We start from the raw sequence: 55,413 nt of genomic DNA, 5'->3' as shown, positions 1-55,413 counted from the left end.
CGTTCCCTCGACGAAGGGGACGCTGTGAGTGTGAAGTCTGTCGCGCTGCTCGATTACGGCTCGGGCAACCTGCACTCGGCCGAGCGCGCGCTGGTGCGCGCGGGTGCGAAGGTCGAGGTGACCGCCGACCCGGAGATCGCCTTGGCCGCCGACGGTTTGGTCGTGCCCGGCGTCGGCGCGTACGCCGCCTGCATGGCCGGACTGCGCGCGGTGCGGGGCGAGCGGATGATCGGCCAGCGCCTGGCCGGTGGCCGTCCGGTGCTCGGCATCTGCGTCGGCATGCAGATCCTGTTCGAGCGCGGCGTGGAATTCGGCGTGGAGACCGACGGCTGCGCGGAATGGCCCGGCGTGGTGGAACGGCTGTCCGCGCCGGTGCTGCCGCACATGGGCTGGAACACCGTGTCGGCGCCGCAGGACAGCGTGCTGTTCGCGGGCATGGACGAGGACACGCGGTTCTACTTCGTGCACTCCTACGCCGCCCAGACCTGGGAGCTGCCGCCGGGCGAGCACTTCGCCGCGCCCAAGCTGACCTGGGCCGAGCACGGCGTGCCGTTCCTCGCCGCTGTGGAGAACGGGCCGCTCTCGGCGACCCAGTTCCACCCGGAGAAGTCCGGCGACGCCGGGGCCCAGCTGCTGCACAACTGGGTGCAATCGCTGTAAGCCCAACTGGTCTACCGGGTTTCGGCCCGGTTTACCAGCCAGCGGCCGTTCACGTTCTCCACGGTGATCAGCAGCGACATCTTGCTGGTCTTCGGCATACCGGCGGTTTCGTCGCTCGTGGTCGTCCGCACCACGTCGACGGTCACATCCGCGCGGGCCTCGTCGCCGGAGACGACCCGGCAGTCCACCGAGTCGACCGTCGCGCGGGTGTGACTGGCGATGGCGTTGGCCTCGATGGTCGGCCTGGCCTCCTCGAACTCCGCGCGGAACATCCCGGTGGTGATGCCGAGCATCTTGCCGGCGTGATCATCGAAGCGCGCGTAGTCGTAAGTCCCCGCCACATTGCCGAAATCGCAGCCGGCCAGCCGCGCCTCCTCGGGCGGGGCCGCCGCCGCGGTCTGCGCGGTGGCCAGCACCGCGGCGCAGGTGGCGGCCGAAATCAAGAGCACGGCAGGCAGGGTCGAGCGCGACATACGAGATCCCTAGGGAGAGAGCGGAGTCGGCGACCGGAGCGATCGCCGTGGCGAGACATTACCGGCGAATCCCCGGTCGCGGGGGTCGCTCGCGGAGTCGGTCGTGGCCGACGCCTCCGGGTAGACCCTGAGTCGTCCGCGCCGGATATGCGGGTTGCCACCGGATTCGCTTGCGGCGGCGCGGATCTACGGTCGACCCGAGGAGGCTGTTATGCGGAGCGTCACAGTCCCGCTGGTGGTGCTGACCGGGTACGCCGTGGTCGCGTGTTTCGTGTTCGGTACCGCCGCAGCGGAGACATTGCTGTTGTATCCCAACATTTTTCGGGATGTCCCGGAGTCGCTGGAGATGTCCCAGCGGTTCATGAGCGTGGTCAGCGTCGGCGACGTGATGCGGCCGCTCGGTGGTGTGCTGACGCTATGCGCGGTGCTCGCGCTCGTGGCTGCGGTGCGGTACCGGGTCGGGTTGCGCTGGATCGGGTTGTCGCTGGCCTCGTTGGTCAGCGGGCAGTTCCTGCTGTCGGTGCTGTACGAGTGGCCGCGGGCGACGATCCTGTTCGACGAGCGAGACGAGCACACCCTCGCCGAGATCGAGCGGGCGGCAACGGAATTCCAGATCGGGGAGGGATTGCGCATCGTGGCGGCGGCACTGACCGCGCTGTTCGCGGTGGCCGCCGCACTGGTCTGTTATCGGCGCCGGGTGCTGGCCGGCCAGGCCGGGGCGGTCGCCGATCGCGCAGGTCTCGACCCCCGATAGTGGCCGTCGCGGACCGCGCGAAACGGTGGGCCTCGTCGCGGGGTGCGGCGGCGTTTACCATATTGTGGGTGCGACCAACAAGAGTTAGATTGCTGCCATGGAGATCTCGCAGGAGGGTGCTCCCGCCAGACTGCGGGCGCTCCCGACCCGGCTGGTCGATCAGGTCGCCCTCGTCGCCAATCGGGCGACCGAGCGGGCGCTGAACGCCACCGGCTCGCGGCGCTACCACTACGCGCTGCTCGCGGCGCTCGGCGAGTTCGGCGCGATCAGCCAGGCCGACCTGGGCCGGCGCACCCGGATCGACCGCAGCGACATCGTCGCCACGGTCAACGACCTGGCCGGGCGCGGCTTCGTCGAGCGCAGCCCGGACGAGGGCGACCGCAGGCGCAAGATCGTCACCATCACCGACGCGGGCACGGCTCATCTCGCCGAACTGGACGAGCGACTGGCCGGCGCCCAGGACGAACTCCTGGCCGGTCTGGACCCCGCGGAGCGCGCGGAGCTGGTCCGTCTGCTGGCTCGAATCCTCGATCGGTGATCCAGCTCCTATATGCGCAGGCCGGAGACCGGGCGAGGGAAGCGAACCACTAGGGTGGTCGCGTGAGTGAGCGCAGCGAACGAACCATCAGCACAGCGAAGACGTCGACCGGGTCGAGCGCCGGCGAGGCGCAGTCGTGAGTCTTGTGCTGCTACCCGCCGTCGACGTGGCCAACGGAGAGGCCGTGCGCCTCGTGCAGGGAGAGGCCGGGAGCGAAACCAGCTACGGCTCGCCGCGCGACGCCGCCCTGGAATGGCAGCGCGCCGGCGCGGAGTGGGTCCATCTGGTCGACCTGGACGCCGCGTTCGGCCGCGGCTCGAATCGTGAGCTGCTGGCCGGTGTGGTCGGCGAACTCGACGTCAAGGTGGAGCTGTCCGGCGGCATCCGCGACGACGACACCCTGGAGGCCGCGCTGGCCACCGGGTGCGCCCGGGTGAACCTCGGCACCGCCGCGCTGGAGGACCCGATCTGGTGCGCCAAGGCCATCGCGAAGCACGGCGAGCGCGTCGCGGTGGGCCTGGACGTGCGGATCATCGACGGCGACTACCGGCTGCGCGGCCGCGGCTGGGTCAGCGACGGCGGCGACCTGTGGGAGGTGCTGGAGCGCCTGGAGCGGGACGGCTGCTCGCGCTACGTGGTCACCGACGTCACCAAGGACGGCACGCTGACCGGCCCGAACCTGGACCTGCTGCGCGAGGTGTGCAACGCCACCGACGCGCCGGTCATCGCCTCCGGCGGCGTCTCCACCATCGAGGATCTGATCGCGATCGCCGAACTGGTGCCCGAGGGCGTCGAGGGTTCGATCGTCGGCAAGGCGCTCTACGCGGGCCGGTTCACGCTGCCCGAGGCGCTGGCCGCGGTGAGATGAGCCCGGACCTATCGGCTCTGCTCGCGGTCGCCCGGGAGACCCTGGACTCGGTCGCCTCACGCTTCATCGAGGGGGTCGGCGCGCCGAGCGCGGTGACCAAGGGGCGCAACGACTTCGCCACCGAACTCGATCTGGAGCTGGAGCGCACCATCTCCGCAGAGCTCGAGCAGCGCACCGGAATAAAGGTGCACGGTGAGGAATTCGGCGGACCGCAGCTCGTGTCCGGCACCGCGTGGGTGCTCGATCCGATCGACGGAACGTTCAATTACTCGTCCGGGCACCCGCTTTCGGGCATGCTGCTCGCCCTCGTGCACGAGGGCGAGCCGGTGCTCGGCTTGACCTGGCTGCCGCTGCTCGGGCAGCGCTACGCCGCGATCGCGGGCGGACCGGTGCAGCTGAACGGGCAACCGCTGCCGCCGTTGCCGCACGGCAAGCTGGCCGAGGCGATGATCGGCTTCGGCGCGTTCAATGTCGATGCGCGAGGCCGGATTCCGGGCCAGTTCCGGTTCGATCTGCTCGGCCCGCTCAGCCGGCTCTCCTCGCGCGTGCGGATGCACGGGTCCACCGGCATCGATTTGGCGTTCACCGCCGCCGGCGTGCTCGGCGGCGCCATCGTGTTCGGCCATCATCCGTGGGACAACGCCGCGGGCGTCGCGCTGATCCGGGCCGCGGGCGGTGTGGTGACCGACCTGGCCGGCGCGCCGTGGACCATCACGTCCGGCTCGGTGCTGGCCGGCGCGCCGGGCGTGCACGAGGAATTGCTCGAAATGATCTGCACGGTGGCCGATCCGGCGACCGCGGAGGAAGGGTGAGGCAATGACGTTGGCGGTACGCGTGATTCCGTGTCTGGACGTCGACGCGGGCCGGGTGGTCAAGGGCGTGAACTTCGAGAACCTGCGCGACGCGGGCGATCCCGTCGAGCTGGCCGCGACCTATGACGCGCAGGGCGCCGACGAACTGACCTTCCTGGATGTCACCGCCTCCACCGGCGATCGCGGCACCATGATCGACGTGGTGACCCGCACCGCCGAGCAGATCTTCATTCCGCTCACCGTCGGCGGCGGGGTGCGCACGGTCGACGACGTCGACCGGCTGTTGCGCGCCGGTGCGGACAAGGTTTCGGTGAACACCGCCGCCATCGCGCGGCCCGAGGTGCTGCGCGAGATGTCGGAACGCTTCGGCTCGCAGTGCATCGTGCTGTCCGTGGACGCGCGCACCGTGCCGGACGGACAGCCCGCGACGCCCTCCGGCTGGGAGGTCACCACGCACGGCGGCAAGCGTGGCACCGGCATCGACGCCGTCGAATGGGCTACCCGCGGAGCCGAATTGGGTGTCGGCGAGATCCTGCTCAACTCGATGGACGCCGACGGCACCAAAGCCGGCTTCGACCTGCGCATGATCAGCGCCGTGCGCGCGGCGGTCTCGGTGCCGGTCATCGCCAGCGGCGGCGCGGGCGCGGTCGAGCACTTCGCCCCGGCCGTGCAGGCGGGCGCCGACGCCGTCCTGGCCGCCAGCGTCTTCCACTTCGGCGACCTCACCATCGGCCAGGTGAAGGACTCCATGCGAGCGGAAAACATCGTCGTCCGCTAACCGCCCCGCGCCGCGCGCGCCCCGCTTCCGCTGAGCCTGACGGGAATCTACGCGTCCTCCGCGCGTGAGCCTTGCGCGTACAGGTTCGCCTCGCACGTAGGAGTTGTTCGCTGCGAATGGGTTTGCCGGCGATTTCTGCGCGGCATGGGGTTGCATGCGCGGCGGCGGTTCCTGTGCAGTGGGGAGGGGGCGGTGTCGCACATTGAGTGGTTCGCTGTGTGTGTGCAGTCTGCGAGATCGTGCGTGGGAGGGCGTGGGGCGGGCTCGGCGGGAATCGGCCGTGGCGGAATGTGGCTCGCACTGGGGGGCGTTGGTGGGGAGATGAGCATCGGTATCGCGTTGTCCCCCTTCCGCCTCGACGCGACCGACAATGCGGTGGACGCCGCGGTGGCCGCGGGCCGGCAAGCCGCAGCGGCGGGGTTGAGTTCGCTGTGGTTCGGTCAGACGTTCAGTCATGACAGCATCGTGTTGTCCGCCGCGGTCGGGCGGGAGGTGCCCGAGCTGGAACTGGGCACGTCGGCGATTCCGATCCCGGCGCGGCATCCGCTGCTGATCGCCAGTCAGGCGCAGACCGCGCAGGCGGCCACGCACGGCCGGTTCACGCTCGGCCTCGCCCTCGGTGCGCCGGCGTTCACCGAGCCCACCTTCGGTGTTCCATACGATCGGCCGATCGCCCGGCTGCGTGAGTTCTTGACCGCGCTGCGCGCCGTACTCGACACCGGCACAGTCGATTTCCACGGCGAGCTGCTCACCGCGGTCGCGCCGCTGCCCGCCGCGGTGGCGGGCGCGAAGCCGGCCGTGCCGGTGCTGGTCGCCGCGATGGGACCGCAGGCACTGCGGGTCACCGGCGAATTGGCCGACGGCACACTGCCTTTCCTGGTCGGGCCGAAGGCGCTGGCCGAGCACGTCGTCGCGCCGATCACCAAAGCCGCCGAGCGAGCCGGCCGTTCCGCGCCGCGCATCGTGGTCATCGTCCCCGGAGTGGTCACCGCCGATGTCGAGGGTGCTCGCGCGGCGGCCGAGCAGTCGACGGCGTTCTACAACGACGTTCCGTCCTACCAGCGGATCATCGAGTTGTCCGGCGCTGCGCGGGCCGCCGATCTGGTCGTCATCGGCGACGAACAAGCCATCGCCGACCGCGTCGCGGAGTACATCGACGCCGGCGCCACCGATGTCGTCTTCAGCCAGACCGACCTGACCACGCCCGCCGACGAACAGCGAACCTGGCAACTACTCGGCGAACTGAATCGCGCCGCCTGACCGGGAACCGCGCGGCCGCCGGGAATAGCACCCATGTCCGGCTGTTATAACGGTGCTATGACTCTCGACCCCACCATCGCCGCCCGGCTCAAGCGCAACGACGCCGGATTGGTTGCGGCTGTCGCGCAGGAGCGCGGCACCGGCGACGTGCTGATGGTCGCGTGGATGGACGACGAGGCGCTGGCTCGCACGCTGGAAACCCGTAAGGCCACGTACTATTCGCGGTCGCGCCGGCAGTACTGGGTCAAGGGGGAGACTTCCGGCCACACCCAGTACGTGCACGAGGTCCGGCTCGACTGCGACGGTGACACCATCCTCTTGGTCGTCGATCAAGAGGGCGCCGCCTGCCACACCGGGACCCACACCTGTTTCGATACGGACGTGCTGCTGGCCGATCAGGTCTCGGCGGGCGGATCCGCCTGATTCGTCCCGGCCGACCGGCCCAGTGCGTCGGTGAGATGGTCGGCGAGTAATTCGCTCAACTCGGCCAGCTGGGCGGTCTGTTCCGGCTCCAAGCCGTCGAATACGAAGCGGCGCACCGCATCCAGATATCCGGGCGCCGCCTCGACCACCTTGTGGTAGCCGTCGTCTGTCAGTACCGCCTGCACGCCGCGGCGCCCGGCGGTAGCCGATCGCTCGGCCCAGCCCATGCGTTCGAGCTTCGAGACGACGTGCGAAAGCCGTGATAGCGATGCATTTGCCTTGTGGGCGAGGTCACTCATCTGTAAGCGATGGCCCGGTTCCTCGGACAGCAGGGTCAAAACCCAATACTCGAAATGGGTGACCCCGGATTCGCGCTGCAGCTGGGTATCCAAAGCGCCTGGTAGGCGGGTCATCAGCGCGACAATCGCACGCCAAGCTCGTTGCTCTACGGGGTCGAGCCACTTCGTCACTGTGTGCCTTCTTTCAAGCCAAGTGACGTGGTTTTGTTAGGTAGCCTACCGATTATTGAAAAGCATGTTCACAGTCACCCGTGGCGCCAAGTTTGCCACGACTTCGCTCGCTCGTCATGCAGTTGCTGAGTAGCGTGAGTTCACTCACAAACCGTCGGGCCGGGTCATGGCCGGATCGGTGGTGGTCGCGGGCGGTGTTGTGGTCCCGCGCTGCTTCGGATGCCTGCGCCGCCACCACCGCATGACCACGAGCACGAGAGCCGCGAGCCAGATCGCGGCGGCCACTATCGCGCCGGCCATCGTGGCGCCGCGGAACGCGGGCGCGTCGACGTCGAGGATCCGCTGCCCGGCATGGGCGGCGTTGCTGCCGCCGAGCACGATGGTCAGCGTCATCAGATTGGGGATCGCGACGAGCACGGCGATCACGACCGCGGCGCCGGCCATGAACCGGCCGCCACGACGGCGCCACACCCGGACCGCGAACAGCAGCAGGAACAGCGGGACGACCGTGCACACGCCGCCGAAGACCAGACCCCAGCCGATGCCCTTGGCGAAGCTGCCGTTGACCATCTCCGCGATCCGCTGCGCCCACCAGCGTGGGATGAACGCGGACAGGATGAAGTACGCGATGAACAGGACGGCGATCACCGCCAGTCCGCCGACCACCCAGGTCTTCCAGGCCGGCCCGGTCGATTTCTGCTCCAGCTGTCCGTCGGTCGCAGTCATGACCTCAGGGTAAGCCGGGTGAGCGGCGGAAACGTGATGATCGCCCCGGCGTTTCCGGTACGACCGTGCCGGGGCCTACTGCGCGCGCTCGCGCAGGAACTTCAGCGCCTCGTCGGCGTGCACGTTGGCGCGCAGCTCGCCGGTGATGATCTTGCGGACGGTGCGGTCCTGGTCGATGACGAAGGTCTGCCGCTTGACCGGGGCCAGCTTGCCGAGCAGCCCGCGCTTCACGCCGAACTGCGCGGCGACCTTGCCGTCGGGATCGGAAAGCAGCGGGTAGCCCAGGCCCTGCTTGTCGGCGAAACCGGCTTGTGTGTCGACGCCGTCGGCGCTGATACCGACGCAGGAGGCGCCCAGCGCGGCAAAATCGCCGGCTACATCGCGGAAGTGGCAGGCCTCCGCCGTGCACACCGGGGTGTTCGCGGCGGGGTAGAAGAAAAGGACCAGCGGACCGTCCGCGAGCAACGCGTCGAGCGAACGGGGAGTGCCGGTTTGATCGCGGAGCTCGAACTGGGGGGCGAGCTGTCCTGTCTGCATGGAAAGGGACAGTACCGGGCACTTGTCGCACCCGGTACCGGTCCGTTCCGGCTCATGCCGAACCTCCGTCTGCATTCCGATGACACGCGGGCTGAAGACGGACGACGTGGTTACGTCCTAGATGCCGATCAGGGCCGCGACTTCGGGGTTCTTGATCTGCATGACGTCGAGAATGCCGTGCGCGCGCAGGAACGGCTTGAGTTCCTTGATCCGGTCGGCGTGCGTGGCGTACTCGTCCGGGAAGTGGTTCCGGTCCAGGGATTCGAGCGCCTTCGCGTAGGTGACGAAGGTGGCTAGTGCGTTCGGGGCACCCTGTTGGCCTGCCTTCGACTGCAGACCGACCATCCGTGGGGGCTGGCTCGGCGCGCCGCCCGGGGCGGCGTGCCTGCCCTCCGGTTGCGAGGGGTACATCAGTTGTCTCCTCTCGATCATGGATACCGCGTGCGAGATGGAACGGAGCGAGCATAGAGACGCCCGTCACAGCGTCAGCGAGGGCATGAGAACCGGGCGGTCGTGTTTGTGACGGATGTGACTCGCGGAGGTCGGATCGACCCGTCCGGGGTGCGCCGCATGGGGTGTCGGTGCTGCCTGGGATGATGTGACCATGCAAGGCGCGTCGACTCCCACCACCACGACCCGGGCCCAGTTCCATCTGCTGGCCGCGGAGCATCGAGTGGTCCCGGTGACCCGAAAGGTGTTGGCGGACTCCGAAACTCCGCTCTCCGCCTACCGCAAGCTGGCCGACGATCGGGCGGGCACGTTCCTGTTCGAGTCGGCGGAGAACGGACGATCGTGGTCGCGCTGGTCGTTCATCGGCGCTGGTAGCCCGTCCGCGTTGACCGTGGTCGACGGTGCGGCCGCCTGGCTGGGCAACATTCCGGTGGACGCGCCCGCGGGCGGCGATCCGCTGCTCGCGCTGCGCGAAACCCTCGAACTGCTGAAGACCGAGCGGCTGCCCGGACTGCCCCCGCTCACCGGCGGCATGGTCGGCTACCTCGGCTACGACGCGGTGCGCCGGATCGAGCGGCTGCCGAACCTCGCGCACGACGATCTGCAACTGCCCGAAATGGTGCTGCTGCTCGCCACCGACCTGGCCGCGTTCGACCACCACGAGGGCGCGATCACGCTGATCGCCAACGCGGTCAACTGGAACGGCACCGCCGAGCGGGTGGACGAGGCCTACGACGACGCGGTCGCCCGGCTGGACCGGATGACCGAGGCGCTCGCCGCGCCGGCGGCGTCGACCGTGTCGGTGTTCGATCGGCCCGAGCCGGAGTTCCGCCGCCGCCGCACCACCGAGGAGTTCGGCGTCGGCGTGCGCAGGCTGGTCAAGGAGATCGAGGCGGGCGAGGCGTTCCAGGTGGTGCTCTCGCAGCGCTTCGAAATGGACTACGGCGGTGCGCCGCTCGATCTCTACCGGATGTTGCGCGCATCGAACCCGAGCCCGTACATGTACCTGCTGCACGTCCCGGACGGCGACGGCGGCACCGCGTTCTCCATCGTCGGCTCCAGCCCGGAATCGCTGGTCACGGTGAAAGACGGGGTGGCGACGACGCATCCGATCGCGGGCACCCGCTGGCGCGGGGCCACCGAGGAGGACGACCTGCTGCTGGAGAAGGGCCTGCTGGCCGACGAGAAGGAGAACGCCGAGCATCTGATGCTCGTCGACCTCGGCCGCAACGACCTCGGCCGGGTCTGCGAGCCGGGCACCGTGCGGGTCACCGAGTATCGGCACATCGAGCGCTACAGCCATGTGATGCACCTGGTTTCGACGGTGTCGGGCCGGCTCGCCGCGGGCAAGATCGCGCTCGACGCGGTGCGCGCCTGTTTCCCGGCCGGGACGCTGTCCGGTGCGCCGAAGGTGCGGGCGATGGAACTCATCGAGGAGCTCGAGCCGACTCGGCGCGGCGTCTACGGCGGCGTCGTCGGTTATCTCGACTTCGCCGGTGACGCGGACACCGCGATCGCCATCCGCACCGCGCTGCTGAAAGACGGCACCGCCTACGTTCAGGCGGGCGCGGGCATCGTCGCCGACTCCGATGCCGAATACGAGGACCTCGAAGCCCGCAACAAGGCGATGGCGGTGCTCAAGGCGATCGCCGCGGCGAAGACCGTACGCGCGTACGGCGCGAAGGGCGACGACGCATGACGGCAGGTCCCAGCGACGGCGCCGACCCCGTCGACCCGGCGAACGCCGGGACCGAGCCGGGACCCCGAGCCGAGAGTTCACGACTCGATTCCGGCAGGACGACCCCCGACCCTGACCTCGTCACTGCCGATACCGCGGGCGGGGAGCAGGCCGAACCTGCCACGCGGCGTAAGTCTCCCGTGGGCGCGCTGGTTCTGCTGGCCATCGCGGCCGCCGCGCTGTGGGCGTCCTCGCGGATGACCTGGGTGACGGTCGCGTCCACCGACGGCCTCACCGAACCCCGCACCGACCGGCTCAACGGCGGCGTCTGGTTCGGCGCGCTCACCCCGCTGGCCCTGGTGCTGCTGGCGTCCGTCGCCGCCGTGCTGGCCACTCGCGGCTGGTTGCGCCGCGTGCTGGGGGTGATCATCGCGTTGATCGCCGCGGTAGCCGCGGTTCCGGCCTTCGCGTTGCTCACCAACTCCGGCAAGATCGCCGAACGGGCCGCCAAGCTCGCCGAGCTCCCGGCGCGGGCGCAGGTGGGGGAGGCGACGACCTCGATCTTCCCGGCCGTGCTCGCCTTGGCGGGCGCGCTCGCGGCCTTCGCGGCGGGCGGACTGCTCGCCCGGATGCCGCAGGAAACCGCCCGCATGTCCGGCAAATACGACAACCCGGCCTTCCGCCGCGCCGCCGCCACCGAGCAGGTGGCCAAGCAGCGCAACGAGACCGGTGCCGAGCCGGGTTCGGCTCCACTCTCCGAACGCGTGCTCTGGGACGCCTTGGACGCGGGCACCGACCCGACCGAGGACGCCGGGAACATCGGCGGGCGGGCCGGGGATCCGGACACCGGCGAGGCAGGCGGACGTGTCCGCTGAGCTATTCGGCCCTGGCAACTGTGGTGGCGCACACCTTGCGCACGGACTGGTTGCCTGGTCCACAACACGACCCGGCGCAAACGCGGCCGGTAGGTCCATTTATTCTTGGTCAGCATCGGTGAGACAGCGCCTGGGGAAATTCTCAGGCAGCAAGTCCGTCTCCCCAGAAAGGATTCGAGCCAGATGACGGTACTCGACTCGATTCTCGACGGGGTCCGCGCGGATGTGGCCGCTCGGGAAGCCCTCCTCGATTTCCAGGCGATCAAAGCGGCCGCCAAGGCGGCGAGCAGCCCGCTCGACGCGCGCGCGGCACTCCTCGAAGACGGCATCGGCGTGGTCGCCGAAGTGAAGCGGGCCAGCCCGTCCAAGGGCGAACTCGCCGATATCCCCGACCCGGCCAGCCTGGCCAAGGCGTACGAGGACGGCGGCGCCCGGATCATCAGCGTGCTGACCGAAGGCCGCCGCTTCCACGGGTCCCTGGAGGACCTGGACGCGGTGCGCGCCACGGTGAACATCCCGATCCTGCGCAAGGACTTCGTCGTCGGGCCGTACCAGATCCACGAGGCTCGCGCGCACGGCGCCGACGTGATCCTGCTGATCGTCGCGGCGCTGGAGCAGGACGTGCTGTCCTCGCTCATCGACCGCACCGAATCGCTCGGCATGACCGCGCTCGTCGAGGTGCACACCGAGGAGGAGGCCGACCGCGCGCTCGAGGCCGGCGCCTCGGTGATCGGCGTGAACGCCCGCAACCTCAAGACCCTCGAGGTCGACCGGGACGTGTTCGCCCGGATCGCGCCCGGCCTGCCCACCGAGGTCATCCGGATCGCCGAATCCGGCATCCGCGGCACCGCCGACCTGCTGGCCTACGCCGGTGCGGGCGCGGACGCCGTGCTCGTCGGCGAAGGCCTGGTGACCAGCGGTGATCCGCGCGCGGCCGTGTCCGAACTGGTGACCGCGGGCACCCACCCGTCCTGCCCGAAGCCGGCGCGGCGGGGCCGGTGACCGGGGTGACCGAACTGCCCAAGGCCAGCGACGGCGTCGCCCACCGCAGCCCACACGAGCCCGACACCGGCGGCCACTTCGGCGTCTACGGCGGCAGGCACGTGCCCGAGGCGCTGATGGCGGTCATCGAAGAGGTCACCGCCACCTACGAGAAGTCCCGGCTCGACCCGGACTTCTTGAACGAGCTGGACCGGTTGCAGCGCGACTACACCGGGCGTCCGTCGCCGGTGTTCGAATGCACCCGGCTCGCCGAGCACGCGGGCGGCGCGCGCATCCTGCTCAAGCGCGAAGACCTGAACCACACCGGGTCGCACAAGATCAACAACGTGCTCGGTCAGGCATTGCTGGCCAAGCGCATGGGCAAGACCCGGATCATCGCGGAAACCGGTGCCGGCCAGCACGGCGTCGCTACGGCCACGGCGTGCGCGCTGCTCGGCCTGGACTGCGTCATCTACATGGGCGCCGTCGACACCGCGCGGCAGGCCTTGAACGTGGCCCGGATGCGGCTGCTCGGCGCCGAGGTCATCTCGGTGACCACCGGCTCGCAGACGCTCAAGGACGCGATCAACGAGGCGCTGCGCGACTGGGTCAGCAACGCCGACGACACCTACTACTGCTTCGGCACCGCCGCGGGCCCGCACCCGTTCCCCATGCTGGTGCGCGACTTCCAGCGGATCGTCGGCCTGGAGGCCAGGGCGCAGGTGCAGGAATCCACCGGCAGGCTGCCCGACGCGGTCGTCGCCTGCGTGGGCGGCGGCTCCAACGCCATCGGCATCTTCCATCCGTTCCTCGACGACACCGACGTCCGGCTGATCGGCTACGAGGCGGCCGGTGACGGCGTCGAAACCGGCAGGCACGCGGCCACTTTCACCGGCGGCACGCCCGGCGCGTTCCAAGGCGCCTACTCGTATCTGCTGCAGGACGAGGACGGCCAGACCATCGAGTCGCACTCGATCTCCGCCGGTCTGGACTACCCCGGCGTCGGCCCGGAACACGCCTACCTCAAGGACATCGGCCGCGCCGAATACCGCCCGATCACCGACACCGAGGCGATGGACGCGCTGCTGCTGCTGTCCCGCTCCGAGGGCATCATCCCGGCGATCGAGTCCGCGCACGCGGTGGCCGGCGCGCTGCAGCTCGGCAAGGAACTCGGCCCGGGCTCGATCATCCTGGTGAACCTTTCCGGTCGCGGCGACAAGGACATGGATACTGCGGCGCGGTGGTTCGGGCTGCTCGATGAAGGGGCAGTTCAATCGTGAGGGAGCGCAGCGAGCGAACCATGGGTACAGCGTCTATGGCGTCGACTGCGCCGAGCGTTAGCGAGGTGCAGTCGTGAGCCAGCAGTCTCGCCTCGCCAATACCTTTGCCGCCGCTCGCGGTGAAGGGCGTGCCGCGCTCATCGGCTACCTGCCCGCGGGCTACCCCGACCTGGCCGGTTCCATCGAGGTCGTCCGCGCCATGGTCGAATCCGGTTGCGACATCATCGAAGTCGGCGTCGCCTACTCCGATCCGGTGATGGACGGCCCGACCATCCAGGCCGCCGCCGATCAGGCGCTGCGCGGCGGGGTGCGGGTGCGCGACGTGTTCTCCGTGGTCGAGGCGATCACCTCGGCGGGCGGGCAGGCCGTGGTGATGAGCTACTGGAACCCGGTGCTGGCCTACGGCGTCGACCGTTTCGCGCGCGACCTCGCCGGTGCCGGCGGCGCGGGCATCATCACGCCGAACCTCATTCCGGACGAGGCCGACGACTGGTTCGTCGCCTCGTCTACACACAACCTCGACCGCATCTTCCTGGTCGCGCCGTCCTCCACCGAGGAGCGTCTGGTGAAGACCCTGGAGGCCTCGCGCGGATTCGTGTACGCGGCCTCGACGATGGGTGTCACCGGCGCCCGCGATGTGGTGTCGTCCGCGGCGCCCGCGTTGTGCGCGCGGATCCGAACGCACTCCGACATCCCGATCGGCGTCGGCCTCGGCGTCCGTTCGGGTGTGCAGGCGGCCGAAATCGCTTCCTACGCAGACGGAGTCATCGTCGGCTCGGCTTTGGTGACCGCAGCGGGCGAGAGCCTGGACGCGGTCCGCGCGCTGACCGCGGAGCTGGCCGAGGGCGTGCGTTCGGCGACTGTCGCCTCCTGAGTACGTGCCCGACGGTGCGGTGGTTCCAGCGCCGGTGAGGTTCTCCGCTACGGTGGCCCCGTGACCTTACGAGTCCTGGCGTACATACCCAGCCCCCCGCAGGGCGTGTGGCACATCGGTCCTTTCCCGTTGCGGGCCTACGCGCTGTGCATCATTCTCGGCATCATCGTCGCCATCTGGTGGGGTGAGCGACGCTGGCGCGACCGCGGCGGACAACAGGGTGCGATCCTGGACGTCGCGATGTTCGCGGTGCCGTTCGGCCTGGTCGGCGGGCGGCTCTATCACGTCGCCACCGACTGGCAGAAGTACTTCGGCCCGGACGGCGACCCCAAGGCCGCGCTGGAGATCTGGAACGGCGGCCTCGGCATCTGGGGCGCGGTGCTGCTCGGCGGCGTCGGCGCCTGGATCGGCTGCCGGGTGTATCGAATCCCGTTGCCCGCGTTGGGCGATGCCATCGCCCCGCCGATCCTGCTGGCGCAGGCCATCGGCCGGCTCGGCAACTACTTCAACCAGGAGCTCTACGGTCGCACGACCGACCTGCCGTGGGGCCTGGAGATCTTCTTCCGCTACGACGACAACCTGAAGCCGGACGCGATGAACGGCGTCTCCAACGGCGTCGTGGACAAGGTCGTGCACCCGACGTTCCTGTACGAGCTGATCTGGAACGTGCTGATCGTGGTGCTGCTGGTGCAGCTGGACAAGCGCTACCGGATCGGGCACGGGCGGCTGTTCGCGCTCTACGTCGCGGGTTACAGCTTCGGCCGCTTCTTCGTCGAGCTGATGCGTGACGACGAGGCGACCAAGATCGCCGGCATCCGGATCAACTCGTTCACCTCCGCGCTCGTATTCCTCGCGGCCATCGCCTATTTCGTGTTCGCGACGAAGGGGCGCGAGACCGCCGAGCAGTTGCAACCGAGCAAGGAGCAGCGCCCCTGGCCGTGGCAGATCAGCGCGCTGCGCGCGGCGGGCACGGCGAACGCGACTGCGGACACGGTTGTGCTGGAGGGGGATTCGGCCACCGAAACCGACGGCTCCACGGCCACGGACACACTCGGGACCGGTGAGCCGAGTGGGACGGCGGACGCCGGGCCGGATGCAGACTCCGCTGAAGATGTCGATTCCACCAAGGACGCCAGGGCGGACGCCGATTCCACTGCGGGCGCCGACTCCCCGAAGGACGCCGACGAGACCGCCGAAGTCGGCATCGACCCGGCAACCGAGAGCACAACCGAGGCGACCGCCGCGTCGAAGAAGTCCACGGACCCGGACAAGTCCTGAATACAACGGCGCCGCCGCTGATTACGCGGCGGCACCGCTGTCGCTGCCACAGGTTTGCTCCGGATTTTCCGCCGCCGATAACAATGCCGCATCACCTGCGATAACCCGGGGGAATGCCGAACGTTCCGGGGCGACAAATCATCGCGCTCCGACCACAATGTCTCGTGATCGTCGCGAGCATCTCCGCGCTCGGCAGATCGATCAATGCCGGGCAGTGGGTGCCCAGCACGAATGATGGAGGACATTGGTGACCGACCCCTACCAGCAGAACAACCCAGGATTCGGCGGGCCGCAGTACGGTCCGCCCGGCACGGGGCCGGATCTGAACAAGCCACAGGACACCGCGGCCCTGCCGCAGCAGTTCGACTCGCAGCCCTACGCCCAGCCGTCGGACCCGTACGCCCAGCAGCCCCAGTACGGCCAGCCCAACCCATATGGCCAGCAGCCCGGCGGCTACCCACCGGCCGGCTTCGGCCCGCAGGGCTACAACCCGAACGACCCAGAAGCCCCCTGGGGCCGCGACCAGTTCGGCGCCCCGTTCTCCGACAAGCAGAAGCTGATCGCCGGCCTGCTGCAAATCTTCCTCGGCAGCTTCGGCGTCGGCCGCTTCTACACCGGCCACACCGGCATCGCCATCGCCCAGATCGCGGTCACCTGGCTGACGTGTGGCTTCGGCGTCATCTGGCCGATCGTCGACGGCGTCCTGATGCTGGTCGGCAAGGTACCCGACAGCGACGGCCGCCCGTTGCGCGACTGAGCACACCGATAGCCGACGGGCATCGCCGATCCGGCGGTGCCCGTTCGCCGTTCCCACCCGCGCTCTGCGGTGGAATAGCTGGTCCGAGCCCCGGGAAATAGGGGCAGGGCCGAGCGACGCGCCCTCGAATTCGGCGAGTACAACCCTTTCGCGCACCATGATCAATATAGGGTCCATCGGATAAGTCCCGGCGTAGCATGAGCCGGATTTGCGTGTTGTGCGTGGGATGTCCGCGTACCGAAGAGAGGGAACCCGTGCGTCGCAAGCTGTTCGCCGCCGCCATGCTCGCCATCGTCGCCGCCACCGGGCTCACCGCCTGCGGTAGCAGCAGCGATCCGAACGTGTTGAAGGTCGGCACCGAAGGCACCTACTCCCCGTTCAGTTTCCAGGGCTCCGACGGCAAGATCACCGGATACGACATCGAGGTGATCCAGGCCGTGGGCGACAAGCTCGGCAAGAAGGTCGAGTTCGTGCAGACCCCGTGGGACGCCATCTTCGCCGGCCTCGAGTCCAAGCGCTTCGACCTGGTCGCCAACCAGGTGACGATCAACGACGAGCGCAAGGGCAAGTACGCGCTCTCCGCCCCGTACACCACCTCCGACGGCGTGATCGTCACCCGTGCCGACAACAACGCCATCACCACCCTCGCCGACCTCAAGGGCAAGACCTGCGCCCAGTCCGCGACCAGCAACTGGGGCAAGGTCGCCACCAACGCGGGCGCGAAGGTCGAGGCGGTGGAGGGCTTCGTGCAGGCCATCCAGCTGCTGAAGAACGGCCGCGTCGACGCCACCGTCAACGACACCCTGGCCGTCGCCGAGTACACCAAGAAGACCGGCGACACCGGCGTCAAGGTCTCCGGCAAGACCGGCGAGACCAGCAAGCAGGCGTTCGCCGCGCGCAAGGACGACGCGCTGATCAAGGACGTGGACAAGGCGCTGACCGAACTGCGCGCCGACGGCACCCTGGCCAAGATCTCGGACAAGTACTTCGGCACCGACGTCAGCAAGTAGCCGACGCCGTCCATGGATGCCGCTACCAGGGAACTGATCTGGCACAACCTGTGGCCGATGCTGCAGGCCACGCTCAAGATGACCATCCCGCTCACGGCGGTCAGCTTCGTCATCGGCTTGGCCATCGCGCTGTTCGTCGCGCTGGCCCGGATGTCGCCGGTGTGGCCGCTGTCCGCGCTCGCCCGGTTCTACATCTCGATCATCCGGGGCACGCCGCTGCTGGTGCAGTTGTTCATCGTGTTCTACGCGCTACCGCAGTTCGGGCTGGTGATCGACCCGTTCCCGGCGGCGGTGATCGCGTTCAGCCTCAATGTCGGCGGCTATGCGGCGGAGATCGTGCGCGCGTCCATTCTCAGCGTGGCGAAGGGGCAGTGGGAGGCCTCCCAGGCCTTGGGCCTGACGTATCCGCAGATGATGCGGCTGATCATCCTGCCGCAGGCCTCGCGCATCGCGGTGCCGCCGCTGTCGAACACGTTGATCTCGCTGGTGAAGGACACCTCGCTGGCCTCCACCATCCTGGTGACCGAGCTGTTGCGCGTCGCGCAGCTGGCGGCCGCGCCGACGTTCGACTTCTTCGCTCTCTACGGCGTCGCGGCGATCTACTACTGGGTCATCTGCCTGATCCTCGGCTTCGGCCAGACGAGACTCGAGACGCGCCTCGCGCGGCACGTGGCGACCTGATCGATCCCTTCGCGCGCGAACCCCGGCCACCGTCCGATCGGTGGCCGGGGTTCTTGCGTGCCGGGCCGCCGATCTGTCTCGATCCATGACACGGCAACATCTGAAACAGCGATGCTCCAGCTATCTGTTTTTGCGCGATTCGACATCGAAATTATCTACCAACGAGTAACATTCGATTGCCGTTGTTTCAAATAGGTGGCGCTGGCCAGGGATGTTGCGCAATGCGTAACGACTTGGAGGTTTCACCAAGTCGCGGTTCATTTTTTAACTCAGCTTTCACCTGGGGCACAGGCGGCCCCGGGCACCGGTCGGGACTAGGCTCTACCCGTGATGCGACGGACGAAGATTGTGTGCACGCTCGGCCCGGCTACTGCCTCCGAGGACCGTATCCGCGAACTCGTCGAGAGCGGCATGGACGTGGCTCGACTGAACTTCAGTCACGGCGAACACGCGGATCACGCAGAGAACTACAAGAAGGTGCGCGCCGCCTCCGATCACCTGGGTAGAGCGGTCGGCATTCTCGCCGACCTCCAGGGACCGAAGATCCGGCTCGGCCGATTCATCGAGGGCAAGACCGTCTGGGCGACGGGCGAAGAGGTCAGGATCACCGTCGACGAGGTCGACGGCACCCATGACCGGGTTTCGACCACCTACAAAGAACTCGCGCAGGACGCGAAGGCCGGCGACCGGCTGCTGGTCGACGACGGCAAGGTCGGGCTGACCGTCATCCGGGTGGACGGCAACGACGTCGTCTGCCGGGTGACCGAGGGCGGGCCGGTCTCCAACAACAAGGGCGTTTCGCTGCCGGGCATGGACGTCTCGGTGCCCGCGCTGTCCGAAAAGGACATCGAGGACCTGGAATTCGCGCTGAAGCTCGGCGTGGACTTCATCGCGCTGTCGTTCGTGCGGTCCCCGTCCGATATCGAGCTGGTCCACGACGTCATGGACAAGGTCAACCGCCGGGTGCCGGTGATCGCCAAGCTGGAGAAGCCGGAGGCGATCGACAACCTGGAAGCCATCGTGCTCGCGTTCGACGCGGTCATGGTCGCCCGCGGCGACCTCGGCGTCGAACTGCCGCTCGAGCAGGTCCCGATCGTGCAGAAGCGGGCCATCCAGATGGCGCGCGAGAACGCCAAGCCGGTGATCGTGGCGACCCAGATGCTGGAGTCGATGATCGAGAACTCGCGCCCGACCCGGGCCGAGGCCTCCGACGTGGCGAACGCGGTGCTCGACGGCGCCGACGCGGTGATGCTCTCCGGCGAGACCTCGGTCGGCGCCTGGCCGATCGAGACGGTGCGCACCATGGCGCGCATCGTGCACGCGGTGGAGACCGAATCGACCCGCGTGCCCCCGCTGACCCACGTGCCGCGCACCAAGCGCGGAGTCATCTCCTACGCCGCCCGCGACATCGGCGAGCGGCTCAACGCCAAGGCGCTGGTCGCGTTCACCCAGTCCGGTGACACCGTGCGCCGCCTGGCCCGGCTGCACACCCCGCTGCCGCTGCTGGCGTTCACCCCGCTGCCGGAGGTGCGCAGCCAGCTCGCGCTGACCTGGGGCACCGAGACCTTCATCGTGCCGATGGTGGACACCACCGACGCTATGATCCACCAGGTCGATGTAGCACTGCTGTCCATGGAGCGATACCAAAAGGGTGACCTCGTGGTAATCGTGGCCGGCTCCCCGCCGGGTACGGTCGGTTCCACCAACCTGATCCACGTGCATCGCATCGGTGAGGAGGATCACTAGCTGTGAACAGTTCTCTTGGAGGGTCGGTCGTCGATTCGTCGGCGGCCGGGAAGTCTGATCTGGACGTTTTACTCGGTCTGCTCGATCTGCAGCAGATGGACGAGGACGTGTTCGTCGGGCAACATCCGGAGAAGGTGTGGAGTCGCACGTTCGGCGGCCAGCTCGTCGCGCAGGCGATCATCGCGGCGGGCCGCACGGTCGGTGACCGTCCGGTGCACGCCGTCAACGCGCATTTCGTGCGCGGCGGCGATCCGAAGAAGCCGATCGAGTACCGGGTGGACCGGCACCGTGACGGCCGCGCGTTCGCCAACCGCACCGTCACCGCCCTCCAGGACGATCAAGAGCTGTTCGTGATGCTCGCGGCGTTCCAGGACTGGCACAAGGGGCTCGAGCACGGGCACCCGCTGCCCGAGGTGCCGGACCCGGAGTCGCTGCCGCGCATCGAGGAGACCTTCGTCGGCTTGGAAGACAAGCTGGAGATGTTCATCAAGGCGCCGCACCCGATCGACATGCGCTACACCAACGACCCGGCCTGGATCATGAAGGGCACGGGGGAGCGGCTCAACCACAACCGGGTGTGGATGCGCACCGACGGGCGGCTGCCCGACGATCCGCTGCTGCACGTCGCGACGCTGGGTTATTCGTCCGACACCACGGTGCTGGACTCGATCATCACCACGCACGGGCTGTCCTGGGGTCTGGACCGGATTGTTGCGGCGACGGTGAACCATTCGATCTGGTTCCACCGGCCGTTCCGGTTCGACGACTGGGCGCTCTACGCCACCGAGTCCCCGGTCGCCTCGGGCTCGCGTGGGCTGGCGACCGGTCGTTTCTTCTCCCGCTCCGGGGAGCTGCTCGCGACCACCGTGCAGGAGGGGCTGATTCGGCACTTCCCGGCGCGGGGCAAGTAGCCGCACCGCTGAACTTCGCCGCATCCGTTTCCCGAGTCGTCGGGAAGCCGGTGCGGCGCAGTCGTTTCCGGGGTCAGATCCGTTCGCGCTCGATGTCGATGTCCAGGTCCGCGCGCTGCCTGGCGCGGATGGAGAACGGGATGTTCTGGCCGGGCTCGGTGCGCGCGGCGCCGTAGATCCCGTGCAGCAGTTGCTGTTCCAGGCCGGCCATATCGGCGTCGGTGAGTTCGTCCGGCGCGCCGACCAGGCTGAGCGCGATCTCGTAGGTGCCGCGTTCACCCGTCTCGTCGCCGGGATGCTCCATCCGCCACTGGGTTTCGAGGGTGACGTGCGTCGGATCGTCGGTGTCCACCGGGAGCGTGAAGCGCCACGCGAACACCTCGCGGTCCTGCAGGTGGTCGTCCACAACCTCGCGCACGGTCTCGACGACTCGTTCGAGGGTTTCCGGTGTCACATACACATGGAGCGAAACATCCGAAATGCGTTTCGGCATGTCTATTCCTGTCGTGTGTCGAACCAGCAACGGTGGAAGTTGGTGTCCGCGGGAGTGTAATACGTCCGGCCGGGAAATGGACATAGCAGCTCTGCATTGCTGTGTCGGAGAGCGGTATTTGGGTCGAAAGACTACCTGATGCGGTGCGCCGCCAGAAAGGACGCCAGCGGTGGGGAAGTCTCGCCGGGCTCGATGACCAGGCCGGGACGTTCGTCGGCCACCGGCCGCTGCTGCTCGTGCGGGGCCAGCGCGAGCAGCAGCGGCACCAAGGCCTCCGCGATCCGGTCGCCGACCTCGCAGTAGGCCTGCTCGGACAGCCCGACCGGGTCGGTGATGTTCTCCCGGCCGACGATCGACAGATCGTTGCGCGCCCGGTGCAGTTCGGCGATCGAGCGGGCGCCGGTCACGTGCGCGATCCGGTGCGCTTCCAGGAGGGTGAAGGTGCGCGAGGCGACGCCGAAACCCATCTCGCTCACCGTGTCGCGGATCTGCTGCGTCATGGTCAGCACCAGATCGGCGTTGTCGACCATCTCGTCCTTGAGCCGGCGCGCCTTGAAACCGCTCGCGTCCGCCCCGAGCCCCTCGATCGCCTGCGCGGCCAGCGGCTCGGCCGGAAAGCCGACCAGGGCACGGGTTCCAGCGCTCTCCGCGGTCAGATTCGGCAGGCCGTGTTCGACCGCGAGCGCGCGGGTGAGGCGCTCGGCAATCACCGAACGGCAAACATTGCCGTTGCAGACGAACAGGACGTGCATAGGAATACGGTAAACGTTCGATAACACCGCCGATGGCCGAAAACCTCCGAAAACCACGGTCTAGACCAATATTTCATCTACAGGTCAGATGCCGTACACGAATGGCGGCGCACATGAGGTGTGCGTCGCATTTGCCGATGATCATGTTCGACTGTGTCCCTGTGCACTTACCCCGCGGCGGGATCATCGAAACGCAATGTTGTGATTGCCCTGTGATATGCCGGTACAGCCGATCATAGGACGACCGCTACTGGTCGAGTTCGCCGCCGTAGTAAGACTTTTCGTCCACCACCGGCGCCACCTTGGGCGGCTGATCATGCACTCGGCCCCGGGTGGAGAACATCCGCCCGCGTGAGGAGACCACCGGCGCGAACCGCGTCATCCCGGTCACCGTGCCCATGTCGTCGTACATCGCGTCGATCCCGCCCCGCATGAAGTACGCCTCGTGCCAGAACCCCGTGCCCCCGGCGTCCTGCAGGAACTTCTGCCACCAGTCCCGGTGCGGCGCCGACCGGGTCCACGCCTCCAGGCTGTCCAGATCCCGCCAGTATTGCCGGGCTCCCCAGTGCGGCGGAAACAGCGACCAGATCACGTCCTCGTGCGACAGCAGCCCATCCGGCCGATCCTGATGCGACCGATATAGTTTCGGCCCCAGCCCGAGCAGCCGCAGGATGCCGCGCGGCTTGTGCACCCGCATCCCGAGATAGATGACGACCAGATCCGGATACTCACCCAGATCCACCGTATTCCTGCTCACCCGCATCGCAACCTCCGCTGATTTGGGCGTCCTATTGCCACCCTACGCGCGTGAATACGAGGCAAGCGCGCGAACAGTTCGATGCGCTGCGGATGCCATTCCCGGTTCATGCCTGCAACGACGCTCGGTCCGACAATGCCGCAGCCCGATGCCAGGCGGCCGTGCCGTTGAACGAGAAGCCCAGATGGCGTCATCGAACGGTTCGGCTGGTTAGTACGACACGGTCGCGGTGGTCGTCCCGACGACGGTGTCGAACGTGACGATTCGCCGCTCCTGGAAAGCTCCAAGACGTAAAGCGCACGGCCATCGAAGCCGCCGACGCGGCCTCTGCGCTCGGCGGACGCAGCGATACCTCGGAGAATCGCATCGCGCTGGACGAGGTGGAAGAGGTGGCCACCGCGACTGTCCAAGCGATTGGCTGGCTCGAGCGATCCTGCGCGCGGACACCTTGCGCTGACAAAGGATTCGAGGGGTACGACGTGGCTCTGTACGGCGCGGTGGACCGTTTTGGAACGCGGACGAGGGTCGCTTTGGAACCCGCACGAGGATTCGCGCAATTTCGCTGAAAACCCCTGTGCTCCAACGTTTCCAGTCGGTGGCGTGACATAGAGTGTTGGCACCTCCAGCCGAGGGGCGATGGACCTAGTCCAAACATCGCGCCCAGGATGGAGGTGGTGGGGAATGGCGAAACATCGCCGGGCAAAGAGCAAAGCCCCGGTCGACTACGGCATCTTGCTCGTTACAGCTGCCGTGGTCGCCGGGGCGCTCGTGCTAGTCCGCTGGTTGAGGGGCTAGGAGACCCACCAGGTGGGGCGTCGCAGCAACGGCGTCCCACCGCCCAGCATCACTCACGTGACGCTTCGATATTACTCGACTGCGAACGAATCGGCGTGATTCGACCCAAAACGCGAGTCAGCACGACCAGAGGTTGGCAGTCTTACCGGGCGATGCCTGACCCGACGCCAAGGGATCGCCTGCCCCGGTCCGCCCGAGCCGGTCGGCACCGCGTCGGATGCTGCGACTTGCACCCGCGAACGCTTCCCGCCGTGCCAGTTGCCCAAAACCGTCACAGCCGCACGGCTTTTGACATCCGCACGCGTGTCAGCGCGGCAAGTCGGTGTGCGGGAAATCAAAAAGCGTGCGGCATCCACCACAACGAGACAAGTCCGCACCCTGACACAGGCTGACCGGCCCCCAACGCCCAGTCAGCCTGCAGCGCCCAAGCATGCAGCGAATCGCAAACATCTCCATAATCGCAACGCCCCGGATCGTGGCACCTGGAGGATCGCGGCACGCAAGGAATGCGGCACCCTGAGGAACGCTTCACCCCAAGGGATGCGGCACTGAAGGAACGCAGCACCCATGATTGCAATGCCCCGGATCGCCTCACCCCATGATCGCAACGCTCCGGATCGCAACACCTCAACGAACGCTATGCCCTGCCGGATGCCGAAGGGGTCACGTCGCCCGGGACCGTCCGAGCCGGTTCAGCGCCGGGTCGGATGCTGCGACTTGCACCCGCGAACGCTTCCCGCCGTGCCAGTTGCCCAAAACCGTCACAGCCGCACGGCTTTTGACATCCGCACGCGTGTCAGCGCGGCAAGTCGGTGTGCGAGAAATCAGAAGGTGTGCGGGAAATCAAAAAGCGTGCGGAAACCACCACAACGCGACAAGTCCGCGACCGGATACAGGCTGACCGCCCCTCAACGCCCAGCCAGCCCGCAGCGCCCAAGCATGTGGCGGATCGCAACATCTCCATAATCGCAACGCCCCGGATCGCGCCACCGCGAGGATCGCAGCACAGCAAGGACGTGCGGTCCTCATGAAGCATCACCCCGAGGAATGCGGCACACAAGGAACGGATCGCCCCACGATCGTATCGCCCCGGGTAGCAACCCCCGTGATCGCAACGCCTCGGAATCGTGGCACGCCAAGGATCGCGGCTTCGTAAGGATGGCGGCACCTCGTGGAATGCGGTACCCAGAAAACGCAGCACCCCAAGGAATCCGGCACCGCCCCGGATAGCAACCCCATGATCGCCGCGCCTCGGATCGTGGCATCGCAAGGATCTCGGTATCTCGGGTATTGCGGCCTCAACGATCGCAGCACCCAATGACCGCATCGCCCCTGATGGCAACCGCCGTGATCGCCGCGCCTCGGATCACGGGACCTCAAGGAAATGCGGCACCCCGTGATCGCAGCACCCAATGCTCGCAAGTCCCGAAATCGCAACACCCCAACGAACGCAACCACTGGAAGGGGGTTCGGGGGGCGAAGCCCCGCCGAGCGGGGCCCGGGGGTTGCACCCCCGGAAAAAATGACGAGACGACCCCGGTTCGCGTTCTCCGCGAACAGGGATCGCCCATCGTCGAGTGCCGAGTGTGGGACTCGAACCCACACGTCCTTTCGGACAACGGTTTTTGAGACCGTCGCGTCTGCCAGTTCCGCCAACCCGGCGCACCGGGAGGAAATGATAGCGGGTGGGGCGGCCTGGTACCTAACCGGTTGCTCGGTAACGCGCGGCCGGGCGGTTTGCCCTGGGTATATGCGTTCTATGCCGAAGTGAAAGGTACTCTTTACATCACTCGATAGCGCGGTGGTGAGGTCGATGGTCGGCTTGTTGGACCAACGTCCACCCTTCGGCGTGTCGGGACAGGCATCTGAACCAGAGGGGTCTACCTATGAGTACAGCAGCAGGGGGCGCAAGCACTAAGCGCGACGCGGGGGCGAAGCGGGTTGTCGTCGCGGAGGATGAGGCGCTCATCCGGATGGACCTGGTCGAGATGCTGACCGAAGAGGGTTACCTGGTTGTGGGTGAGGCCGGCGACGGCCAGCAGGCGGTGGATCTGGCGGTGGAGCATCGCCCGGATCTGGTGATCATGGATGTGAAGATGCCGCGCCGGGACGGTATCGATGCGGCGGCCGAGATCGCGTCGAAACGGGTTGCGCCGGTGGTGATTCTGACGGCGTTCAGTCAGCGCGATCTGGTCGAGCGGGCACGCGACGCCGGCGCGATGGCGTATCTGGTGAAGCCGTTCACCAAGTCGGATCTGGTGCCGGCGATCGAGTTGGCGGCGAGCCGTTTCCATGAGATCACCGCGCTGGAGGGCGAGGTGGCGAACCTGTCCGACCGTCTGGAGACCCGCAAGCTGGTGGAGCGGGCCAAGGGCGTGCTGATGCAGACGCAGGGGCTGTCCGAGCCGCAGGCTTTCAAGTGGATTCAGCGGACCGCGATGGATCGCCGGACTACGATGAAGGCCGTCGCCGAGGTCGTGCTGGAGAACTTGGCGCCCAAGTGAGCGGCCGGGTCCGCTGAGCGGACCCTGAAGGTAGGGCACGGCGTGTCGAAGGTCTGCGTCCGTCTGAGCCGATTAAGCGTGGATTTTACGCGGGTGAAACGCAATCGTGAACAAAAATTCGACACGATGTCGCGTTCATGATCCGAATGTGATGCGGAACTAACGTATGAACGCTAAGTTCTGACCGGGTCGACGTGGTCGGCCCCCTCGGTGATCCCGGGGGAGCACAGGACTTAGAGGTGAAACGTGCTTAGTTCGACATGGCACAGTCGTACGACGCGAGGTGTTTTGGCTATCGGCGCTGCCGCCGCGCTGGTGCTGACCGGATGCAGTGACAAATCGACCAGCACCGGTGGGACGGATACGTCCGGCACCAGCGGCGCGGCCGGGCTGTCCATCCAGCCGGTGGCGCAGGTAGACATCAACGGCAAAGAGGTGCCGAAGACGGACCCGGCGAAGGCCGCCGACCCTGCCGGTGACGGCAAGGCGACCTGCCCGGCCGGTACGACCATCGCCTTCGCCGGCGCGTTGACGGGCCCGAATGCCGCGCTCGGGATCAACATTCAGATGGGCGTCAAGCTGGCGCTCGATCAGCACAACAAGGCCAACGCGGGCTGCAAGATCGAACTGAAGTCGTTCGACACCGAGGGCGACCCGCAGAAGGCCACCCAGGTCATTCCGCAGGTGGTCAACGACAAGTCGATCATCGGCCTGGTCGGTCCGGCGTTCTCCGGCGAGACCAAGGCGACCGGCAAGATCCTCAGCGACGCGGGCCTGGTCTCGGTGACCTCCTCGGCCACCAACGCGACGCTGACCCAGAACGGCTGGACCACCTTCTTCCGCGGCCTGGCCAACGATGACGTGCAGGGTCCGTCCGTGGCGAAGTACCTGACCGGCACCGCGGGCTACAAGAAGGTCTGCGTCGTCCAGGACAACAGCGACTACGGCACCGGCCTGGCGAAGAGCATCACCGACGGTCTCGGTTCCGCGGCCGACGCGGCCTGCTCGTCCAGCATCAAGACCGGTGACAAGGACTTCTCCGCGACGGTCACCAAGATCGCCTCGGCCAACGCCGACGCCGTCTTCTACGCCGGCTACTACGCCGAGGGCGCGCCGCTGGCCCAGCAGCTGAAGTCCGGTGGCTTCAAGGGTGTCTTCATCGGCCCCGACGGCGTGAACGACCCGCAGTTCCTGTCCCAGGCCGGCAGTGCGGCCAAGGGCGCGACGCTGACCTGCCCGTGTGGTCCGGCCCCGGAGAAGTTCGCCAAGGACTACCAGGCCTTCAACGGCCAGGCGTCCGGCGTGTACTCGGTGGAGGCCTACGACCTGGCCACGATCCTGGCCAAGGGCATCGACGGTGGCAAGGTCACCCGTCCTGACCTGCTCGACTTCGTGAAGTCCTACGACGGTGCCGGCCTCGCGCGCCAGTACAAGTGGAACGCCAACGGCGAACTGAGCAACGCGTTGATCTGGATCTACACGGTCAAGTAACCCACCCGAACGATCGCGCAGCACGTACCGGGGTTCGCGCGAATCCCAGTACGTGCTGCTGTGTCGTTAGGGGCGAATCTATGAGGGCGAATCGATGAGGGCGAATTAGCGAAATGACTTCAACGGCATTAACCGGCGCTGTACAACTCGCCGGCGGATCAATCGACTTCAACTATGAAGGAGTGATCCACGATTTCTGGCGACTGACCGTCGACGGATTGTCCTACGGTGCGATCTACGCGCTGGTTGCTGTGGGCTACACCCTGGTCTACGGCGTTTTGCGGCTGATCAATTTTGCCCATTCGGAAATATTCATGCTCGGCTTGTTCGGCCAGTATGTCGGGCTGATGTTGCTCGGGTTCTCGCCCAGCGGTGATGTCTACTCCCAGGGCATCATCCTCACCATTACCTATCTGGCGTTGGCCATGATCTTCGGCATGGCGGTATCCGGCGCCGCCGCGGTCGGATTGGAGCGCGTGGCCTATCGGCCGCTGCGCAGACGCGGCGCCAAACCACTGATCTTTCTCATCACCGCGATCGGCGCCTCGTTCGTGATCCAGGAGGTGGTGCACTTCGTGCTGCCGAAGATCTGGCCGAGCCTGGGCGGCACCAACGCCCAGAAGCCGATCATGCTGGTGGAGCCGACCAAGCAGTTCAGTTTCGGTGGCGCGGACATCACCAACGTGACGCTCGTGATCATCGGCGCCGCAGTCATTCTCGCGATCGCCACCGAACTGCTGATCAATCAGACGAAGTTCGGCCGCGGCATCCGGGCGGTCGCGCAGGATCCCGATACCGCGACGCTGATGGGCGTCTCGCGGGAGCGGATCATCATGCTCACCTTCCTCATCGGCGGCGTGCTCGCCGGTGCGGCCGCGCTGCTGTACGCGCTCAAGATCCCGAACGGGATCATCTATTCGGGCGGGTTCATCCTCGGCATCAAGGCGTTCAGCGCCGCGGTGCTCGGCGGCATCGGCAACCTGCGTGGCGCGCTGCTCGGCGGCCTGCTGCTCGGGCTGGCGGAGAACTACGGTCAGATCCTGTTCGGCACCGAATGGCGTGACGTGGTCGCGTTCGTGGTGCTCGTGCTGGTCCTGATGATCCGCCCGACCGGCATTCTCGGTGAGAGCCTCGGGAAGGCACGAGCATGAGTGAGCGAAGCGAACGAATCATGTCACAGTGTGCCTCGCGCATGACGGAGCCGAGCGCTAGCGAGGTGGAGTCATGAGTGAGACGAAAACCCTTACCCCGCCGACCAAGCCGGAACGGCCGATGCACGGCGTCGGTGACAGCCTGCGTGCCTGGTGGGGAGGATTGTCCCGGCCGGCGCAGTGGGCCGTCGGCGTCCCCGCCATCATCCTGCTGGCCTTGCTTCCGTTGTTCCCGCCCCCTTTCCTCGACACTCCCGGTACCAGCTTCGGCGGCGTGATGGCGCAGTTCGCCATGTACGCGCTGCTCGCGGTCGGCCTGAATGTCGTTGTCGGACAGGCGGGTCTGCTCGATCTCGGCTATGTCGGCTTCTATGCCGTCGGCGCGTACACCGTCGGCCTGCTCACCAGTCCCAACAGTCCGTGGAATCAGACGGACGGCGGCTGGCTGAGCGAGGACTGGGCCTGGCTGGCCTGCCTGCCGCTGGCGGCGGCGGTCACCGCGGTCTCCGGTCTGATCCTGGGCACCCCGACGCTGCGCTTGCGCGGCGACTACCTGGCCATCGTGACGCTCGGCTTCGGCGAGATCGTCCGGCTGCTGGCCGACAACCTCGGCGACGTGACCAACGGCAGCCTCGGCCTGTCCGGCATCGCCTACCCGCACATCGGCGAGTCGGAACACAAGCAGAACGGCGTGTTCTCCTCCGGCAATGTCGGAAACTCGGACAGCTCCAACATCTTCGACAAGGCGAACGCCGGCACCTGGTGGTTCTGGGTCGGCATGATCCTGGTGATCATCGTCCTGCTGATCGTCGGCAACCTGGAGCGCAGCCGGGTCGGCCGGGCCTGGGTCGCGATCCGCGAGGACGAGGACGCGGCCGAGATCATGGGCGTGCCGACGTTCAAGTTCAAGCTGTGGGCGTTCATGATCGGCGCCGCGGTCGGCGGCCTGTCCGGCGCGCTGTACGCGGGTCAGGTGCAGTTCATCAACCCGACCGGGTTCAACATCATCAACTCGATGCTGTTCCTGTGCGCGGTGGTGATCGGCGGGCAGGGCAACAAGCTCGGCGTGATCGTCGGTGCGTTCATCATCGTGTACCTGCCGAACCGGCTGCTGTCGGTGCAGGCTGTCGGGCAGACCGCGGTCGGCTGGCTGCTGATCGTGTTCAGCATCGCGGTGCTCGTCGCGTTGATCGTGTTCTGGCGCAGGTGGGCTCGTGATCAGGAACGACCGATCAGACTGGGTTACGTGGCCGGGTCGATCGTGGCGGTTGTGGTGCTGCTCGTTCTGCTCGGCAACGTGCTGAAGTTCCACGAACCGGGCGCGCAGTCGCTCGGCGACTACAAGTATCTGTTCTTCGGTATCACGCTGATGGTGGTCATGATCTTCAAACCGCAGGGCCTCTTCCCGGTCCGGCAGAAGCTGCTCGCCTACGGGCGTCAGGTGTACCAGGCCGTGCGCAAGCCGTTCGGCGACGACGCGATCGGGGCGACCCGATGACCGGCCCGGGCGCCGGTGGCGCGCTGTTCGACAACGAGGACATGGCCGCGGGCTACGCGGCCGAACCCGAGACCGAACCCAGTGCCGGCGTGGTCGACCTGACCGCGGTGATCCCGGACCTGGCCGACGCGGAAACGGTCGCGGAGGTCGTCGCCTCCAGCCGGGAGATCGAAACGGCCGTCGGCGCGCCGCTGTTGCGCACCGAGGACCTGACCGTGAAGTTCGGCGGCCTGACCGCGCTGGACTCGGTGAGCTTCGAGATCCGCCGCGGCGAGATCCTCGGCCTCATCGGACCCAACGGGGCGGGCAAGACCACCTGCTTCAACGCGATCACCGGTGTCTACCGGCCCGCGTCCGGCACGGTGTACTTCGACGGCGCGCCGCTGACCAAGACCAAGCGCAACGCCATCACCCGGTTGGGCATCGCGCGCACCTTCCAGAACATCCGGCTCTTCGGCGAGATGACCGCGCTGGAGAACGTGGTGGTCGGCACCGACGCCAGGCACAAGACCTCGGTGCCCGGCGCCATCTTCCGCACCACCCGGCACCGGCGCGAGGAGCACGACGCGATCGAGCGGGGCATGGCGCTGCTCGAATTCGTCGGCATCGCACCGAAAGCCGTGGAGAAGGCGCGCAACCTGTCCTACGGCGATCAGCGTCGGCTGGAGATCGCCAGGGCGCTGGCCACCGAGCCGAAGCTGCTCTGCCTGGACGAGCCCGCCGCCGGGTTCAATCCGAGCGAGAAGTCGGCGCTGATGGATCTGATCCGCAAGATCCGCGACGACGGGTTCACCGTGCTGCTGATCGAGCACGACATGCGCCTGGTGATGGGCGTGACCGACCGGATCGTGGTGCTGGAGTTCGGCCGCAAGATCGCGGACGGGCTGCCCGCCGATATCCGGGAGGACCCCGCGGTGATCGCCGCCTATCTCGGTGTGCCCGACGACGGCACCGAGTCGGGGACGGCAAGCGCGCACGGGACGGACGGGTAGGAGCAGCGATGGCATCGCACAGAGAACCGGATCAGCAGACCGCCGACGTGACCAAGGGCGGTTCGGACGCGCTGCTCGAGGTCACCGACATGGTCGTCAACTACGGCAGAATCCAGGCGCTGCACGGGATTTCGCTGTCCGTGGCGGCCGGTGAGCTGGTCACCCTGCTCGGCGCGAACGGCGCGGGCAAGACCACCACCATGCGGGCGCTGTCCGGGCTGCTGCCGCTGACCCGCGGCACGATCATGTTCGAGGGTCGCGACATCACCCACATGAAGGCGCACGAACGGGTGGGCGAGGGTCTGATCCAGGCGCCGGAGGGCCGGGGTGTGTTCCCCGGCATGACGGTGCAGGAAAACCTCGACATGGGTTGCTACGGAAGGCCGTTCAAGCAGAAAGCGGAATACGCCAAGACCCTGGACTGGGTGTTCGAGCTGTTCCCGCGGATGGCCGAGCGGCGCAAGCAGGTCGGCGGCACGCTTTCCGGCGGCGAGCAGCAGATGCTCGCCATCGGGCGCGCGCTGATGGCCCGGCCGCGGCTGCTGTTGCTGGATGAACCGTCGATGGGCCTGGCGCCCATGATCATTCAGCAGATCTTCCGGATCATCTCGGAGATCAACCAGCAGGGCACCACGGTGCTGCTGGTCGAGCAGAACGCCCAGCAGGCGCTCTCGCGCAGCGACCGCGCCTACATCATGGAGACCGGCGAGGTCACCAAGACCGGCTCCGGCCGGGAGCTGCTCACCGATCCGTCGGTGAAGTCGGCTTACCTCGGCGTCGGATAGTCACGGTGTAAACCCCAGTGCCGCAAGGCCGCCCTCGAGGCATGATCGAGACCATGAATGGTCATGATGAGCTGACAGGTCTGGCCGAGCGGTACTGGGACACCTTCCTGGAGGCCAAACCGAGCGACGCGACATTGCTCGGCGATCGGCGGTTCGACGACCGCATCGAGGATCTGTCCGCCGCGGCCGACGAGCGGTTGCTCGCGACCTGGCGCGAGTTGCTGGGCAAGGTCGACGCGCTCGACGCCGGGCAACTCGACGAGACCGATCGGGTCACCCGCAGCCTGCTGCGCACCGAATTGACCGGGGTGATCGAGCGGCTGGAATGGCGGCCGCTGGAGCTGGCCTCCGATCAGATGGAGGGCGTGCACGCCTACCTGCTGACGATGGCGCCGCAGACCAACGCGCCGACGCCGGGCAGCGCGCGGGCACTCGTGCTGCGGTTCCGGCAGTACGGCGACATGCTGGGGCAGGCGGTCGAGCGGTTCCGCGCCGGCCTCGCCGCGGGTCGCACGCCGCCCCGGATTACCCTCGAACGGTCGCTGAACCAGCTCGACAGCTACCTGGCCTCGGAGCTCGCCACGGATCCGTTCGTCACCTTCGCCGGGCCGCCGGACTGGGACGGCGAAGCGTTCTGGCGGGCCGAATTGACCGATGTGGCAAGGGATATCATCCGTCCGGCGTTCCAGGCCTATCGTGAGGTGCTGTTCGACGAGTTGCTGCCCGCGAGCCGCTCCGACGACCAGCCCGGGCTGTGCTGGCTCGGCGACGACGGTGAGGACATCTACCGCCGTCAGCTGCGTTACCACACCACCCTGCCCGATCTCGGCGCCGAGGAGATCCACGAGCTCGGCCTGGCCGAACTCGAGGCACTGCGCGAGGAGTACGCGACGGTCGGCGAGCGGCTGTTCGGCACCGCCGAGCTCGGTCCGATCTTCGCCAGGCTGCGCGACGATCCATCGCTGTGTTACGTCGACGGCGAGCAGATCATGTTCGACGCGCGGCACGCGCTCGCCGCGGCGAACGCCGAGATGGGCAACTGGTTCGGCCGGCTGCCCAAGGAATCCTGCGACATCGTCGCGATGCCGGACTTCCTCGCCGCCGACGCGCCCGCTGCCTACTACTTCCCGCCCGCCGCCGACGGGTCCCGTCCCGGCACCTACTTCGTCAACACCTATCACCCCACCGGTCGTGGCCGGTTCGAGACCGCCGCGGTCGCCTTCCACGAGGCCATCCCCGGCCACCATCTGCAACTCACCATCGCCAACGAGCTCGACCACCTGCCCCGTTTCCAACGCCAGTCCTACGCGAACACCGCGTTCGTCGAGGGCTGGGCGCTCTACACCGAGCGTCTCGCCGAGGAAATGTCGCTGTACGAGGACGATCTCGGCCGCCTCGGCATGCTCGCCGGGGACTCCCTGCGCTCCTGCCGCCTGGTCGTCGACACCGGGCTGCACGCCAAAGGCTGGACCAGGCAGCAAGCCATCGACTTCATGGTCGCCAACGCCCCCGCCGGCCTCGCCGAGATCACCACCGAGGTCGATCGCTACATCGGCATGCCGGGCCAGGCCGTCGGCTACAAGGTCGGCCAGCTCGAAATCCGCCGCCAACGCCTCACCGCGACCGAACGCCTGGGCAGCGCCTTCGATATCAAGGCCTTCCACGACAAGGTCCTGGGCTCGGGCTCGGTCAGCCTGCCCGTCCTCCGCGAACTCGTCGCTTCTTTGCTGTGAAGCTCGATCCGGGTCGAGTCGGGACCGCGTCTCGACTCGGTCCCGGAATTCGCTGGGAAAACGGATGGTCGGCGGCTGGCCGGGTGTCGGCGTATCAGCTTGTCGGTGCTGGTCCCTACACTCTGTGGCGTGAGTTCACCCACGACTGCTCAGCGTCCTGCCACCGCGTCCGGCTCCAGCGATTCCGCGCCGGGTGACCGGCCGACTCTGCTGTTGCTGGATGGGCATTCGATTGCCTATCGCGCGTTCTTCGCGCTACCGGCGGAGAACTTCAAGACGGTGACGGGACAGACCACCAACGCGGTGTACGGGTTCACCGCGATGCTGATCAACCTGCTGCGCGACGAGAAGCCGACGCATATCGCCACGGCGTTCGACGTGTCCAGGAAGACCTTCCGCACCGAGGCGTACCCGGAGTACAAGGCGAACCGTTCGCAGACGCCGGACGAGTTCCGCGGTCAGGTCGAACTCACCAAGGACGTGCTCGGCGCGATGGGCATCCCGGTGATGGCGATCGACGGCTTCGAGGCCGACGACCTCATCGCCACGCTGACCACGCAGGCCGTCGCGCAGGGCTTCCGGGTGCTGATCGTCTCGGGCGACCGCGACGCCATCCAGCTCGTCGAGGAAAACGTGACGCTGCTCTACCCGCGTAAGGGCGTCTCCGATCTGACCCGCTTCACCCCCGACGAGGTGTTCACCAAGTACGGTCTCACGCCCGCCCAGTACCCGGATTACGCGGCGCTGCGCGGCGACCCGAGCGACAACCTGCCCGGCATCCCCGGCGTGGGGGAGAAGACCGCGGCCAAGTGGATCCGCGAATACGGCGACCTGAACAGCCTGGTCGACAAGGTGGACGAGGTGAAGGGCAAGGTCGGCGAGGCCCTGCGCGCCAACCTGAGCAGCGTCGTGCTGAACCGTCAGCTCACCGAGATGATCCGCGACGTGCCGCTGCCCTACACCCCCGATCAGCTCGCGCAGCAACCGTGGGACCGCAACAAGATTCATCAGCTCTTCGACGACCTGGAGTTCCGCGTGCTGCGGGACCGGCTGTTCGAGACCCTGGCCCCGAAGGAGCCGGAGGCCGAGGCGGGCTTCGAGATCAGCGGCGGTGCGCTGGAGGTCGGCGCGGTGGCCGGCTGGCTCGGCGAGCATGCGAAAGCCGGTGTCCGGCAGGGTGTCTCGGTCGTCGGCTCGGGCACTCCCGGCAACGGTGACGTGCGCGCGCTCGCCATCGCGGCCGCCGACGGCGAGAGCGGCTACATCGACGTCTCGATCCTGACCCCGGAAGACGAAGCGGCCCTTGGCGCTTGGCTCGCCGACCCGGCCGTGCCGAAGGCCCTGCACGAGGCGAAGTCCGCTATGCACGCGCTGCGCGGTCGCGGCTGGACCCTCGGCGGTCTCACCAGCGACACCGCGCTCGCCGCCTACCTGGTCCGCCCCGGTCAGCGCAGCTTCAATCTCGACGACCTCTCGCTGCGCTACCTGCGCCGCGAGCTGCGCGCCGAGACCGACGAGGCCCCGCAGCTGTCCCTGCTCGACGACGAGGACACCGTCGACGCCGAGGTCGCGCAGGCCGAAATGCTGCGCGCCCGGGCCGTCACCGACCTCGCCGACGCCCTCGACACCGAACTCCAGCAGATCGAATCCGTTCCGCTGCTGGAGGATATGGAACTGCCGCTGCTCAGCGTCCTCGCCGACCTGGAAGACGCCGGCATCGCGGTCGACACCGGCCAGTTGGAGACGCTGCAACGCCAGTTCGCCGACAAGGTGACCGAGGCGGCCAACGCGGCCTACGAGGTGATCGGCAAGCAGATCAACCTCGGCTCGCCCAAGCAGTTGCAGGTCGTACTGTTCGACGAGCTCGACATGCCGAAGACCAAGCGCACCAAGACCGGCTACACCACCGACGCCGACGCGCTGGAATCGCTGTTCGAGAAGACCGAGCACCCGTTCCTGCAACACCTGCTCGAGCACCGCGACGCGACCCGGTTGAAGGTCACCGTCGACGGCCTGCTGAAGTGCGTCGCCGACGACGGGCGCATCCACACCACGTTCAACCAGACCATCGCCGCCACCGGCCGGCTCTCCTCCACCGAGCCGAACCTGCAGAACATCCCGATCCGCACCGACACCGGCAGGCAGATCCGCGACACCTTCGTCGTCGGGTCCGGCTACCAGTCGCTGATGACCGCCGACTACAGCCAGATCGAAATGCGCATCATGGCGCACCTTTCCGAGGACGAGGCGCTGATCGAGGCGTTCAACTCCGGCGAGGACCTGCACACCTTCGTGGCGTCCAAGGCGTTCGACATCCCGATCGCCGAGGTCACCCCGGAGCTGCGCCGCCGGATCAAGGCCATGTCCTACGGTCTCGCCTACGGGCTGAGTTCCTACGGTCTCGCGGCCCAGCTGAAGATCAGCACCACCGAAGCCAAAGAACAGATGGACGTCTACTTCGACCGCTTCGGCGGCATCCGCGACTACCTGTACGAGGTGGTCGAGCAGGCCCGCAAGGTCGGCTACACCTCGACCCTCTTCGGCCGCCGCCGCTACCTCCCCGACCTCGACTCCAGCAACCGCCAACGCCGCGAAGCCGCCGAACGCATGGCCCTCAACGCCCCCATCCAGGGCACCGCCGCCGACATCATCAAGGTGGCAATGATCAACGTGCACAAGGCGATCCAGGAAGCCGGCCTCCGCTCCAAGATGCTCCTCCAAATCCACGACGAACTCCTCTTCGAGGTAGCCGAGGGCGAAAAGGAAACCCTCGAAGCCCTCGCCAAGGAACAAATGTCCGCCGCCATCCACCTCTCCGTCCCACTCGACGTCTCCGTAGGCACCGGCCGCAGCTGGGACTCCGCCGCCCACTAACCCAAACCCTCCGCGCCCCTTCGCCGCCCAGCAATCCCGTTCGCCGCCACTCCTCACGAACGGGACACAGCGGTGGCAAAACGCGGAGGGGTGGCGTCCCATTCACTGCGGCCGATCGCCGTGAGCGGGACATGGCGAAGGTAAACCGCGGGTAGCTCCGCAGTGGTGTTCCGTTCGCTGCGGCCCATCGTCTCGGGCAGGACACAGCGGTGGCAAATCGCGATTGGTCTGCCGTGTTGCCCCGTCGGCCAGCGGACCGGTGCGGGAGAGGCACGGCTGTGCCGGACGGCGCGGAGGTCCCTGTCGTTGGGCGACAGCGCTTCCCAGCGTGCTTCGCTCGCTGCCTGCGGTCGTCGTGCCGGCTGGGCCGCAGAATACGCGCGCAATGCCGACGAGTGGGCATCGACGGGCATCAGGAATTGCCGGTCCCGTTTTATGTGCACACCTGATTTTCAGGGACTCGCTCCAGCACGACGACCGGGATTTGTCGGTCGGCGGCCGTCTCGAACTCGGCGAATTTCGGGACGAGCGCTATCTCTTCGGCCCAGATCTGCTCGCGTTCCGCGCCTTCGGTGAGCCGGGCTACGGCAGAGACGGTTTCGGTGCCTGTCTCGACGCTGATGTGTGGATTGGCCATCAGATTGCGATACCACGCCGGATGGTGCGGGCTGCCGCCGTGGGTAGCGAAGACGGCCCAGTTGTCGCCGACCGGTAGGTAGAACAATGGGCTGATCCGTTCACGTCCGGTCTTGGCTCCGGTGTGGTGAACCAGGATGAGCGGCATGCCCGGGTGTCCGTCGTAGAGACCGGGGATGCGCGGTGGGATCGGGCGTCCCGCGGCAAAATCGGCCTCGCTGCTCCACGCCGCATACCCGGCGTTCGCCCGGACCTCGGCGATGATTCGAGCGTTCCAGCCGTTGGCATCGTCGTGGGCGGTGGCTGGGGACTGATCGGACATGGCACCCTCTTTGCTATACGGAGCACTTGCTCCTCTAAGCTAGCACGGGCGGAGCGCATGCTCCGTATAAGGAGATATGCTCGTCGCATGGCGATAACCGGATCGGAGAGCACCAGTCGGCGGCGCGCGCCCCGAGCGGACGCGATCCGCAACCGCGAAGCCATCATCGAGGCTGCCTCCGCGGTGCTGGCCGAGCAGGGCACCGCGGTGGATGTACGTGAAATCGCCCGCCGCAGCAAGGTGGGCATGGGCACCCTGTACCGGCACTTCCCGACGAAGGAAGATCTCGTCCAGACGGTGCTGCGCAAGGACTTCGCGGAGTGGGCGGAATCCGCGCGCACGGCGGCCGCCACCGCCGAGGATCCCTGGGCGGCACTGATCGAGTTCTATCAGCAGGCCCTCGCCGGTTACGCGCACCACCGCGCGATCATGGAGCACTTCGCGCTGGCCGTGCCGGATCCCGACCCGGAAGGCCTTGGGCGCCTTCGCCTCGTCATCGAGGAGCTATGCGTCCGCGCCACCGCTCGGCTGCGCCCCGGAGTGACCGCCGACGACCTGGTTCTCCTGCTGGTCTCCCTCGGCCACGCCGTCCAGATCACCGACGAGTGCCGCCCGGACCTGTGGCGCCGACTGCTGCACATCTCCCTCGACGGCTTACGCGCCGACCTGCCACCGCTGTAGAGCCGCAGGGTTGGCGGTACCGAGTCGTGGGTCGACCAGCCTTCGAGCGGGGCAGGCGTGAATTCGTTGCCGCGACCCGCCACGTCTTGCGGCCGGTCAGTTGGACCGTGATCACGTCGATCGGATCGAAATGCGCCGCCGTCACCGCGCCGGAACGGTTGCAAAAGAGTTGGCATTTCGCCGATTTCGCCGACACGCCCGCATGGCCATCATGGACAATTCAGTCCCTCCCGCTGTGCGTGTACAGATCGAACAGGATATCGCGAGGGACTACTCCACTCGCCCCATCGGCAAGCCGGTGGTGGCGGTCGGTTCCGGCAGCCATACCCGGCTTCGATGTCTGCTGGCGTCAGCGAAGTAAAGACGACGTGCGGTATAAGACGACGACTGAAAAGACTTTCTACGATTCGGGTGAGAAAACAAGCCTTCTATCGGATTTCCGGTCGCTCCGGTGATGGTGGGGATGCGGCCTGCAGTAGTTTACGAAACGGAATCTTCGCTGCCTTCCGGCATATCGAGGTAGGTCGGCTCGGCCGTGCGGGTGCGGGTGGCGGTCGGTGACTCGCCGGTGTGCCTGCGGTAGATCCGCCGGAAGGCGGCCGGATCGGCGTAGCCGACCGCGCTCGCGATCATGTCGACGGGTTCGCGCGTGGTCATGAGCAAGGTGGCCGCCTGCCCGACCCGGAGGCGATGTATGTACTCGGTGAACGAGACGCCGAGACGGTCGCGGATACGCCGGGTCAGGGTGCGCGGAGAAACCGCTGCCACACTGGCCAATTCGTCGAGTGATAGCTGCCGATGCAGATTGGCCTGCGCGTGCTGTTGCACGGCGCGCAGTGCCGGGTCGGTGACCCGGAGATGCTCGAGCACCATATAGCGCGACTGTGACATACGGGCGTCGAGCACCAGGTAGTGGGCCACCTGCTCGGCCAGCGCACCGCCGCAGAGGCGGGCGACCAGCGCCAGCAGCAGATCTGTATGGGCGAAAGCCGCACCGGCGGTGAGTATTTCGCGGCTGTCGACGACCATGCGATCGGCGCGCACGGTGACATCCGGGAAGTGGCGGGTGAGCAGCGGCGCCAGCCACCAGGTGGTCGTGGCGGCCCGGCCCGCCAGCAGCCCCGAGGCCGCCAGCACGAAAACGGCCGAGCAGGAGGCGGCCACCGTAGCGCCGGAATCGGCGGCGCGCCGGATGATTTCGACGGCCTGCAGGGTCTGGGGTCGCATCAGCAATTCGTCGACACGTGCCTCGCTGGACGCGGACGGCCCTGGCAGTACCAAAATGTCGCCAGGCGCGAACTTCGCTGAGCGGAGCTGGGTTTCGGCATCGACGCTGATCAGTCGTCCGCCGCTGGATCGGACCGGCAGCCCGTCGACGGAGGCGACGCGCTGGCGCAGTCGCTCGCCCGCTGTGTCGCCGCCGATCTCGGCCGCCGTGTCGACGATGTCGATGCCGAGGCCGAGTGCACCTTCGAGCACCCCGTCCAGCGCGAGGTGAGTAATCATGTGGCGAGATTAGACCGAATGGTGGCGGTTTCACCAGTGGCGGTGTGCTGACCTGGTGCGGCAGGGTTTCGGGTGTGCAGCAATCTCCCCCACCGGATTCTCTCGATGACGACCTCGCCGATTTCGCAAACCGGTCGATCATGCTCGACGGAGTAACCCGCACGGTGTACGTCAGCGGCATCGGACCGGCGGTCATCATCATGGCGGAAATGCCCGGCATCAGCCCCGACGTGGCCCGCTTCGCCCGCTGGGTCCGCGACGCCGGTCTCACCGTCTACCTGCCGTCACTGTTCGGCCGGGACGGTGCCTATCCAGAGGCCGAGGCCGGCATGGCGGTCTTCAGACGCGCCTGTGTCAGCGCGGAATTCCGGGCCTTCGGCGCGGGCAAGTCCAGCCCGATCGCCGGGTGGCTGCGTGCGCTGGCAGCCCTGGCTCATCGCGAATGCGGCGGTCTCGGCGTCGGCGCGCTCGGCATGTGCTTCACCGGCAACTTCGCGCTCACCATGATGCTCGAGCCCGCAGTGCTGGCGCCGGTGCTGTGCCAGCCCTCGCTGCCACTGGATGAGCCTGGCGGACTGGAGATTTCGCCCGATGACCTGACGGCCGTACGGGAGCGGCTCGATCGTGATGATCTCGTGGTGCGCGCCTACCGCTTCCAGGGCGACCGTTACTGTACAGAGCAGCGTTTCGCCGCCTACGCCAAGGCACTGGGCCCGCGCTTCGAGCCTCGGGTGCTGCCCGCCGCGGCGGCCAATCCTGCTCCGCCGCCGTTCTTCTCGCAGATCATCGGCTGCCCGCACAGCGTGGTCACCGCGCATCTGGTCGACGCGGCAGGGGAGCCGACCGCCGCGGCCCGCGACGAGATCATCGCCTTCCTCGTGACCCGGCTGGTTGGGAGTGCTCCGACGCAATGACGTAGCCCCGGCCGGAATCGCGCGCTGTCCTGGAAGGAACCTCGTAGACGTCCTCCCGGATTCACCTGCCTCGCAACTACTTACTGATAGGAGTTCCAGATGCGCGTCCTACGTGCCATCGCCACCGGAAGCTTGGTGGGCGTTTCGATCCTTATCTGCGCCACCCCGGCCGACGCTGCGCTGAGTCGGCATGAGACGCCAGCGCCCCTGTCCACCGCGCGGGACACCGGAGGGCGGTGTGACCTGAACCCCTTGATCGGAGCGTGGTGCTAGACCAGCCAATCGGCATCAAGATCTTCCCGAAATTCATTACCAGGAGTCGGTACTCGAAAGCCGGCGAGCGCGCTTTCGACGCCACTCGCCCGACACCATCGCCCGGACGACGCCCCTGCGCGGGATCGCCGGGGTAACTCAGCGCTCGACTCAGGCGAAAGGTGTTACCAGCAATGGGATTTGACGTAGATCGTCGAGGGTGTAGTGGATGCCTGCGAGTGCGCTGATCGCACGAAGGGCGATGGCATAATCGGCCTCGCCCGGATCGAGGTAATCGTGGTCGACGGTGCCGGCGGCTTCGAACGCCGCGCGCAGTTCGCCGGGTAGGTCGGCCAGGTCGGTGTCGAGTTCGAGGTCGTCGACGTTGATCCAGGCGATCTCGTTTCCGTCGACGTAGTAGATCAGGCTCGCGTCGGCATTGATGGAGAAGTAGCTCGTCGCGGCGACGCGGCCGTCGGCCGATAGCACCGTCGCGTCGTCGGTGGCGCCGAAATCGTCATAGATGAAGGTCCATTCGCCGACCTGCCCCGCCAGCAGTGTCGCGGCATCGCCTCGCTCGGTGCCCAGTGCCGCCGCCGGCAGGGAGGTCAACTCGTCCGGCTTGTCCGCTGGAAGTGTGCACGACCGGATCAGGTGTGCCTTGGCTCCCAGTGCTTCGAGTGCCGCAGCGGGTTCGAGTCCGCGGACCACGTGTACACAGTGATTGGGATCGTCGCTCGCCAGCCCGCTGATCCACAACGGAACACCCTCGGGGTCAAGGGAATTCGGCAGAAATCCGGGTGTAGCCATACTGTCCTCGCCTATCGGAGCCATGTTCGGGTCGGGTTCATCATGGCCTGCGTCACCGGCCGGCGTGCGGGACGGGTGCGAACGATGGTCGACGCGTGGGTTGGCACACCGGAGGCGGTAAGCTCGCCCGATGGGGCGATAGACGCCGAATTCAGCCAGCGAGACCGCCCTTCGGAGGTAATCGATGACTGCTACAGACCCGAGCCGCCTGGTAATCGACCGAGCGGACGGACGCGACGACGGCGACGCCTGGACCCAGGACTACCAGTACCTACCCGGCGACCCTGGCATATCGATCATCATCGAATCCACCTCCGAAGAAGGCGTCGGCCCCCGGCTCCATCAGCACCCGTACGCGGAGACATTCATCATCCGGCGCGGCAGCGCGACGTTCACCCTGGGCGACGAATGCCTGATCGCCCGCGCCGGTCAGGTGCTCGTCGCGCCGGCGGGCACACCACATAAGTTCCGCACCGGCCCAGGTGGATACGAGGCCGTTCACATCCATGTGAGCCCGCACTTCATTACCGAATGGCTGGAATAGCTAGCTGCACCGCCGTGCAGCCAGGCGTCTTGACGGTCGGCTAATGGTCTGCTGAGCGGCAGAGGTTCGAAACGGCAAGCGAAGACCAAACCGTTGTCCGCACCCTCGCTGCGGACACGGTGCGTCCAGCTATCGGCCACATCTGCTCGGGGTCGTACCTCGAAGTACGTGGTTCGACGTGGAGCGCCCGTGTCTGGATGCGGCCGGTTGTCCACCGCGATCGACCCGATCACCTCCAGATCGGTGAGCCCGGTCTCCTCTGTTATCTCGCGCAGGACAGCATGTTCGAGGCTTTCGTCCGCGCCTACGCCGCCGGCTGGAATCTGGGTCCCTGCCTCTGGCATGCCGACATGGTCGAAGACCAGGAGCTGCGGACCGTCGCGATCGCGAATCACGTAGGCGGCCACACGGACTCTGGGCTGTTCCACCTGTGCATTGTGCCTCGCGGCAAACATCCTTTTCTGCCGCCCAGGGGTCACAACGAGGACTTCTCGCCAAGCGCGTGACGTGCAGGTAAGGGCATCGTGCGTGGGTGCGCCCAGACCTGTTGATGCTCAGGGCATTCGGGTGGGGGAGCGGTGTGGGGGTGCGCGTCGAACCGGCGGGTAGGGGAATGGTGTGCGAGCATCGGTCGCATGTCGATCTCCGCGGAATCCATTGCCCATCTGCGTTTGACGGTATGTGACATCGATCGGTCGCGGGCCTTCTACGAGAAGGTCTTCGGATGGCCTGTGGCGCTGGAGGTTCCGGCAGATGCCGATGATGAGACGCGGCAGCGTCTTGCGTTTCTGCACGGTGGGGTGATCTACCGGATGGGGCACGGGATGATCGGGCTGCGCCCCGCGGGTACCGACCCCTTCGATGAGAACAACGTCGGCCTCGACCATCTCGCCTTCTCCCTCGGCTCCCTAGCCGAACTCGAAACTGCCGCAGCCCATCTCGACGCGTGCGAGGTCAAGCGCGAGGAGATCAAGGACATCGGCGTCAGCTACATCCTGGAGTTCCGCGACCCGGACAACATCGCCCTCGAGCTGGTCGTGCGGAAGTAGGAACTCAATTCTGGCGAGTCGGCCGGATGGTCAGGTCGCCGATTTCGACATCATCGGGTTGGTCGATGGCAAAGGCGATGGCCCGTGCCACGGCCGTGGGGTCGATGCCGAGATCGGCCATACTCCGCCTTGCCTGTTCGAGCACCGCCGGATCGTCGACCGCGTGATCGATCAGCTCGGTGCGGACATAGCCCGGCGAGATCGATGTCGTCCGCACCACTCCATCCGTGCTTTCCTGTCGCAGTCCTTCGAGCAAAGTGCGTACGGCGTTCTTCGTCCCGGCGTACACCGCTTGCGTAGGAACGATTTTCAGCCCGGAGGTCGAGACCACCGTGACGAGATGACCGCTACCCTGACGGCGGAAAACCGGTAGGGCGGCGGCGATCCCGTGCAGGATCCCCTTGACGTTCACATCGATCATCGCCGACCAGCCCTCGACATCCAGGTCGTCAACCGGGCCGATCTTGCTGATCCCCGCGTTGCCCACCAGCACGTCCAGCCGCCCGAACCGCTCGACGGCGAGCCCGACGAGCGACTGGAGGTCGCCACGCTCGGTGACGTCCACGCGCGTCGCGACCGCCGCACCCCCGTCCGCCTCGATCTGGGCGACCACCCGCTCCAGCCGCTCGGTGCGGCGGGCCCCGAGCGCAACGATGGCACCGAGCGAAGCGAGATGACGAGCCGTCGCCTCACCGATTCCGCTACTGGCGCCAGTGATTGCAACAACCTTGCCTTCGATGGTCATCGAACGTCCTCCAGCTAGAGTGGACACATGTCCGTTTACTCCGACGACCTTAGCGGACAGGTGTCCGCTTCTGTCAAGGGCGCCGGCACGCGCCGTTCAGACGCCCAACGCAACCGCGATCGAATCCTCCGGGCAGCCCGCGAACTCGTCCGCGAGCCGGGCGAACTGAAACTCAACGCCGTCGCGAAGGCCTGCGGTATCGGACAGGGCACGCTCTACCGGCACTTTCCCACCCGCGAGGACCTCCTCGCCGAGGTCTATCGCCGCGACGTGGAAAACCTGGTCGACGCGGCCCCACGTCTACTGGCAACCAACCAACCCTTGGACGCACTCGCCGAATGGTTCGACCAGGTCGCCACCTACGCCCGACTCAAACGCGACATCTTCGCCGCCGTCGAAGCCGCAACCTGGCAAGACCTCGCCGCCCACAGCCGAGGCCCCATCGGCGACGCCGTCGAACTCCTCCTCGCCGCCGGCCGCGCGAACAACACCATCCGTCCCGACGCCGAGGCCCGCGACGTCATCATCCTCATCAGCTGGCTCTCCCGCCTAGACGACACCGAACTGGACACCCGAGCCCCCCGCCTCCTATCGATCCTTATCAACGGCCTGCGCACCGCGTAATGGATCGGGCTCAGGAGGGCTCTTCGTAGTGGGTGGCGAGGGCGGTGGCGCGGGTGTGCAGGGAGGTTCGTAACCATTGGGGGGCAAGGGGTTCCGCGTCGGTGGCGAGTTGCCACAGTGCCCATTCGGCGTGCCTGGGGTCTTGGAAGGTGACCTCTAGCCGCAGGCGGCCGTCGGGGTCGGTTTCCTCGATGTGGACGGCCAGCGCGGTGGCCACGAGTTCTTCCCGCCGGGCCGGGTGCAACCGCACCAGTACGGTGACCTGGTCGCCGCCGGACCGGAACCGGGTGCTGCGCTGCTGCCAGGCTTGTTCCAGATCGACGCGGTCCGGTCGCTCGGCAGGTTCCGGGAGTTCTTCGGCGGCCGAGATCCTGGACAGTCGGTAGGTGCGGTCCGCGCCTGACTTCGTGGCGAGCAAATAGCCCTGGTCGCGCACGGTGACCAGGCCGATCGGATCGACCGTGCGCCAATGAGGCTGCTGGTCCACCGCCGCGTATTGGATGCGCAACTTGTGCCCGGCGAACACCGCGCGGCGGACCTCGGTCAATACGGTGCCGGGCACCTCCTCGGTACTCAGCCGACGCGACAGCAGATCGGTCTCCGGGTCGATGAGCAATCGCTCGGCCACGTCGGCCGCGGTGGCCCGATAGCTTTCGGGCAGCGCGTCCACCACCTTGAGCACCGCCGAGGCGAGCGCCGAACCGAGGCCGAATGCCTGTGCGCCGCGTCGTGATCCGGCGACCAGCAGCGCAAGCGCCTCGTCGTGATTGAGTCCGGTGAGCTCGGTCCGGAAACCGGGGAGCAACGCGAAACCACCGTGCCGTCCGCGTTCGGCGTAGACCGGGACGCCGGCCGCGGACAGCGCCTCGATATCGCGCAGCACGGTCCGCGTGGACACCTCCAGCTCACGCGCCAGCGCCGCCGCGGACAACCGGTCGTGCCGGCGCAACAGCAACACCATCGAGACCAGTCGATCGGCGCGCATACGAAAACCTTTGCAGAAATACACGACACAAGGTGTCGTGATTCGTTGAGAGCCTTACCAGTATGACCAACAAGAAAGTGGCCACCGAGCCGAACGACCTGGGCAAGTTCTTCATCGAGCTGGCCAACGCGGGCGACGTCGACGGACTGGTGGCGTTGTACGAGCCGGACGCCGTGCTGGCGTTCCCGCCCGGCAGCCTCGCGACCGGACACGCGGAGATCCGCAAGGTGTACGAACAATTCGTCGCCGCCGCACCGGTACTCGAGCCCGGCAGACAACATCCGGCCCTGGTGAGCGGCGACCTGGCCATGACCGCGTCCACCCTGACCAGCGGCGAGGTCGCCGTCGAGATCGCCCGCCGCCAGCCGGACGGATCGTGGCTGTGGGCCACGGACCAGCCGTCGCTCGTGCCGTAGCGGGGCGGCGGTGGGCCGGTCCGTCCGAGCCCACCGCCGCGCTGTGCGGAGGAGCGCGATAAGGCGTATCGCGACGATCGGCGTCTACGGATTCACCGTCGAAGGTTTCCTGGAGCAGTTGGCGAGCGGTGGCGTGGGACTGCTGCTGGACCTGCGCCAACGCCGCGGCGTGCGCGGGCCCGAGTACTCGTGGGCGAACTCGGCCCGGCTCCAGAACGCGCTCGCCGCAGCAGGTATCGGCTACCGGCACGTGAAGGGGCTGGCGCCGACAACTGAATTGCGCCACCTCCAATATCGTGAGGACGATCGCCGAGGAGTCGGCAAACGCAATCGTGTCGCCTTGGCGGCCGAGTACGCCGAGCGCTACACCCACGAAATCCTCGACCCCTTCGACCTCGCCGCCCTGGTAGCCGAACTACCGAGCGACTCGGTGACCGCCCTGTTCTGCGTGGAGTGCGATCCGGAGGCGTGCCATCGCTCGCTGGTCGCCGAGCGTCTGCACGCCGAACACGGCCTGCCGATTGCGAACCTTCGCCCGCGCTGAAACTCGCCTGTCCTCGCGACGGCCGGCTCCGCCGGGGTTCATCGTGGGCCGACCGGGCCGGTCGGCGCTGGTCACCTCCCCAGCGCCGGTTCAGGTGCGGACCCCGAGTGTGCCGTTCCACGTGGCGGTATCGATACCCGCGCGCCTCGCCAGTGCGAACATGGCGGCGAGGTCGTCGTCGGTGCGCGGTTCGTGATCGTCCTCGGGGTAGTGCTGTGTCTGCAAACGCAGCATCTCCTCGGCGAAGGATCGAAGCCCGTTCTCGGTGATGGCTCCGCGTTCGGCGTCATCGATCAGTTGCGCACACAGCTCGGGCAGGCCGGTGTCGCCGTTGTCGAACTCCAACCGCTCGGCGATCTCACCCACCGCGTCCGCAGGGGTCGTCAAAGCCGATATGCCGCAGTCGAGTCCGTCGTCGGCGAGATCGTCCGGGTAAGGAGCCCGGTGCCAGGCACCGTCATCGAACCAATACACGCAGCCGACCATGTAGTCATCGATCAACCCTCGAAGATAGTCCCGCGGAACCCATTCCGGCGCGCCGGCCAGCAGATCGATCGCCGGTTCGTATCCCTTGACCCTGCTCGATTCGTCCTCCCCGACGAGCACCGCGCGACCGTCACCGAACCATTTCAGCACCCACCACGTGCAACCGCAGTCGTCCCAATGCAATCCGTCGTCATCGATCCAATAACCCGATCGATGCTGCGCCGGCTCCAGCTCCTCGTCGCGGTCGAAGGTGGCGAGCGCCACGGCCGCCCACCGCGCCCACAGCACGCGCGCGTCCGGCAGATCCGCCGGACGCCCGGGCCGATGCAGCTTCCCCATTCTTGTTCTCCTGATCCTCGTGGATGTCCGCTGGGTGTGATCGGCCCCGGAAGGTCGCTACCAGCCGATCGGCTGATTGATCGCGATCAGGTTCCCGTCGGTTGCTTTGAGCACGGCCAAGCGGTTTCCGGGTAGATCCACGATGCCGGTCTCCGGGTCGCCGTTGACGATCGGCGCGGTGCCGATCTCGGCGAGCGACCTGTCGGCGACCTCGCCGAGCGCCGTGGCGCCGAGGGCCACCATCGCGGTGTGCGTCGCCGCGATGTCGACCACCGTCCAGAACGGCAGTGGATGGGGCACCCACGGTTTGGCCGACAGCGCGAGGCCGATCGCGTACATCGCGTAGTCCTCGGTGCGAAAGACCGGCTCGGCGCCGAGCATCGCCGTGAACGCCGCAACGCTCGCGTCCAAATCCGCGGTGGGGTAGACGACATTGGCGAAGGCGGTGGGTGTGTTCACGTGACTCCTTCTCGCCGAGCGAGGCTCGATTGTGACGGGCAACTTCGGCGATCAATGTAGCGGCACCCTCCGACAGGTGCGGCCGACCTGGTGCGCGGACCCTACGTCCTTGCCGACGGGCGCGGCGGCACCGTGCGGGCGGGCGCGGGTCGCTCTCTCCGGGAGTGATGCCGCCGGCCCCGATGCCGAACAGCGCCGCCCGCCCGGACATCACGTCGAGCCTGCCGACCTCACCGGCGAGCAGCAGTGGTTTCCACATCCCGGCGGGCCATCGCACGGAGCGACGCAGGCGATTACTCGAGGGAGCCGGGGACCTCCAGCCGGCCTGGCACGGTGTGGCCTCGCAGTGGTGCCGGAAGGTGACGCCTCGATCGGACACCGGTGGTGAGCGAAGGCGGTGTCACTGCTGCGCGCGGATCTTGTGTCCGTACGTCCATTGGATCATCCCGAAACGACGAGTCCCTACCTCCCTGAGTCCGAAACCCTTGACGGTGTCGGCGATTTCGGTGGCAGTGAAGAGGCGCGCACCGCCGGCGTCAGGTAGGAAACGCCCGATCGGACCGGTGCGCACGGTGGGCACCAGCACAGCGAGGTAGCCGCCTGGTCGCAGCACCCGGATCATCTCGGCCATGGCTGCGATCGGGTCGGGAATGAGCTGAAGACCGGCGATACAGGTCACCGCGTCGACGGTGTTGTCCCGCAACGGCAGTCGCTGTGCATCGGCGCGCAGGAACGCGATGTTGTCGGCGCGGTGCCGATGAGCGGCACGGGTGAGCATCGATTCGGAGATGTCGATCCCGAGAGCGAGCCCGGTCGGACCTACGGTGCGGGCCAGCGCGGCGGTGATTTCGCCCGGGCCGCAACCGATGTCGAGTGCCGTGTGACCAGGTTGGAGGTGCAGGTGTCCGGTGGGCGATTGCAGGATGCCGAATACGCGCCGGGCTGCTGTCGCGGCATGGTCGAAGAGGGACGCGCCGATGCGGGAGCTCCACAGCGCCTGCACCATGCCGGTGTTGACGTCTTGGACCGCGGATCCGAGTTGGTCGAGGTACCCGCGCGGCGCGGTGGGGGCCGCCGGCGGGTCGGCGAGCAGCGGCAGAACTCGTTGCATGGCAGGCGAAATGGTGACGCTCACACGATCATCTCCTGGAGTGCTCGACCGGCGCGATCCCGCCGCAGTGGTGTCGACGCCGGGTTCGTCGGAGTGGATACCCGGACACTAGGTCGCGCCCGTTCATCGGGTCCAAGACCAGTTGTGCCATAAGCTCATCCGGTTTCGGATATGACGCGAGGTGACCTCGGTGAAAAGTGTCACGGGACCTCGAGCGCGTAGGAATCACACAGCATCTGAGCCTGAAATTCGCCTGAGTGGTGATGCGGCGCCCGAAGCTGCCGAGTGTTGGTCGAACGTCCAAAACTGTTGGCTGACAGCGCTTCCCGCGCCCGCCAGGTGGACCAACACACTCTGTCGGTGGCGGGTGTTACCGTCGGCCCATCCAGCCAGGCCGGTTGACAACCGCCCTGGCCACGTCGTCGGAGATGGGGTGGAACATGACTTCAGCGAGACATGACGGAGACACCTGGGACCTTGCGTCCAGCGTCGGCGCGACCGCCACCATGGCGGCGACGGTCCGCGCGATCGCGACCCGCGCGGATCCTGCGCTCATCGATGACCCGTTCGCCGAACCGCTGGTCCGGGCGGTCGGCGTCGACCTGCTGACTCAATTGGCCAGCGGGCAAGTGCTTCCTAGCGACTTGGTCGAGCAGGTCTGGATCGATGTGGCCAAGGTGCGCACCAAGTTCTACGACGAGTTCTTTCTCGGCGCGACGGGCGCGGGCATCACCCAGGTCGTGATCCTGGCCTCGGGGTTGGATTCCCGCGCTTACCGACTGTCCTGGCCGACCGGGACCGTGGTGTACGAGGTCGACCTGCCGCCGGTCGTCGAATTCAAGACCCGCGCACTGGCGGAGCTGGGCGCTGCCCCCACCGCCGACCGGCGGGTTGCCGCTGTCGATCTGCGTGACGATTGGCCCGCCGCACTGTGCGCCGCCGGTTTCGACCCGGAGCGGCCGACCGCGTGGAGCGCCGAGGGCCTGCTGGGTTATCTGCCGCCGGAAGCACAGGATCGTTTGCTGGACAACATCACTCGGCTCAGCGCGCCGGGAAGCCGGTTGGCGACGGAAAGCAAACCTAACCCGCAGCCGGGTCAGGAAGACCGGACGAAGGAGCGCCTGCACCGCATCTCCGAACGTTGGCGGGCAAACAATTTCGATACCGACATGGCGCGGATGCGATATTACGGCGAGCGCAACGAGGCGGCCCCCTACCTGGTCGGCCGCGGCTGGGTGCTGAACGGCATTACCATCCGGGACCTGTTGGCCGCCAACAATCTTCAACCCTTGACCGGTGACGACCTACGCATGGGCGACCTGCTCTATATCAACGCGGTCCTCGACGGGTAACCGCGTCACGCGTCTCCCATCTTCCGCACTCGAGTATTCGTCGCGGTGGCGCGCTTGCCCTCGTGATTTTCGGTGCGTAGCCGGGGGAGGGGGTGACCGTCACGGTCGACGAGCACCGAGTGGGATTCGCCGGCGGTGAACGCGTGACGTTCGCCCCACTGCCGCAACGCCACGACGACGGTGAACAGGTCCTGCCCGGCAGCGGTGAGTTCATAGCTGTGCCGTTTGCCGCCGGGTGCGGTGCTCGTGCTGAGGATTCCGTGGTCGACCAGCTTGCGCAGGCGGTCGGTGAGGATGTTTCGAGCGATCCCGAGCCGTTGCTGGAAGTCGGTGAAGGTCGCCGCACCGTCCATGGCGTCGCGCACGATCAGCAGGCTCCATCGGTCGCCGACCAGGTCGACGGTGCGCGCGACCGGGCAGGTGGGATCGGTCCAGTCGCGGCCGGAACCGAGTGTCGTGGTCATGCGCCTCCGCCCGATTGGTTGCAATTCGAAACTATTATGCCCTACGCTCCAATGGTTGCATTTTGCTACTAATCCGGGAGGTGTGATGGTGGGAACCGTCACGAGATCGCAGCGATTCGTGCTGGCACTGGTGTGCGCGGTGGCAGTGTCGGTGATCTACGCGATCCAGCCGGTACTGGAGGCGGCGGGCGTCGGCCTGGGATTGGCGCGCGAGTCGCTCGGTTGGCTGGTTGCCGCCGGGCAGGTCGGCTATTTCGCCGGTCTCGTTCTGCTGGTTCCGCTCGGCGACGTGCTGAATCGCCGACGGCTCATCATCGTGCATCTGCTGCTCACCGCCGTGGGTGCCGCGATCGTGGCGGTTGCGCCGAACGGTGCCGTCGCGGTGACCGGGCTGGCGGTCGCGGGTTTGTTCGCGGTCGTGGTGCAGGTGACCGTCGCCTATGTGGCCGCCGTTTCCGCGCCGGACGAGCGCGGCCGCAATATCGGCGCGGTGACCTCCGGCGTGGTGGTCGGCATTCTCGGCGTCCGTGTTCTGGCCGGCGTTCTGGGCGACACGGTGAGCTGGCGGGCCGTGTATGCGCTGCTCGCGGTGCTCTGTGTCGTGCTGGCCCGTATCGTCCGCACGGCACTCGACCCGGATCCCAGAACCTCCGGCACAAAGTATGTGCATGTACTGGCATCGATGGGGCGGCTCGTGCGCACCGATCGCCTGTTCCTGAGCCGAGGGCTGATAACCTTTTTCCTGTTCGCCTCCTTCGGCACCCTCTGGAGCGGACTCGCCCTGCCGCTCGGTTCCGATCCCTGGAATTTCGGCACCACGCAGATCGGGTTGTTCGGTGTGGTCGGACTGGCCGGAGCGCTCGGCGCCGCCCGGGCCGGACGGTGGGCGGATTCCGGTCGAGCACAGGCGATTACGGGCTCCGCGCTGGTGTTGCTCACCGCCGCATGGCTACTCGTCGCCCGGATCGAAGCGACCTTGTGGCCGCTCATCATCGGCGTCATCGTGCTCGACTTCGCCGTCCAGGCAGTGCATGTCAGCAGCCAGCACCTGCTGACCGCCGCGCACCCCGACCATGCCAGCAGCGTCATCGGCGCCTACATGGCCTGCTATTCGCTCGGATCCGCGCTCGGCGCGATCACCACCACCTGGGCATACAGCAATTGGGGATGGACGGCCGCCTGCTGGGTGGGCGCGGCCTACTCACTCTCCGCGCTGGTGCTGTGGGGACTGGGCCAGATCACCCGGCGCGGTGTGGCGAGTTCCCGTAACCCGCAACCGAAGTGCCGGGATGTTGCGCCAATCTCCGTGGAGTGCTGATCGTGACCGGGTCCTACTTCTCGGGAGGCTGGTCGAAGGTGACGGTGATGTCTTCGAAGTCTTTGTTGCGCTGAGCCTGTGCCTGGTCGGTGTAGGTGCGTCGGTCCCCGCTGGTGAGGTTGACGTTCTCGGTGAACGGCGACAGCAGCGCCCGCGGATAAAGCTTGTCGACCCGCACGACATTGATCTCCATACACAACACGACCGAGCACGAGGCCAGGTACAGAAACCCGAGAAGACCGAGCACCACCGCGAACACCCCATTGGTATCCGAGGATTGGTTCACCACCTGGCCGACATAGATCGAGCCGAATCGCTGCAACAACTGCCACGCGACCGCGGCGACCACCGCGCCGGGGGCCACCTGCCGCCAGCTCAGGGATCGCACCGGGGCCCACTTGAACGCCATCGCGAACAACCCCGCGTTGACCACCACCGAAGCGAGCACGAGCAGCCAGGCGAACCCGAACCCGATCCGCCACGCGGCTCCGACCTGCGACAACACCGTCGCCGCGAGGATCAGCGGCCCGAGGATCAGCAGTCCGATCAGCCCGCGCACCCGCACCATGAACGGATTCGGCCGCTGGTTGACCGGCACCGCCCACGCGACATTCATCGCGTTCTGCACCGCCACCGACACCCCGAGACCACCGAACGCCGCAACCGCGATTCCGGCAACCACCCCGGCGGTGCCTCCGCTGAGCCGCTCCGGCCGGCTGATCTGATCGCCGATCACCGGAAACTGACTCAACGCCGAATCGAGGATGCGCTGCTGAAGCTGCGGGTCGGCCTCGAGCAGCACGCTGAGCACCGTCGTCAGAATCAGCAGCAGCGGAAACAACGACACGAACGCGTAATACGTGATCAAGGCGGCCAAGTACCCGCCCTGATCGTCGACGAACTTATAGATCACCGCCAACGGAAACCCCGCTCCGCGATGACGCTGCTGAAACCTATCGACGCTGGCAACCAACCCGACTACTCATCCTTCGCTCGGCGATTCCAGTGTCAACTGGTTCGTGTGGCCCGGTCCCGATACGACGTTCCACGGTCAGCTGTTGCTCAACCATATGAGGCCGAGAATTCCCGCACTGACTGCGAACGCGGCTATCGGACCCCACCACGAAATGCGGCCGGTGAAGGCCAGGGCGGTCAGCACCAGAGCGACGCTGTTGCTCACCCAAACCAGCGAGTGGGCCGGCGAATTCGGGGGACGGTATCTGCGTAGTACAGCCAGCTCACGCCCAATCTGGGTGCGGATCACCCCTTCCCTGTCGGTACCCGAGGGAAGGCCTTTCTGGATCTGTACCAGCAGGTGCAATCGCTCATGGGGCAGCTTGTGCGATGACCGGGACGTGAACCATCCTGTGACGAAAGCGACGATCAGCGCGGCTAGAGCGCCGGCGACCGCGCCCAGAGCGGGCGTGCTGCGCAGATCTGTGAGCCAGTCCCATGTCATTGCAAGTGCCCCGCTCCTGTCGCCGAGTGTCCGTCAATCCTGCATGCCGGGCTGCGCGGTGTCTCGATACCGATCAATGGTGTTGTCCCGCTTCGCAACACCCGAAGCAAGTCAGGGCACGTCGGTGCCGATCGACAGCGCTGCCTGGCTCGGTCACGGGTGGCAGAATGCCGTGCGTGGCAGGCGATATCACCGTCGATGACGTGCGCGCGGCGGCGCACCGGCTGGCCGGCGTTGCGCACCGGACGCCGGTGCTCACGTCCCGTGTACTGAACGAGCGGGTCGGGGCCGAGGTGTTTCTCAAGTGTGAGAATTTCCAGCGGGTCGGCGCGTTCAAGTTCCGTGGCGCCTATAACGCGATCTCGCAACTGACCGCCGAGCAATTCGCGCGCGGCGTCGTGGCCTGGTCCTCCGGCAACCACGCCCAGGCCGTTGCGTTGTCGGCGCGGCTGCTGGGCACTTCGGCGGTGATCGTGATGCCCGCGGACGCCCCCGCGTCGAAACTGGCTGCCACGAAGGAATATGGGGCCGAGATCGTCCTGTACGACCGCTACACGCAGGACCGCACCGCGATCGGCGAGGCCCTGGCAGCCGAACGCGGCCTGACCGCTGTTCCGCCGTTCGACGATCCGCGGGTGATGGCCGGGCAGGGCACGGTGGCGCTCGAGCTCATCGAGAAGACCGGACCGTTGACCGACTTTCTCGCTCCGATCGGCGGTGGCGGTCTGATGGCGGGCTGTGCCACCGCGGCGACTGCGCTTTCGCCTGGCATTCGGATCGTCGGCGTCGAACCCGTCGCCGGCGACGACACCAAACGTTCACTCGAAGCAGGTCACCGGGTTCGGATCCCGGTTCCGCGCACCATCGCCGACGCGCAGGCCGCCGAAATCCCCGGCGAACTCACGTTCCCTGTCAACCGCAGGCTGGTGGATGAGATCGCCGTGGTGACCGACGAGCAGTTGGTGACGGCGATGTCCTTTCTGTTCGACACGATGAAGATCGTCGCCGAGCCGACCGGCGCCGCGGGTGTCGCCGCATTGCTGGCAGGTCGAGTCCAACTCGCCGGCGCCCGGGTCGGCGTCGTCATCTCCGGCGGCAATATCAGTGCGGAACGGTTCGCCGGACTGGTAAGTCCGGGCAGTACATAGATGGGTGACCTATAACGGGCTGTGCGGGTCGGGCTTGTTGAGCACTCGCCGGGTTGATTGGTCGCTGGCGTGCGCCGCTCAGGACCGACCGCCGCGACTGGCCCTGTGTCGACGCTCTGGCCTGCGAATTCCCGCGCTGCGCAGGCGATTTGACTTAGCGATCTTCGCCGCGTAATTTATTCCAAGTCAGAGCGACACGGACACCGACCCGGAGCCGAGAAGCCCAGCGGAAACGCTGAGCTGATGGACCGGGAAACGAGGTAGGACGAGGAGCGCCTGAAATCGCACTAGCTCTCTCGGAGACATGATTTGTTTCTTAGCGGAGCTAAGCTGTAAGGTTGCCTCACCGATCAAGCGGATAAGATCCGTGCGATGGTGTGTGCGTGTGTTCTTTGAGAACTCAATAGTGTGTCGATGAATGTCAGTGCCAATATTTTATTGGTTCCGATTCCTCATACCCCCCGGTTGAGGGGATCGGACATTTTTGTCAGCAAATACTTTTTGCTGGTGTTTTGTTTTGCTAGGTTTTCGGACTCTAGTTAGATTGTTCTGATTGCACCTTCGGGTGTGGTTGAGAGTCTTCAACGGAGAGTTTGATCCTGGC

The 55,413-nt window shown here is 66.9% G+C and carries 59 protein-coding genes and 1 tRNA gene (1 of these 60 only partly in view); 38 read left to right on the top strand and 22 right to left on the bottom strand.

The window, feature by feature from the left end:
* Both hisB and hisH read left to right on the top strand, forming a co-directional pair.
* A protein-coding gene (hisB, locus tag ACFYO1_RS24925) for an imidazoleglycerol-phosphate dehydratase HisB (RefSeq protein ID WP_150406701.1) crosses the window boundary here: on the top strand, positions 1-28 show its 3' portion. Its footprint begins 590 nt before the window's first position; only the last 28 of its 618 coding nucleotides appear in the window; its start codon lies off the left edge, out of view; its stop codon occupies positions 26-28.
* Positions 25-660: an imidazole glycerol phosphate synthase subunit HisH gene (gene hisH / locus ACFYO1_RS24920; RefSeq protein WP_387235534.1), complete on the top strand. Its 636-nt coding sequence runs from the start codon at positions 25-27 to the stop codon at positions 658-660. Before hisB ends, hisH begins: the two co-directional genes overlap by 4 nt.
* A gap of 11 nt (positions 661-671) precedes the next feature.
* Here hisH and ACFYO1_RS24915 read toward each other — a convergent pair whose 3' ends face one another.
* Positions 672-1,133 carry a hypothetical protein gene (locus ACFYO1_RS24915; protein WP_387235532.1) on the bottom strand — a complete coding sequence of 154 codons (462 nt, stop codon included), beginning with the start codon at positions 1,131-1,133 and terminating at the stop codon, positions 672-674.
* A 211-nt stretch (positions 1,134-1,344) separates the two neighbouring features.
* On the opposite strand from ACFYO1_RS24915, the gene ACFYO1_RS24910 reads away from it, so the two are divergent.
* From ACFYO1_RS24910 to hisI, 7 genes are all read left to right on the top strand, one after another.
* Complete coding sequence (locus ACFYO1_RS24910) at positions 1,345-1,887, top strand: hypothetical protein (RefSeq protein ID WP_387235529.1); 543 nt, start codon at positions 1,345-1,347, stop codon at positions 1,885-1,887.
* Positions 1,888-1,984: 97 nt separating this feature from the next.
* Positions 1,985-2,425 (top strand): MarR family winged helix-turn-helix transcriptional regulator, encoded by a 441-nt coding sequence (locus tag ACFYO1_RS24905; protein ID WP_387235526.1) that lies wholly within the window; start codon positions 1,985-1,987, stop codon positions 2,423-2,425.
* 136 nt (positions 2,426-2,561) lie between these two features.
* Entirely contained in the window at positions 2,562-3,293 is a 732-nt protein-coding gene (priA, locus tag ACFYO1_RS24900; protein ID WP_387235523.1) for a bifunctional 1-(5-phosphoribosyl)-5-((5-phosphoribosylamino)methylideneamino)imidazole-4-carboxamide isomerase/phosphoribosylanthranilate isomerase PriA, read from the top strand.
* On the top strand, positions 3,290-4,105 hold the full coding sequence (locus ACFYO1_RS24895) for an inositol monophosphatase family protein (protein ID WP_387235520.1): 816 nt from the start codon (positions 3,290-3,292) through the stop codon (positions 4,103-4,105). Before priA ends, ACFYO1_RS24895 begins: the two co-directional genes overlap by 4 nt.
* Before the next feature lie 4 nt (positions 4,106-4,109).
* Positions 4,110-4,883: an imidazole glycerol phosphate synthase subunit HisF gene (hisF, locus tag ACFYO1_RS24890; RefSeq protein ID WP_387235517.1), complete on the top strand. Its 774-nt coding sequence runs from the start codon at positions 4,110-4,112 to the stop codon at positions 4,881-4,883.
* A gap of 321 nt (positions 4,884-5,204) precedes the next feature.
* A complete protein-coding gene (locus tag ACFYO1_RS24885) occupies positions 5,205-6,143 on the top strand; it encodes a TIGR03564 family F420-dependent LLM class oxidoreductase (RefSeq protein ID WP_387235514.1) in 939 nt (312 codons plus the stop codon).
* A 57-nt stretch (positions 6,144-6,200) separates the two neighbouring features.
* Positions 6,201-6,566 carry a phosphoribosyl-AMP cyclohydrolase gene (hisI, locus tag ACFYO1_RS24880; protein WP_387235511.1) on the top strand — a complete coding sequence of 122 codons (366 nt, stop codon included), beginning with the start codon at positions 6,201-6,203 and terminating at the stop codon, positions 6,564-6,566.
* Here the strand turns inward: hisI and ACFYO1_RS24875 are convergent.
* The 4 genes from ACFYO1_RS24875 to ACFYO1_RS24860 all read right to left on the bottom strand — a co-directional run bounded on the left by ACFYO1_RS24875 (position 6,539) and on the right by ACFYO1_RS24860 (position 8,710).
* Entirely contained in the window at positions 6,539-6,979 is a 441-nt protein-coding gene (locus ACFYO1_RS24875) for a MarR family winged helix-turn-helix transcriptional regulator (protein WP_387235508.1), read from the bottom strand. The two genes, hisI and ACFYO1_RS24875, sit on opposite strands and share 28 nt — an antisense overlap.
* A 201-nt stretch (positions 6,980-7,180) precedes the next feature.
* Complete coding sequence (locus tag ACFYO1_RS24870; protein WP_387235505.1) at positions 7,181-7,762, bottom strand: permease; 582 nt, start codon at positions 7,760-7,762, stop codon at positions 7,181-7,183.
* A gap of 75 nt (positions 7,763-7,837) precedes the next feature.
* Positions 7,838-8,299, bottom strand: a complete 462-nt coding sequence (locus ACFYO1_RS24865; protein WP_387235502.1) for a peroxiredoxin — start codon at positions 8,297-8,299, stop codon at positions 7,838-7,840.
* A gap of 117 nt (positions 8,300-8,416) precedes the next feature.
* Entirely contained in the window at positions 8,417-8,710 is a 294-nt protein-coding gene (locus ACFYO1_RS24860) for a hypothetical protein (protein WP_387235499.1), read from the bottom strand.
* A gap of 193 nt (positions 8,711-8,903) precedes the next feature.
* On the opposite strand from ACFYO1_RS24860, the gene ACFYO1_RS24855 reads away from it, so the two are divergent.
* From ACFYO1_RS24855 to ACFYO1_RS24805, 11 genes are all read left to right on the top strand, one after another.
* Positions 8,904-10,448: an anthranilate synthase component I gene (locus ACFYO1_RS24855; protein WP_387235496.1), complete on the top strand. Its 1,545-nt coding sequence runs from the start codon at positions 8,904-8,906 to the stop codon at positions 10,446-10,448.
* Complete coding sequence (locus ACFYO1_RS24850; RefSeq protein WP_387235493.1) at positions 10,445-11,302, top strand: TIGR02234 family membrane protein; 858 nt, start codon at positions 10,445-10,447, stop codon at positions 11,300-11,302. Before ACFYO1_RS24855 ends, ACFYO1_RS24850 begins: the two co-directional genes overlap by 4 nt.
* A 183-nt stretch (positions 11,303-11,485) precedes the next feature.
* Positions 11,486-12,304, top strand: coding sequence for an indole-3-glycerol phosphate synthase TrpC (gene trpC, locus ACFYO1_RS24845; RefSeq protein WP_387235490.1), 819 nt, complete (start codon positions 11,486-11,488; stop codon positions 12,302-12,304).
* A complete protein-coding gene (gene trpB / locus ACFYO1_RS24840) occupies positions 12,301-13,563 on the top strand; it encodes a tryptophan synthase subunit beta (RefSeq protein WP_387235487.1) in 1,263 nt (420 codons plus the stop codon). Before trpC ends, trpB begins: the two co-directional genes overlap by 4 nt.
* Before the next feature lie 73 nt (positions 13,564-13,636).
* The gene (trpA, locus tag ACFYO1_RS24835; protein ID WP_387235484.1) at positions 13,637-14,437 is read left to right on the top strand and encodes a tryptophan synthase subunit alpha; all 801 of its coding nucleotides are present in this window, start codon (positions 13,637-13,639) and stop codon (positions 14,435-14,437) included.
* A gap of 60 nt (positions 14,438-14,497) precedes the next feature.
* Positions 14,498-15,715 carry a prolipoprotein diacylglyceryl transferase gene (lgt, locus tag ACFYO1_RS24830; protein ID WP_387235481.1) on the top strand — a complete coding sequence of 406 codons (1,218 nt, stop codon included), beginning with the start codon at positions 14,498-14,500 and terminating at the stop codon, positions 15,713-15,715.
* A 247-nt stretch (positions 15,716-15,962) separates the two neighbouring features.
* A complete protein-coding gene (locus tag ACFYO1_RS24825; protein WP_387235478.1) occupies positions 15,963-16,472 on the top strand; it encodes an NINE protein in 510 nt (169 codons plus the stop codon).
* A gap of 281 nt (positions 16,473-16,753) precedes the next feature.
* Complete coding sequence (locus ACFYO1_RS24820; protein ID WP_387238535.1) at positions 16,754-17,482, top strand: amino acid ABC transporter substrate-binding protein; 729 nt, start codon at positions 16,754-16,756, stop codon at positions 17,480-17,482.
* A gap of 12 nt (positions 17,483-17,494) precedes the next feature.
* The gene (locus tag ACFYO1_RS24815; protein WP_387235475.1) at positions 17,495-18,163 is read left to right on the top strand and encodes an amino acid ABC transporter permease; all 669 of its coding nucleotides are present in this window, start codon (positions 17,495-17,497) and stop codon (positions 18,161-18,163) included.
* Positions 18,164-18,490: 327 nt separating this feature from the next.
* The gene (gene pyk / locus ACFYO1_RS24810; RefSeq protein WP_387235472.1) at positions 18,491-19,909 is read left to right on the top strand and encodes a pyruvate kinase; all 1,419 of its coding nucleotides are present in this window, start codon (positions 18,491-18,493) and stop codon (positions 19,907-19,909) included.
* Positions 19,910-20,004: 95 nt separating this feature from the next.
* Positions 20,005-20,820: an acyl-CoA thioesterase gene (locus tag ACFYO1_RS24805; protein WP_387238532.1), complete on the top strand. Its 816-nt coding sequence runs from the start codon at positions 20,005-20,007 to the stop codon at positions 20,818-20,820.
* Positions 20,821-20,893: 73 nt separating this feature from the next.
* On the opposite strand, the gene ACFYO1_RS24800 is transcribed toward ACFYO1_RS24805, so the two are convergent.
* From ACFYO1_RS24800 to ACFYO1_RS24785, 4 genes are all read right to left on the bottom strand, one after another.
* Positions 20,894-21,313 (bottom strand): hypothetical protein, encoded by a 420-nt coding sequence (locus ACFYO1_RS24800; protein ID WP_387235470.1) that lies wholly within the window; start codon positions 21,311-21,313, stop codon positions 20,894-20,896.
* 131 nt (positions 21,314-21,444) lie between these two features.
* A complete protein-coding gene (locus ACFYO1_RS24795) occupies positions 21,445-22,065 on the bottom strand; it encodes a low molecular weight phosphatase family protein (RefSeq protein WP_387235467.1) in 621 nt (206 codons plus the stop codon).
* A 247-nt stretch (positions 22,066-22,312) separates the two neighbouring features.
* Entirely contained in the window at positions 22,313-22,828 is a 516-nt protein-coding gene (locus ACFYO1_RS24790) for a monooxygenase family protein (protein WP_387235464.1), read from the bottom strand.
* A gap of 2,367 nt (positions 22,829-25,195) precedes the next feature.
* Positions 25,196-25,279 (bottom strand) — tRNA-Leu (locus tag ACFYO1_RS24785).
* A gap of 224 nt (positions 25,280-25,503) precedes the next feature.
* On the opposite strand from ACFYO1_RS24785, the gene ACFYO1_RS24780 reads away from it, so the two are divergent.
* The 8 genes from ACFYO1_RS24780 to polA all read left to right on the top strand — a co-directional run bounded on the left by ACFYO1_RS24780 (position 25,504) and on the right by polA (position 36,645).
* Entirely contained in the window at positions 25,504-26,121 is a 618-nt protein-coding gene (locus tag ACFYO1_RS24780) for an ANTAR domain-containing response regulator (RefSeq protein WP_150406672.1), read from the top strand.
* A 288-nt stretch (positions 26,122-26,409) separates the two neighbouring features.
* Complete coding sequence (locus ACFYO1_RS24775; RefSeq protein WP_387235460.1) at positions 26,410-27,612, top strand: branched-chain amino acid ABC transporter substrate-binding protein; 1,203 nt, start codon at positions 26,410-26,412, stop codon at positions 27,610-27,612.
* Positions 27,613-27,725: 113 nt separating this feature from the next.
* Positions 27,726-28,763: a branched-chain amino acid ABC transporter permease gene (locus ACFYO1_RS24770; protein WP_387235457.1), complete on the top strand. Its 1,038-nt coding sequence runs from the start codon at positions 27,726-27,728 to the stop codon at positions 28,761-28,763.
* A gap of 73 nt (positions 28,764-28,836) precedes the next feature.
* On the top strand, positions 28,837-30,261 hold the full coding sequence (locus ACFYO1_RS24765) for a branched-chain amino acid ABC transporter permease (protein WP_387235454.1): 1,425 nt from the start codon (positions 28,837-28,839) through the stop codon (positions 30,259-30,261).
* A complete protein-coding gene (locus ACFYO1_RS24760; protein ID WP_387235451.1) occupies positions 30,258-31,253 on the top strand; it encodes an ABC transporter ATP-binding protein in 996 nt (331 codons plus the stop codon). The genes ACFYO1_RS24765 and ACFYO1_RS24760 overlap by 4 nt, the downstream gene beginning before the upstream one ends.
* A gap of 89 nt (positions 31,254-31,342) precedes the next feature.
* Positions 31,343-32,038, top strand: coding sequence for an ABC transporter ATP-binding protein (locus ACFYO1_RS24755; protein ID WP_387238529.1), 696 nt, complete (start codon positions 31,343-31,345; stop codon positions 32,036-32,038).
* Positions 32,039-32,091: 53 nt separating this feature from the next.
* Positions 32,092-33,771, top strand: a complete 1,680-nt coding sequence (locus ACFYO1_RS24750) for a DUF885 domain-containing protein (protein ID WP_387235448.1) — start codon at positions 32,092-32,094, stop codon at positions 33,769-33,771.
* 129 nt (positions 33,772-33,900) lie between these two features.
* Positions 33,901-36,645, top strand: coding sequence for a DNA polymerase I (gene polA, locus ACFYO1_RS24745; protein ID WP_387235445.1), 2,745 nt, complete (start codon positions 33,901-33,903; stop codon positions 36,643-36,645).
* A 433-nt stretch (positions 36,646-37,078) separates the two neighbouring features.
* Here the strand turns inward: polA and ACFYO1_RS24740 are convergent, their stop codons facing one another.
* Positions 37,079-37,603 carry a nitroreductase/quinone reductase family protein gene (locus tag ACFYO1_RS24740; RefSeq protein ID WP_387235442.1) on the bottom strand — a complete coding sequence of 175 codons (525 nt, stop codon included), beginning with the start codon at positions 37,601-37,603 and terminating at the stop codon, positions 37,079-37,081.
* Between the two features lie 87 nt (positions 37,604-37,690).
* Between ACFYO1_RS24740 and ACFYO1_RS24735 the strand changes: the two genes are divergently transcribed.
* Positions 37,691-38,284, top strand: a complete 594-nt coding sequence (locus tag ACFYO1_RS24735; protein ID WP_387235439.1) for a TetR/AcrR family transcriptional regulator — start codon at positions 37,691-37,693, stop codon at positions 38,282-38,284.
* Here the strand turns inward: ACFYO1_RS24735 and ACFYO1_RS24730 are convergent.
* Both ACFYO1_RS24730 and ACFYO1_RS24725 read right to left on the bottom strand, forming a co-directional pair.
* Entirely contained in the window at positions 38,199-38,399 is a 201-nt protein-coding gene (locus ACFYO1_RS24730) for a hypothetical protein (RefSeq protein WP_387238526.1), read from the bottom strand. The two genes, ACFYO1_RS24735 and ACFYO1_RS24730, sit on opposite strands and share 86 nt — an antisense overlap.
* Positions 38,400-38,764: 365 nt before the next feature.
* Positions 38,765-39,790: a GlxA family transcriptional regulator gene (locus tag ACFYO1_RS24725; protein ID WP_387235436.1), complete on the bottom strand. Its 1,026-nt coding sequence runs from the start codon at positions 39,788-39,790 to the stop codon at positions 38,765-38,767.
* Between the two features lie 140 nt (positions 39,791-39,930).
* Here ACFYO1_RS24725 and ACFYO1_RS24720 point away from each other — a divergent pair, with 140 nt between their 5' ends.
* Positions 39,931-40,704: a dienelactone hydrolase family protein gene (locus ACFYO1_RS24720; protein WP_387238523.1), complete on the top strand. Its 774-nt coding sequence runs from the start codon at positions 39,931-39,933 to the stop codon at positions 40,702-40,704.
* A gap of 423 nt (positions 40,705-41,127) precedes the next feature.
* Here the strand turns inward: ACFYO1_RS24720 and ACFYO1_RS24715 are convergent, their stop codons facing one another.
* Positions 41,128-41,766 carry a DUF6461 domain-containing protein gene (locus ACFYO1_RS24715; RefSeq protein WP_387235433.1) on the bottom strand — a complete coding sequence of 213 codons (639 nt, stop codon included), beginning with the start codon at positions 41,764-41,766 and terminating at the stop codon, positions 41,128-41,130.
* Between the two features lie 184 nt (positions 41,767-41,950).
* Between ACFYO1_RS24715 and ACFYO1_RS24710 the strand changes: the two genes are divergently transcribed.
* The gene (locus ACFYO1_RS24710; protein ID WP_387235430.1) at positions 41,951-42,310 is read left to right on the top strand and encodes a cupin domain-containing protein; all 360 of its coding nucleotides are present in this window, start codon (positions 41,951-41,953) and stop codon (positions 42,308-42,310) included.
* On the opposite strand, the gene ACFYO1_RS24705 is transcribed toward ACFYO1_RS24710, so the two are convergent.
* On the bottom strand, positions 42,265-42,738 hold the full coding sequence (locus ACFYO1_RS24705) for an NUDIX domain-containing protein (protein ID WP_387235427.1): 474 nt from the start codon (positions 42,736-42,738) through the stop codon (positions 42,265-42,267). The genes ACFYO1_RS24710 and ACFYO1_RS24705 overlap by 46 nt on opposite strands.
* Before the next feature lie 207 nt (positions 42,739-42,945).
* On the opposite strand from ACFYO1_RS24705, the gene ACFYO1_RS24700 reads away from it, so the two are divergent.
* Positions 42,946-43,359, top strand: coding sequence for a VOC family protein (locus ACFYO1_RS24700; RefSeq protein ID WP_387235424.1), 414 nt, complete (start codon positions 42,946-42,948; stop codon positions 43,357-43,359).
* Positions 43,360-43,363: 4 nt separating this feature from the next.
* Here the strand turns inward: ACFYO1_RS24700 and ACFYO1_RS24695 are convergent, their stop codons facing one another.
* The gene (locus ACFYO1_RS24695; RefSeq protein ID WP_387235421.1) at positions 43,364-44,104 is read right to left on the bottom strand and encodes an SDR family oxidoreductase; all 741 of its coding nucleotides are present in this window, start codon (positions 44,102-44,104) and stop codon (positions 43,364-43,366) included.
* Positions 44,105-44,131: 27 nt separating this feature from the next.
* On the opposite strand from ACFYO1_RS24695, the gene ACFYO1_RS24690 reads away from it, so the two are divergent.
* Positions 44,132-44,728, top strand: coding sequence for a TetR/AcrR family transcriptional regulator (locus tag ACFYO1_RS24690; RefSeq protein WP_387235418.1), 597 nt, complete (start codon positions 44,132-44,134; stop codon positions 44,726-44,728).
* 10 nt (positions 44,729-44,738) lie between these two features.
* Here the strand turns inward: ACFYO1_RS24690 and ACFYO1_RS24685 are convergent, their stop codons facing one another.
* Positions 44,739-45,713 carry a helix-turn-helix transcriptional regulator gene (locus tag ACFYO1_RS24685; protein WP_387235415.1) on the bottom strand — a complete coding sequence of 325 codons (975 nt, stop codon included), beginning with the start codon at positions 45,711-45,713 and terminating at the stop codon, positions 44,739-44,741.
* 62 nt (positions 45,714-45,775) lie between these two features.
* Between ACFYO1_RS24685 and ACFYO1_RS24680 the strand changes: the two genes are divergently transcribed.
* Positions 45,776-46,129 carry a YybH family protein gene (locus ACFYO1_RS24680; protein ID WP_387235411.1) on the top strand — a complete coding sequence of 118 codons (354 nt, stop codon included), beginning with the start codon at positions 45,776-45,778 and terminating at the stop codon, positions 46,127-46,129.
* Between the two features lie 43 nt (positions 46,130-46,172).
* Entirely contained in the window at positions 46,173-46,673 is a 501-nt protein-coding gene (locus ACFYO1_RS24675) for a DUF488 domain-containing protein (RefSeq protein ID WP_387235408.1), read from the top strand.
* A 90-nt stretch (positions 46,674-46,763) separates the two neighbouring features.
* Here ACFYO1_RS24675 and ACFYO1_RS24670 read toward each other — a convergent pair whose 3' ends face one another.
* The 3 genes from ACFYO1_RS24670 to ACFYO1_RS24660 form a co-directional block, all read right to left on the bottom strand.
* Positions 46,764-47,498, bottom strand: coding sequence for a hypothetical protein (locus ACFYO1_RS24670; RefSeq protein ID WP_387235405.1), 735 nt, complete (start codon positions 47,496-47,498; stop codon positions 46,764-46,766).
* A 57-nt stretch (positions 47,499-47,555) separates the two neighbouring features.
* Positions 47,556-47,957: a VOC family protein gene (locus tag ACFYO1_RS24665; RefSeq protein ID WP_387235402.1), complete on the bottom strand. Its 402-nt coding sequence runs from the start codon at positions 47,955-47,957 to the stop codon at positions 47,556-47,558.
* A gap of 400 nt (positions 47,958-48,357) precedes the next feature.
* Positions 48,358-49,068 (bottom strand): class I SAM-dependent methyltransferase, encoded by a 711-nt coding sequence (locus ACFYO1_RS24660; protein ID WP_387238520.1) that lies wholly within the window; start codon positions 49,066-49,068, stop codon positions 48,358-48,360.
* A gap of 440 nt (positions 49,069-49,508) precedes the next feature.
* Between ACFYO1_RS24660 and ACFYO1_RS24655 the strand changes: the two genes are divergently transcribed.
* Complete coding sequence (locus ACFYO1_RS24655; RefSeq protein WP_387235399.1) at positions 49,509-50,420, top strand: SAM-dependent methyltransferase; 912 nt, start codon at positions 49,509-49,511, stop codon at positions 50,418-50,420.
* Between the two features lie 5 nt (positions 50,421-50,425).
* Here the strand turns inward: ACFYO1_RS24655 and ACFYO1_RS24650 are convergent, their stop codons facing one another.
* Complete coding sequence (locus ACFYO1_RS24650; protein ID WP_387235396.1) at positions 50,426-50,884, bottom strand: winged helix-turn-helix transcriptional regulator; 459 nt, start codon at positions 50,882-50,884, stop codon at positions 50,426-50,428.
* 88 nt (positions 50,885-50,972) lie between these two features.
* Between ACFYO1_RS24650 and ACFYO1_RS24645 the strand changes: the two genes are divergently transcribed.
* Positions 50,973-52,202, top strand: coding sequence for an MFS transporter (locus ACFYO1_RS24645; RefSeq protein WP_387235393.1), 1,230 nt, complete (start codon positions 50,973-50,975; stop codon positions 52,200-52,202).
* Positions 52,203-52,215: 13 nt separating this feature from the next.
* On the opposite strand, the gene ACFYO1_RS24640 is transcribed toward ACFYO1_RS24645, so the two are convergent.
* Together ACFYO1_RS24640 and ACFYO1_RS24635 are read right to left on the bottom strand one after the other, a co-directional pair.
* Positions 52,216-53,115 carry a YihY/virulence factor BrkB family protein gene (locus ACFYO1_RS24640; RefSeq protein WP_387238517.1) on the bottom strand — a complete coding sequence of 300 codons (900 nt, stop codon included), beginning with the start codon at positions 53,113-53,115 and terminating at the stop codon, positions 52,216-52,218.
* Positions 53,116-53,253: 138 nt separating this feature from the next.
* A complete protein-coding gene (locus tag ACFYO1_RS24635) occupies positions 53,254-53,661 on the bottom strand; it encodes a hypothetical protein (RefSeq protein ID WP_387235390.1) in 408 nt (135 codons plus the stop codon).
* Positions 53,662-53,837: 176 nt separating this feature from the next.
* On the opposite strand from ACFYO1_RS24635, the gene ACFYO1_RS24630 reads away from it, so the two are divergent.
* Positions 53,838-54,809, top strand: a complete 972-nt coding sequence (locus tag ACFYO1_RS24630; RefSeq protein WP_387235387.1) for a threo-3-hydroxy-L-aspartate ammonia-lyase — start codon at positions 53,838-53,840, stop codon at positions 54,807-54,809.
* Positions 54,810-55,413 lie beyond the last annotated feature (604 nt).

The organism is Nocardia sp. NPDC006044 (assembly GCF_042871115.1).
Taxonomy (GTDB): Bacteria; Actinomycetota; Actinomycetes; order Mycobacteriales; family Mycobacteriaceae; genus Nocardia.
Note: the sequence above shows the minus strand (reverse complement) of the source record. Positions and strands in the feature narration are given on the sequence as shown.

Coding starts and splice junctions, on each gene's coding strand:
- ACFYO1_RS24760 (WP_387235451.1), top strand. CDS start 30,258: ATGACCGGCCCGGGCGCCGGTGGCGCGCTGTTCGACAACGAGGACATG.
- ACFYO1_RS24865 (WP_387235502.1), bottom strand. CDS start 8,299: ATGCAGACAGGACAGCTCGCCCCCCAGTTCGAGCTCCGCGATCAAACC.
- ACFYO1_RS24690 (WP_387235418.1), top strand. CDS start 44,132: ATGTCCGTTTACTCCGACGACCTTAGCGGACAGGTGTCCGCTTCTGTC.
- ACFYO1_RS24805 (WP_387238532.1), top strand. CDS start 20,005: ATGGACGAGGACGTGTTCGTCGGGCAACATCCGGAGAAGGTGTGGAGT.
- ACFYO1_RS24650 (WP_387235396.1), bottom strand. CDS start 50,884: ATGACCACGACACTCGGTTCCGGCCGCGACTGGACCGATCCCACCTGC.
- ACFYO1_RS24720 (WP_387238523.1), top strand. CDS start 39,931: ATGCTCGACGGAGTAACCCGCACGGTGTACGTCAGCGGCATCGGACCG.
- ACFYO1_RS24695 (WP_387235421.1), bottom strand. CDS start 44,104: ATGACCATCGAAGGCAAGGTTGTTGCAATCACTGGCGCCAGTAGCGGA.
- ACFYO1_RS24755 (WP_387238529.1), top strand. CDS start 31,343: ATGGTCGTCAACTACGGCAGAATCCAGGCGCTGCACGGGATTTCGCTG.
- ACFYO1_RS24710 (WP_387235430.1), top strand. CDS start 41,951: ATGACTGCTACAGACCCGAGCCGCCTGGTAATCGACCGAGCGGACGGA.
- ACFYO1_RS24700 (WP_387235424.1), top strand. CDS start 42,946: ATGTCGATCTCCGCGGAATCCATTGCCCATCTGCGTTTGACGGTATGT.
- ACFYO1_RS24740 (WP_387235442.1), bottom strand. CDS start 37,603: ATGTCCGATCAGTCCCCAGCCACCGCCCACGACGATGCCAACGGCTGG.
- ACFYO1_RS24910 (WP_387235529.1), top strand. CDS start 1,345: ATGCGGAGCGTCACAGTCCCGCTGGTGGTGCTGACCGGGTACGCCGTG.
- ACFYO1_RS24875 (WP_387235508.1), bottom strand. CDS start 6,979: ATGACCCGCCTACCAGGCGCTTTGGATACCCAGCTGCAGCGCGAATCC.
- ACFYO1_RS24670 (WP_387235405.1), bottom strand. CDS start 47,498: ATGGGGAAGCTGCATCGGCCCGGGCGTCCGGCGGATCTGCCGGACGCG.
- ACFYO1_RS24905 (WP_387235526.1), top strand. CDS start 1,985: ATGGAGATCTCGCAGGAGGGTGCTCCCGCCAGACTGCGGGCGCTCCCG.
- ACFYO1_RS24870 (WP_387235505.1), bottom strand. CDS start 7,762: ATGACTGCGACCGACGGACAGCTGGAGCAGAAATCGACCGGGCCGGCC.
- ACFYO1_RS24850 (WP_387235493.1), top strand. CDS start 10,445: ATGACGGCAGGTCCCAGCGACGGCGCCGACCCCGTCGACCCGGCGAAC.
- ACFYO1_RS24790 (WP_387235464.1), bottom strand. CDS start 22,828: ATGCGGGTGAGCAGGAATACGGTGGATCTGGGTGAGTATCCGGATCTG.
- ACFYO1_RS24750 (WP_387235448.1), top strand. CDS start 32,092: ATGAATGGTCATGATGAGCTGACAGGTCTGGCCGAGCGGTACTGGGAC.
- ACFYO1_RS24780 (WP_150406672.1), top strand. CDS start 25,504: ATGAGTACAGCAGCAGGGGGCGCAAGCACTAAGCGCGACGCGGGGGCG.
- ACFYO1_RS24860 (WP_387235499.1), bottom strand. CDS start 8,710: ATGTACCCCTCGCAACCGGAGGGCAGGCACGCCGCCCCGGGCGGCGCG.
- ACFYO1_RS24885 (WP_387235514.1), top strand. CDS start 5,205: ATGAGCATCGGTATCGCGTTGTCCCCCTTCCGCCTCGACGCGACCGAC.
- ACFYO1_RS24820 (WP_387238535.1), top strand. CDS start 16,754: ATGCTCGCCATCGTCGCCGCCACCGGGCTCACCGCCTGCGGTAGCAGC.
- ACFYO1_RS24795 (WP_387235467.1), bottom strand. CDS start 22,065: ATGCACGTCCTGTTCGTCTGCAACGGCAATGTTTGCCGTTCGGTGATT.
- ACFYO1_RS24735 (WP_387235439.1), top strand. CDS start 37,691: ATGGCGATAACCGGATCGGAGAGCACCAGTCGGCGGCGCGCGCCCCGA.
- ACFYO1_RS24800 (WP_387235470.1), bottom strand. CDS start 21,313: ATGCCGAAACGCATTTCGGATGTTTCGCTCCATGTGTATGTGACACCG.
- trpC (WP_387235490.1), top strand. CDS start 11,486: ATGACGGTACTCGACTCGATTCTCGACGGGGTCCGCGCGGATGTGGCC.
- ACFYO1_RS24635 (WP_387235390.1), bottom strand. CDS start 53,661: ATGACATGGGACTGGCTCACAGATCTGCGCAGCACGCCCGCTCTGGGC.
- ACFYO1_RS24715 (WP_387235433.1), bottom strand. CDS start 41,766: ATGGCTACACCCGGATTTCTGCCGAATTCCCTTGACCCCGAGGGTGTT.
- ACFYO1_RS24660 (WP_387238520.1), bottom strand. CDS start 49,068: ATGCAACGAGTTCTGCCGCTGCTCGCCGACCCGCCGGCGGCCCCCACC.
- hisI (WP_387235511.1), top strand. CDS start 6,201: ATGACTCTCGACCCCACCATCGCCGCCCGGCTCAAGCGCAACGACGCC.
- ACFYO1_RS24915 (WP_387235532.1), bottom strand. CDS start 1,133: ATGTCGCGCTCGACCCTGCCTGCCGTGCTCTTGATTTCGGCCGCCACC.
- ACFYO1_RS24895 (WP_387235520.1), top strand. CDS start 3,290: ATGAGCCCGGACCTATCGGCTCTGCTCGCGGTCGCCCGGGAGACCCTG.
- ACFYO1_RS24815 (WP_387235475.1), top strand. CDS start 17,495: ATGGATGCCGCTACCAGGGAACTGATCTGGCACAACCTGTGGCCGATG.
- hisF (WP_387235517.1), top strand. CDS start 4,110: ATGACGTTGGCGGTACGCGTGATTCCGTGTCTGGACGTCGACGCGGGC.
- ACFYO1_RS24680 (WP_387235411.1), top strand. CDS start 45,776: ATGACCAACAAGAAAGTGGCCACCGAGCCGAACGACCTGGGCAAGTTC.
- ACFYO1_RS24855 (WP_387235496.1), top strand. CDS start 8,904: ATGCAAGGCGCGTCGACTCCCACCACCACGACCCGGGCCCAGTTCCAT.
- ACFYO1_RS24725 (WP_387235436.1), bottom strand. CDS start 39,790: ATGATTACTCACCTCGCGCTGGACGGGGTGCTCGAAGGTGCACTCGGC.
- ACFYO1_RS24655 (WP_387235399.1), top strand. CDS start 49,509: ATGACTTCAGCGAGACATGACGGAGACACCTGGGACCTTGCGTCCAGC.
- ACFYO1_RS24770 (WP_387235457.1), top strand. CDS start 27,726: ATGACTTCAACGGCATTAACCGGCGCTGTACAACTCGCCGGCGGATCA.
- ACFYO1_RS24765 (WP_387235454.1), top strand. CDS start 28,837: ATGAGTGAGACGAAAACCCTTACCCCGCCGACCAAGCCGGAACGGCCG.
- ACFYO1_RS24685 (WP_387235415.1), bottom strand. CDS start 45,713: ATGCGCGCCGATCGACTGGTCTCGATGGTGTTGCTGTTGCGCCGGCAC.